Here is a 45,911-nt window from a genome sequence, read left to right as displayed (position 1 = left end):
TCAATGATTTTGTCCAGCATATATTCAAAATGCATATAATCATGATAATATCCACCCCAATAAAAGCCATGCTCTTCCATTATCCCAATAATCATTTTTCGCATATCAAAGCTTGTAGTTGCTCTTCTTGACCTTGAGGGGTAAGGATTTGTTACAGCATTGATATCAATTGCAGTACCGAAAGAGTGATTTGATAGTAATTCTCGCCTGACTAACTGACGGCCGTTATAGGGTATAGTTCCATCAAGGCGGTTCTTTTTACGATCATATTCAGCGCAATCGTGAGCCCAGTCAGGCCAATCTCCATTGGGTCTAATTGAATCATAATCGCTATTGTTTTTGATTGCGTTTCTAGTAGTAGAATTCTTTGAATATCTGAAATAAGTACCATATGTACATCCTAAATACAATTCGTAGTCACTAACCAGTTCTTTAATATTCGTGAATGCTGATGTTAATAACTTATGAAGTTTACTATGCATTCGTAGAGTTTTTGTTTGGTTCTTTTTAGGGCCAAAACCCGGCAGAGTAATTTTTTTGATTTGGGATTTGAATTCGCTTGACGTTGGGTCTCCCAGAAGTTTTTTCTTGGCAGAAAAAGAGGTAAGTTTACGTTCAATGTTTGGTTGACCAAAAAGCGAAATCACATCATCTTTCGTGCCGCATGTGTTTGTAGGAGGCTGGTATTTAAAATCTGTACTCATTATTTACATTCTTTGAAATGGTTGTTCTTCCATTTAATTATTTGTTGAATTTCATTTCTTTCCAAATCCCGAAAAACAAGTTCAAATATGCCGTCTTCGTCGACATCTTCAAAATCGAATGTTTCTCCTCCGCCTGCACCATCACTCTCGAATTTAAATGTTGTGGACATTGCATCGCTGTCTAAATTTGAACCTGTTAAAAAGTTGTGATAACCCTTTTTGTCAAAATAATGTGATAGTAACGTCGGCACCTTTTTATTATGAATAAAGTAGATACAGGTTTTCAAAGAATTATCAGCAGTTGAAATAAGTATAGAATCAACCGTCATCTTTTTCTGTGAATTTATAAGATAAAAAATATTTGAATAACCACTATCTTGCTTACAAAGAGTTTTTATTATCCAGTGATTTTCCCCCGCTTGGACCATCCATTCAATGGTACGCAATTCGAATGCTTTAATTATATCAGGCAACCGGTTGGTAGACTCTTTATATACGTAATATCCGCTATTTTTGACATAGGCTTCCTTATACTTTTTTTTCTCTTTCAAAGCATGAGCACGTTCGGAAAAATATGCAGCAACATTTACAAAAAATCCGTCTTTGAGATTTGAATAATTTGTAGTATTAATCACTGTCTTTGGATTTGATATCTCAGATTTCTTTGGTACGGTTTGAATTATTACGAGGTAAAAATTTGAAAGTATATTATCATCACAAAAGAAGGGCTTTGCATAAGGGCTGTTATTAGAATAGGCAATACTAAAATATGACTTGAATAGAAGAGATATTGTAAAGATTAAATAACAATATCTATATGTATTGCATATCCTATTCATACCTGAACCTCGTTGTTAAGTTCGCTTTTGGCGGCATGTGTTTACGAATGCGATAAATTTATATCAATGCATTCCACAAATACCAAAACGCTTTTAATAATAGTTGAATACCATATAAAATTGAATATCTATTTCCTTCATTAGCACCATATTTATACAATTATAGTTAACTAACCGACCATTTTTTGTGCCATGCGCTTGCATCGCATGTTAAAACTATACGCGACCGCAAAAAACCGCGCCTTAAACCGAAATCACAAACTCACTACTCTTTACCGCAATCTCACACGGGCCGCTCTTTTTGCCCCGCGCAGTGGCTTCGAATTCCAGCTTAAGCTCCTCGCCTTTATCATTAGGATCCTGAATTTTCCAATTGGCTGATACGGTGTCGTTCTCGGTTTTGCCGGAAACCGTGTCGATCCGAAGGCGGGAGCCGTCGGAAATATCAAAGATGTCAAATGAGACCGTTGCGTTTTCGGGGAGACCCCGGGTATCGCATTTAAGCAGGATCTCATCGTCTTCGACAACTGTCTCGGGGGTGGATTGCTTTTTCTGCTCATCCCTGTGTTCCCACCGGGGGTTGGAGAGAGAGACGGCGGCGGCTTCATCGAGGACACGGTCGGTTACCGCAGGGGCGCCGGAATCATCCTCTTCTGCTTCGGCCATTTCGATGATGTCCATTTGTTGATTGCTGAACCATTTCCTGAGTTTCGGATCCAGCATGTAGTTGAGCGGGATCCTGACAAATTTGATAATACCGCTGTCGATAAGGGACCAAAGGTAGCGGACTCTTCCGGCCTGATCATTGTAATCGAAAACGTAGTGGCGTATATCATAACTGAGCTGCTCGCTGGGGGTTAGATTCGCTGTTATGCCGTCAAGGTGATATGATATTTCCTGCAGCGAACTGTCCTGGAGAATATGTTCAACCTCGGCATGAAGCATGGAAACAAAGGGACAATCCGGCTTACCGATATCCCGGGAATGGACAAGCATGAATTTCCCCGGACGGATTACCCCGAAACAGAGCTTTTTGCAGGGATGGGTTAAACAGTTTCTGCATCCCGGGAAATTGAAATATCGCGACGGGTCTGCTGTTGTAATGCCGGATACAAATGTTTTTGATTCTTCCATACGCTTTTTATTATGCTCGGAAATGCGTTAGTTTTAACGCATGTGCCGGAAGCACATGGTACATAATATCCTTTAACCAGCCGAAGAACAAATATAACCGAAAAGCTCTACCTGCTTATTTCCAATATATAAAGAATAATATTTGCCCGATCAAACATTGTGTGATTTTCGTCACAAACGGGTGATTTTTTTTTAAAGGGGTTATTATTCCTCTACGTGGAGAGGAGTTTTTTCTCAAATCCTTGTCTCATATTGAAGAAATTTTGATTTTGGCAGGGGGCTGGGGACTGCCTCCTCCCATGGTCGGGTCCATGCCTGGAACCCAGCTTGGAAAATGCTTTTCCTGATAGCCCAACCCCCCGTCTTCGCCTCCCCCCACACATGGGGGGAAAAACAGCGATGAATCTCACGTTCTTTCTCTTCTCCCGCCCTTTTCTTTTATCCAACGATCTTTCCAATCTCCTTCAAAATAACTCTCACCCGGTGATCATAGGTATGGCGGCTCAGGACTTTTTTCATGCCCCGTTCTGCAATCGCCGCTCGTTCGGTTTCATGGCGAAGATAATAATCGATCAGTTCTTGCAGATGTTCACTGTTCCGAAAGACAACCAGCTCTTTTTTATCACCCTCGGTTTCGAAATACTCGTAGACCACTCTTTTCCGGCTGGTAATGATAAAACTGTTGGAGGCCAGGCTGTCGAACACCCGTTGCGTAAAGCCATCCCTGATGACCATGCGATTGATATCGAGATTGACTCTGGTCTGCTGGTAGACAAGATTGAGATTTTTATAGTAGCCAACTCCCCTTGAGACCTTTTCCGCCGGGATATCCTGCACCCATCCTTCGTCACCGAATACCTTGAAATCGGGGTATATGCCCTCAAGAGAAACAACAAGATTTTTCCGGTAAAGATAGCCGATAAAATGTTTCAGGTAGAATACCGCTTTCCTGACACTCAGATGGGAAGGGATCTCCCGCTGCGAAACGAGCTTTTCTATTTCACTTTCGATATCATATCCCATATCGGCCGAATATTTCCGGAGTAGGGGAGGTATATCACGAAGAAAGCTTTCGATATAGGTATCGCATTTTTTCAGATACTTATCCATCTGTTCACGGTATGAATTTCCGACAAAGCAGGTGTTTCGTTTGAAAGTCCGTTTTTCCGGGACCGGATGAAATATTGAAGGATCTGTTGCAAGGGGCAGGAATATCGCATTATATCCCTGATCGGTCATTTGTTTGATATACCCGCGGTCTGAGACAAAATCCAGCCTGTTTGGCGATGGGGGAAAATCGATGTTGTTTATAATCTGATGAAAAAAAGGATCATCCACACACCAGTTAATAAGGATGCAATGGTTTTTTACACAGAAATCGGCGATAACACCTTCGTTGTCCAGTCCCCAGTTGTTGATTGTAAGAAGGATCGTGCACTTATGCTGCTTGAGAACATTGCATACAAGCGCTGCCTGTTCTCTGGATGTTACCACAGTGATTTCAATAGCGATTACCCTGGTATCCGGTATTCGCCGAAAAGCGTTCATCAGCTCTTTTTCAACCAGATTTCTGTGGCTGAAACATGCGACAGTGATCATTTAACCGATCGGTCTCCTCTCTCAATAATTCATTAGAGTTTAAATTCTGCAGTTACATTGACAGGCCCCGGTAAATTGGCTTATTTTCTGTACTGCTGAATGGATTATAAACCTTACAGTTTTTATAGAATATACCTGATTTTCACTATCGGGAGTGCAAATTTGAGCCGAAGATTTCATCAATGGCGATGAGTCCTCGGCTGTTTTTATGTTCACCATGCAACGAGATGAATGGAGCAAAGGATGACGATGAATCCACAAGCGCAGGAATTGAACGATCTTATCAGAAATGTAAATCCTCATGTCTACGACCTTCTCTCCGAACGGGGTAGAAATATCTTTTTCCCGAAAAAGGGAATCCTGGGTCAGACTGCCGAGGCGGACGGATGTGAAATCAATGCCACAATAGGGACTGCGCTGGAGGATGACGGTTCCATCATGTGTCTCAACTCGATTGCGAAAAATGTTTCTCTGGATCCCAAAGATGTTTTCCCGTATGCGAAGAGTTACGGACGGCCCGATATCAGAAAGGTATGGAAAGAACATCTTCTGAAAAAAAATCCCCTGCTCGAAAATAAAGCAATAAGCCTTCCGGTCGTATCCAGCGCTCTGACCCATGGGTTGTCGATGGGAGGTTTTCTTTTATGTAATGAAGGCGACAGGATTATTCTTCCGGAACTGTTCTGGGGTAATTATCGTCTTATTTTTTGTCATGGCTGGGGTGCGCAACTTTCAAGCTATCCGACTTTTGTGAATAACAAGAGTTTTAATGTCGATGGACTGCGGGAAAAGCTCATTGAAGGAGCGCCGGGGAAGAGAATCGTTCTCTTGAATTCTCCCAACAATCCGACCGGTTATACGCCGACGGTTGAAGAAGCTCATCGGATCAGGGAAGTGCTTGTTGAAGCCGCCGAAGCGGGTAATACGCTTGCAGTCTTGATCGATGACGCCTATTTCGGGCTGGTCTACGAGAATGGCATTTTTCCGGAGTCCCTGTTCGGGCTTCTGGCCGACGCCCATGAGCGGATCCTTGCCGTCAAGTTTGACGGGCCTACCAAGGAAGATTATGTCTGGGGGTTCCGGGTGGGATTTGTAACCTTCGGGACAAAGAAGAACAGTCCGGAGTTTTATTCGGCCCTCGAGTCGAAAATCGCCGGTCAGATCAGAGGGAATATTTCCAATTCGTCCCATCTGGGCCAGTCATTACTGCTCAGAGCGTATTCGGATCCCGATTATGTCAAAGAGAAAAAACAGAAATATGATATCTTAAAGAAACGGTATCAAAGAATAAATGAGGTATTCAATACCCATCCGGAATACAGCGAGGTATTCGAGCCTTTGCCTTTTAATTCGGGGTATTTCATGTGTATCAAACCCTTTGTCTCCGATGTTGAGGCCTTACGGAAAAAGCTCCTCGAGAAATACAGTACCGGGTTGATTGTGGTGGGTGATATACTGCGCATAGCCTTCAGTTCTACTCCCTATGAAAAGCTGGATACCCTGTTTGCAAATATTTACAATGCCGGTAAAGAATTACAGGACTGATTCATGCATACATCGGTCTCGGGAATAATATTCGATTTTGACGGCACCCTCTATCACATGGGGTGGTATATGCGGCCGCTTATTACCCTGAAATTATTTCCCCACATCTGGAGACTTTCCCGATATATGAAAGTGCGGTCTGAACTGGCCAATAAGGATATGGGCTCCGGGGAACAATTAATGAATGAATTGTGCAGGCGATTGGCAGAAAAATCTCATTCATCACCCGCGAAGATGCAATCCTGGATTTTCAATTCCTTTTATCCTGCATTTATAGAAACCTTATCACTGTTTAAAAATTCACGCCCCGGAATAAATAAACTCCTGGAAAAATTGCACAGCAACAACATCAAGCTTGCTATTCTTTCGGATTACGATATGCTTAAAGAACGGTGCGAGAGATTGAATATCGATACCGCATACTTTGATAAGATTGTATCTTCCGAAGCTGCCGGGGCCCTGAAACCTGCGGTGCGACCCTTTGCAGAAATACAGAAAGCATGGGACCTTCCTCCTGAAAAGATACTGGTGATCGGTGACAGAGATGATACCGATGGTATAGCCGCATCTCAACTGGGCATGCAGTTCATGCACATGGAAGGCAAAAAGGCCTATGCAGGACCAAATGTTCGATCATGGCAAGAAATCAAAGGTTTTTTGTCCAAACTTGAGAATGGTAAGAGCTAATCTGCCGGAGCTGTTGAAAATGGAAAAAATTACCGTTGATTGTTCACAAACCGTCGCTCCTTTTAATCATTTCTGGAGAAGCACGGGATTTATCGGGGGGCATAAACTTTTTCGTGATGAATACCGGCAGAATATAGCACTTATCGGTTCCATTCCTCGAAAGGGGATCGAATTTGTCAGGATTCATAACATGCTGGATCTTGTTTTTGTCGATAATCTTGACAGCGAAGAGCCCGTGTATGAATGGACTTTTCTGGACAGAGCAATCGGGGTGCTCGTTGACAATGGGCTAAAACCATTTTTTGAGCTTATGGGTAATCCCCATCCACTCAAGGCTGCGGCAAGGTATATAAATCCTGCTGTCGATGATCCTGCCGAGCGGTTTAAAACGGCGCTTATGGGCTTGGAACCCCCGGGAGGCGAGGGTATATTTTCCGATTTTACCGATAAAAGGCAGCTTTACATGTGGAGGCGGCTGATAAAAGGCCTGGGAAGTCATTGTGTCGAACAATTCGGAGAAGATGAAGTCGTGTCGTGGTACTTCGAAAGCTGGAATGAACCCGATTGCCCGGCCTGGTGGCGCCAATTCTGGGAAAATCCCCAGTCACTGTGTCATTACTATGATGCCTGCTCTGAAGGGCTTTTCGAGGCCCACCCGGGGCTCCGTCTGGGAGGACCGGGGGGCCAGGGAAATCTCAACGATACCACCAAGGCCTTTCTGGCCCACTGCGACGGGGGAACGAATTACTTTACCGGGGAAAAAGGCGTCCGTCTCGACTTTATCTCCTTTCATGAGAAGGGGGCGATGCACTGTCTTGAAGACATCGATCCCGACAGCATGGGAATGTGTCAAAGGGAGATGAATTTTGTACAGTATGTCAGAGATAACCATCCCCGACTGGCCGATGTCCCGGTGATGAACAATGAATGCGATCCGCAGATCGGATTCGGAGCTGTTCATACCTGGCGGGCCCTTCCTTACTACCCGGCTTTTGTCGCAAAGATGATCAATCAACATCAGGTGCTCCTTATCGACAAACTGAAATGTTCCTATGAATTGCTGGGCAATGACAACGGCTTTACCGGACGGTGGGGACACCGGACTCTCTGTGCCCGCTTCGGTTCGGCGGACGAGGTGGACCACGGCGCCTTTGTCATGGTGAAAAAACCCATTTTCAATCTTATGGTCGGTCTGACACTCCTTGGTGATGAACGGTGCATGGTGACTCACAATTTCGACCCTTCATCCCGACTGGGTATTCTCGCCACAAAAGCCGGAAACGGGCAGATAGCACTGATGCTCTATAACAGCCGCGATAAAATCTATTCGGACGGTGAAGACGAGATAGAAATTATGCTTACCGGCATTTCTTTTGATACCGCCATGCTCACTCATTACCGTATCGATGATTCTCATTCCAATCCTTTCAGGATTTACGTGCAGAAGGGCGTGCGTCCCGACTGCCGCCCCGATGATCTTGTCGCAATACGAGCGGCGCAGGAGCTGGAATATCTCGAAGAGCCCCAGGAAATTGAAATCAAAAAGGGTTGTCTGAAAATAGAGGTGACCCTTCCATTGCCGTCGGTGAGCATTATCCTCTTGAGTAAAAAGCCCCAAGAAAAACCGGATAAAATAACAGGGCTTCAAGCAGATCGTTACAAAGGTTTGGTTGACATCAATACGACATTCACAGCGACCTGTGCGGAAAGCCGGGAGTCTGCACCTGCTGTGGATACCGAAGAAATCCTGCTTCGCTGGGACAGTATCGATTCCCGGACCATACGGACCTATGAGGTTCTGCAATCTGAAAAGAAAGATGGTCCCTTTTCCCGTGTAAACAAACAGAATATTCTCTGCTCATCGTATATACTTCCCCGTCCAAAAAGAAATACCTGCTACTATAAAATCCGGGCAGTTGATTGTTGGGGAAGGGCCGGTGAAGAATCGGAGATAATACATGTTTAGCTGATCCGGCGCTTCGATTCAGAATGCTAATATATTTTTCATTTCGCAAATAAGGGCTCCCATTCTATATTTTGTATACTACGTAAGGAACGGCATTTTAAACCGACTCAAGGAGGGGATATGAAAAGGCTTATGATATGCTTTTTCCTTGTAGCGCATATTGCATGTGTTAAAACGTACAGGGAGAAGGTGCGAACAACTCAAGTAGTTGAGCCGCAACAAAGCGTGCTTTACACGGCAAAACAGGAGTGGCCCGAAGATACATCAGAGGGGGTTACGGGTGTGGGGACAACTGCACCGGCTCAAGAGGGTGATGATATGGAAGAGCTTCGGGTGCGCGCGGAACATGGCGCATTGTTGCGGATATTCAGTACGTTCCGGGGAAGAGGAGTTGCTCCCGGGGTAACCGAAGATATGTTTTTTGCATGTGTCGAGCCATATGCCCGGGATATTTATATGCGAAAAAGGATATTGAAATTCGACCGGGTTGAAGTTGCTGTGCATATAAAGCACGAAGAAGTTGATAAAATCATGGAATGTTTAAAGCAGTATGAGGCCGAAGAGTAATAAATTATACCATAATTCTAATCAAACGCTATGAAGGGCTTTTGTGCAGCCAAACCGGCAGGGCACAAACATTCGGTCTAAAAGGAATGGTGTGCTCGGTTAATTGTCAATTCTGTCTGACTGTTGCTTTTTTCCGATAATCCCGGCTAATTTGTGAGATATCACTTTAAGGCTGAATGGTTTCTGGATAAATCCAAGGGCGCCGGCATCGAGGATTTTCTGGGCCGCTTCATTCATGGCATGGCCTGATGAAACAAGGGCTTTAATGTTGGCGTTGATTCTTTTCAGGCTGACAAAGCATGAGTAACCGTCGCAATGGGGCATCACGATATCGATAATGACAACATCTATTTCCTTGAAATGATCCGCATAGTACCGTTCGCATTCTACTCCGTCATTGCAGGTGATCACGGTATATCCCATTGTACTTAACAGGTCAGAAGCCATATCACGGATACTCTGTTCATCATCGACCACAAGGATGGTTCCCGTGCCCTTAATTATTTCGATATCACACTCTGTTTGTTCAGACGATGTGTCATGGGCAGCAGGGAAATACATAACCACTGACGTACCATTACCTGTTTCACTGTAGACTTCAATATATCCGTTGTGGCTTTTTATTGTACCGTATACACTCGCCAGCCCCAGTCCGGTACCCTTTCCCTTCTCCTTAGTGGTGAAAAAAGGTTCGAATATCCGCTTTTTTGTTTCCTCATCCATACCTATGCCGGTATCGTCTACGGTAACATAAACATACGTTCCCTGCACGACATGGTAGGGATGTTCCTGTGCAAATTTTTCATCCAATTCAACAAGTTCAGAATTGAATGATAATGTTCCTCCCTGAGGCATAGCGTCACGGGCATTCAATGCCAGGTTCAATATTGCGTTTTGGATCTGGGTATGATCGCCGATAATCACTGAGGGATCGGCATTGAGATTCTGTAGTATCATGATATTTTTTGGAACAGTACGTTCCAAAAGACCGATAACTTCATCAATAATATCATTCACATGAATAGCCGAAGATTCAAATTTACCCCGTCGTGCAAAGGCGAGAAGCTTGGTTGTCAGGTCGGCCGCCCGTTCCGAAGAATTGAAAATCATGGATGCATATTTCAGGAGCCTGGGATTGTCTTTTCCAAAGCTCTGTTTAATCAGGTCGGCATAACCGGCAATCGCACCCAGGGCATTATTGAAATCATGGGCAATACCCCCGGCAAGGAGGCCGATGGCTTCCATTTTCTGTGCCTGACGAAGCTGTGCTTCCAGGGCCTTTTTTTCTTCTTCCACTCTTTTCCGCAGGGTAATGTCCCGTGCAATTCCCAACACAACCTTTTTTGACTTTACGGTCAGTGGATAGGTACTGATTTCAACAGGGACGGTGCTTTCATCCTTTCTGGTTAGAATAAATTCGTCGGGTCCGGTTCCTTTTCCGCCGGCATTCCAGGCAAGATTTTTCACTGCCCGGGGAAGCTGATCTTGTGAAAGCAGGTTCAGCTTTAATAGATTGCTGCCGATTAGTTTTTCTCTGCTTAAACCGACTATCCTTTCAGCCTGACGGTTACCGTCGAGAAAAGTACCTTTCATATCATGGATATAGTAAGCATCCGGTGCATATTCAAAAAGCCGCTTAAAACCTTCTTCGGATTCCCGAAGATCTGATTCAGCCTTCTGACGAGTGCGTACTTCCTGACGAAGTTCCTCAACAGCATTCTCCAGTTCACGTGTTCGCTCGAGGACCGCAATTTGCAGCTCTGATTTGGCTTTCTGGAGTGCTTCCCGTGCCTCTTTGTGCAGCCGGATATCACGGGCGACAATTACAACACCCGATTCGGGGAGAAGAGATGCATTGATGCTTACCGGTATCGGTTTACCCTTCCGGCTTACAAATGTCAACTCATAGTTTTGAATGGTTCCCTGTTGACTAATACGGTCGAGTATATTGTAAACGCCCGGATCACGGAGCTGAGGAAACAGCGTTTCAACCGGTGCACCTTCCAGTTCTTCCTGTGTATAGTGCAGATGTTTTAGAATGGAGTAATTGATAGAAGCGATGTTGCCGTTCAGATCGACCAGCACAAGCATGTCGGTCATAGTCGATATTATCTTTTGTGCGGCAACGGATGGAGTGATACTCAAAAATCGATATTTTGTAATGGCAAATACCATCCCCGACGCCCAGAAAAGAATGAAGATGTTGGCAACCGGCGGAAAGATGATTGCATCGATATGTCTGATTACGACATTCGTTATGGTGCCCAGAAAAAGAGGAACGATTCCGGTGATGAATACAATCGTTGCCTGTTGCCTTTTAAAAACCGAAACGGCTCTGATGCGTGCCCGAACAATTATCAAAAGACCAAGGGCGGATAAAGAAAAGTAGTAGATGAAAAACAGAATGGGCCATAATGATTTTGTCCAGATACCGTACCAGCCAAAGGATTGTAGCGTATGGTTGGTAATTAACCCATCCGACCATTGCTTATAATTGAATATCGCTGCTGTTATTCCAAGAAAAATCCAGAAGGGTTTGGATTGTAACAGGCGTTTATTCCCTGAAAATATCGCGGCAAACAAAATGAAAAATATGCCGTAGCTGATCCATCCCACCGATGCAATATTTTCAAAAAGAATGGCCCTCTCCCGGGAAATGAAAGGATTATGAACAAATGATACACCAAAACTCCAGATGAAAAAGCAGAGCAGCGTTATCGAACATGCCTGATTGAGTGTTGATTTTCGATTTCTGAGAAAAACCGATATTGCAAGAAAAAGAAATGATACTGCAGCAAAAAAGTGGATATAGGAGAGAGCCTGGAAGTTATTCATACACGCATATATGTTCAATTACATAAAACCAACCTATTTAGCAATGGTACATCAAAAGCAGAAAAATAGCAATAAATTGCTATTGGGCAGATTGTCCTCGTTCTTTGAAGCGTTTTAATAACAGTTATATTATTTTACAGGAAACATATCGATAGCAGGCTATCGAACCTTTACCCGGGAGGTAGGCAATGGACCTGATTTTCACTTCCGAAAGAAAAAACGGCTATACCATGATGAATATTCGAGGGAAAATGACCTGCGGCACCATAGAGGTATTGCGAAAAGAGATCTATTATCTGATTGCCGGGGGAGCGGTTCATCTGGCCTTTAACCTGAACACCGTAACCGTAGTGGACAGCAATGCAATCAATATGTTCATTCACTTTCAGAAATTGCTTCAGCCAAAAAGCGGCAGCCTCTATTTCATCACTGTCCCACCGCGCATTTACTCAATTTTTAAGAGAAGCAGAGTTCTCCAGACCCTGCCCTGCTATTCGACCATCAATGAAGCGGATAACAATATCGGAATTCATATCGCCAGGGAAGAACGGGGGATGTATTGCTTGATCAGTCCTCCCCCTATATTTAAAGTGACATCTTTGAAATATGTGCGTAAAACAATCGACGATATTATCAGCACAGGGCACAGGCGTATTGCATTCAATCTCGAAAAAGTACTTGCCATCGACAGCAGTGCTATAGGGCTCATTCTGAATTTGCACAAGCGACTTCAATCTGAGGGAGGAGGTATTTCCCTGGTCAATATTTCCTCGGAAATATATCCTGCCCTTGAAGCTACCAATATGCTGCATCTTATTCCTCAGTATGACAGCATTAAGGAAGCTGATGAGAGAATCGCCTGAAAATGAAGCAGGCTACTCTACCTTCTGGATTTTTTCTCCAACATACTTGCGAGGTATGGAGAGATAAAAGCCCTCATATCCTTTCCGGTGTCGTATATGGTCGGGCACAATTTTTTCTTCGATAAATTCCTTGTTGCTGTTACCATTCACCGATACGACTTCAACTTCGAGAAACTCAGCGCCTGCAGGTGGCGCCATGGTTACTTCGAGAACTGTTCCCTGGGGAATGATGCAGTTAAAGCTGTTGGTATAGGGCTGGTCCCACCGCATGGTTGCTTCCTCCCGCATCTCGGTGAGTACTTCAAACCGGTCGCCCCGTTTGATTTTTTTTGAACCGCAGCTCACCGCAAATAAACAGAGGGCAAGTGCAATAAATGTTGAGGAGTAACGTTTCATAAATCCTCCCTTTTAATAAGGTTATGGTCTGGTTTGAATGGCAGGCCGGTTTTCGGGTGCTGAAAAGGTTGGTCTTTTCTTGGAGATATATTCATATCCGGAAAACACCTTGAAACCGGGTGGATTAGCTGTTGTATTAAAATATATTAGTCACCAAAAATATCTTACAATATTCCCCATTAATATTTCGTAGTATTAGTGAAAAGAAAAAGTGCTCCTCCTTCGAACCTTAACCGTCATTTTCCTCCGTGAACCACCCTCCTTCTTGAGGGTTTGCCCGAAGCCCGCCGGTTCCCTCCACCGGCGGGCATTTTTATTCGATATATCCCTTTTCCTCTAACTCTTCGTATCCCTTTAAATACCGCACATAAAAGACCCATTTCATCGGGCTGTGATGATTGAAAACAAAGCGGTAATCATTACCTTTATAGGTGCATTCAAAAATATCCTTTTTTTGAATAACATAATTGGAAATATCATCGAGCGGAAACTCCAGCTCTCGCCCGGATCTATCCTCAGGTTTAAAAATAATGTTCCGGGAAGTTAGCTCGAGTGTTCCTTTCCCGCGATCGGCAAAGGAATGCCTGCTTTCTTCGGTTTGAAACAGGACATCGGAGCTGGAAGTGAGCAGGGATGAGTGAGAGGATGTCGATTTTATTTTGCTTTTCACTTTATTTTTATGCCATTCGGACCAGTCTTTAAGATCCTCGTATGCAGCGTTTTGATTATTTTCGGCAGTTATTTTGCAATGAGCATCGATATACCACTTTTTGCCGCAAGAAAGACATGATATTTCATTTCCTTTGGTGATAAGAGTGTCTTCCTTTTCGCATTGCATACATATCCAGATAAACCGTTCAAGTCCTTCAGCCATGTCATGGCCCCTAAAACAAGTGGCCCTGTTCTTTTCATCTTTGATATCATTCTGATAAATTTCACGTTTAATGACCTCCAGAAGTTCATCGGAGGACATTTTTCCGATTTCTTCGGCCGGAATGATTTTCGTGTTCATTAATATTTTGCCCTTGCGTCTGCTTTTCGCCCACCAGGGTTTGGTAAGAAAATTGCCCTGCAGTCTGAATACCATCAATGGACAACGTGCCCGCTGAATGATTTTTTCCAAACCTTTATAGATTAGCTGCGTTTCACCATCCCAACTCGTCTGCCCTTCCGGGAAAATACAGACAGCATACCCATTCTTAAGGATAGTTATGGTTTTTTTCATTGCGGAAAAATCCGAAGCACCCTTTTTCTTTGGGAATGCACCGATGCTGTTAAGATACCACTTCTGAATAACTGAGCCCCGAAATGCATCATCATTGCACATAATTGCAAAGGGAGACATAGAATGACCGCCCAGTATCCAGGGGTCAAAAAAGGTATTATGGTTCGATATGACAAAGAAGGGAGGGGTGGGGAATTTACCCGATCCGGGAGCCATTGAGAGATTGTAGTTGATTTTCAGCCATTCCACCAATGGAAATGATACGATATTCCACATAAACCATCGATATGCGTAGGTCCACTTATTTTTCATGCTCTTTTCCGGGTTGATTGTTAGACATTAAATTTAAAATACAGAATGTCACCATCCCCAACGACATAATCATGTCCTTCTGAGCGAAGTTTTCCTGCAGAACGTATTGCGTTCAGGCTGCCGTGCTGCTCAAGATCTTCGAGACGATACACCTCCGCCCGGATAAATCCTTTTTCAAAATCGGAGTGGATTTTGCCGGCAGCTTGCGGAGCAGTGGTACCTCTGGTGAAAGTCCAGGCATGATTTTCATTTTCATTCAGGGTATAAAATGTCTGAAGACCTAAAAGGGAATAGAGTGCCCGCACCAATACATTAAGACCTGGCTCGACTAAGCCGAGGCTTTCGAGAAATTCTTTCTGTTCTTCTTCTGGAAGCTCTGTAAGCTCTGCTTCGATTTTGCCGCAGAGGGTTATAACCGCAAGCCCTTTTTGTGCGGCATAATTTTCCAGGGCTTTGCTGTATTCGGTACCCTCTTCAATACCCTCTTCATCGACGTTGGCAATATACAGTTCCGGTTTGGAGGTAAGAAGGCTTAGTTCCCCTATCACCCCCCGTTCATTCGTTTCAAAGGAACCATCCCTGATTGCGGTTCCCTGTTCGAGAAGGGAGATCGCTTTTTTCAATGTCCCTACCCGCGTTTTTGCCTCTTTATCACCGGTTTTTGCGGCTTTTTCGATTTTTTCATAAGCCCGCTCAACAGTTTCCAGATCTTTTATAATCAATTCTGTCTCGATTATCTCCACATCCCGCACAGGATCGACCGAGCCGTCAACATGGGCAACATTGGGATCATCAAAGCACCGTACCACATGAGCAAGGGCGTCGACAGTTCGAATGTGCCCTAAAAATTGATTTCCCAGACCCTCTCCCTGTGATGCATTTTTCACCAGCCCGGCGATGTCAAAGAGCTGGAGAAAAGCGGGGACTACCTTTCCTGCCGGAGAAAGGGAGGAAAGGCGGGCCAGACGGGCATCGGGAACTGCAACGACTCCCTGATTTGGCTCGATTGTGCAAAAGGGATAGTTCTCGATTGCAGCTTTGCCCGAACATAAGGCATTGAAAATGGTTGACTTACCTACATTTGGAAGTCCGATTATGCCGATTGAAAGGGGCATGATAACTCATTCCTTGCATTAAATTCTAAAGCGCGTTCCTTAAAAGTGTCTGGAAAAGACCTTCAGTAGCAGATAATTGGTTGTAATTGCCCTGCTGAACGATTTTTCCATTCTGGAATACCATAATGGTATCCACATGCTTTATTGTTGAAAGACGATGAGCAATGATAATTATTGTATGATCTTTCATAAGATCGTGCATTGCCTGCTGCACTCTTTTTTCGGATTGATTATCCAGAGCAGAAGTAGCTTCGTCGAAAATAAAATACCGGTGATTTCCCAGAATCGCGCGGGCAATGGCGATGCGTTGTTTCTGGCCTCCCGACATTGAAAATCCGTTTTCACCTACCTGAGTATCTGCGCCGTTGGGCAGGTCATCGAGGAATTCGGTTACATAAGCCATTTCCATGGCATCAAAGATTTCGGAGCGTGATGCTCCGGGGCCGGCAACACGGACATTTTCGAATACGGTGGTCTGAAACAGAAAGGGATCTTGTGATACCACGCCGAAACTGGAGCGTAAATCCTGAAGCGAATACCGTTTTATATCCTGTCCATTAAGCAATAAACCACCATTCTCCACATTATAGAGTCGCAGGATCAATCCTGCAAAGGTTGTTTTGCCCGAGCCACTCGGGCCGACAAGGGCTATGCTTTTCCCATGGTCGATGGAACAGGAGAGGTTTTTTAAAACCGGCGTGCTGGTATAGGAAAAAGTAACATCTTTAAATTCAATGAGCGGTATGTCGGCTTTGCGTGCCCTCTCATCTTCCTTGCCGATATCCAACCGCGCGTCTTCGGACTCCTCACTGACCGTTGTTTGGGTATTTAATATCCGCATGATCCGCTCAAGACCGGCTTCGGCGTTTGCTTTCACCAGATTAAGACGGAACAGCATCATCATAGGGGCCATAAGAAGAGAAACACTGTTAACAAAAGCAAAAAGCTCCCCGACCGTTAGCTCCCGGTAAATACAGGAATAGGCTCCCGCTATATAAACAAGGGTCATGCCGAGATAATTGATGCTTTCGGGCTTAACATATTCGACATGCTGCTGATAGGAGAGCAATTCGCTCCGTTCTCTGATGCGATCGATCTGATCATCGAATCGGCTACTGACATCATTTTCAATAGCATGAATTTTTATTTCCCGGGTGCCGCGAAGCATGTCGGCAACATACTTGCTGACCGAAGACTCTTCTTTCATGAAATTTATCGACATTTCTTTGATGACAAGCCGTGATTTGCGGTTGACAAGAACAATTACCGTGACCGTGACAATAAGAATAATCGTCATCATCCAGTCAAAATAGAAAAGTGTGCCCAGGACGACTACCCATGAAACGAGATGAGTAGGCACGGTCATGATAAACTGATGAAGAAACATTTTCAGCGAAGTGATCGGTGAACCCATGATATAGTTAAACAATTCGCCGCTTGACATCCTGTCGTGAAACCTGAAACAGAGATTCTGCACATGACGGAAAAACTGTGAGCGGACAGTAAAGAGAAAACCCTCAAGAGCCGTCACCAATCTGCGATATCCAACAAGCCATACAGTAACCCGGGTTGCGCTCAAAAGAAGATATAATCCGGCGAATAACAACGCATACATGAGCTTTTCTTTAGCAGTTGCATTTTGCCTGTTTACGCCGAGGTCGACTATAAATTTTACCACAATCGGCTGGAGCGCAACGGCAATTCCGGTGATGATCGCCGAGATCATGGCGATAATGAGCTTGAAACGGTAGGGATGCATGTAATCCCAGATTGTCTTCCAGAAAGGGAGTCTGGGAGGTTCGCTTGATTCCATGATGAAATATCACTTGTATTTTCCCCAGGATTTCTGCTGCCGTTAATATCAGAATGAGCAGAAATATTGACAGGGAAAAGAGTAATTTCAGGTGTTCAGCTATTAGTGACTAGAAAATATACATATTTCCGAAGCTGGAAATGAATTTGGAGGATCAGCTTTCCTTTTTGCCGTGCCGAACGATATCGCCTTCGATCATATACATAACATCTTCGGCCACATTCGTCGCATGATCGGCGACTCGTTCGAGATAACGCGATACGGAGAGATAATCGAGCATGGCATCGCATAGACCGGGCTTTTGGCAGACCGTTTCTTTAAAATGTGAAAACATTGTGCGGTTAAGCTCATCAATTTCATCATCCGATGCACATACCGCCACGGCCAGATCGACATCCCAGTTAATGAGTGCATCAATGCTTTTTTTCAGCATGGAAATGGCTTTATCGAACATTCGGTTGAAATCGAAGTCGGGGAGAGGAAAACCATTCAGAGCTATACTCCGACCCCGCTCGGCGATATTCACGGCCAGATCACCGATACGTTCCAGATCATTATTGATTTTCAGTGCCGCGATAATAAATCGAAGATCGACTGCTACCGGCTGATGGAGCGCCAGAATTTTCAGACATTCTTCCTCAACATCGATTTCGGTATTGTCGACTGCTTTATCTTTGGAGATCACCAGGGTTGCGAGGTCATCGTCTTTGTCAATAACTGATTTGAGTGCGGCTGCAAGCTGCTCTTCAACCATGGTACAGAGAGCGAGAATTGTTTTTTGCAGTTTTTCGATTTCGTTCTGCAGATGTTTTGACATAGCAGGCTCCTTATCCAAATCGGCCGGTTAAATAATCTTCGGTCTGCTTTTCTTCAGGATGAGTAAACATGCGGTCGGTAGGACCAAATTCGACAAGCCTGCCCTCATAGAAAAAAGCGGTGTAATCGGAAACACGTGAGGCCTGCTGCATGTTGTGTGTTACAATCACAATGGTATAATCTTCCCGGAGTTCACTGATAAGGTCTTCAATACGCGCCGTCGATTTCGGGTCGAGGGCCGACGCCGGTTCATCCATGAGAAGAATTTCCGGATCCACGGCAAGAGCGCGGGCAATACAGAGCCGCTGCTGTTGTCCTCCCGATAAACTGAATGCACTCTCATGCAGGCGATCTTTTACTTCATCCCATAATCCGGCTCGATTGAGACTCCGATGAACAATTTCGGACAGCTTACCGCGATTCTTTACACCATAGATACGGGGACCGAATGCAATATTTTCGAATACTGATTTGGGAAAGGGGTTGGATTTTTGAAATACCATTCCAATGTGTTTCCGCAGCGAGACGACATCAATTTCTTTATAAATATCCAGATCATCGACAAAAACCTTACCGTCAATATGAGTATTCTCTATTATATCATTCATGCGGTTCAAGGTGCGGAGAAATGTGGTCTTTCCGCATCCTGAGGGACCAATCAGGGCAGTGACCTTTTGCGGCGCTATTGCAAAGGAAACACTGAACAACGCCTGCAATTTGCCGTAAAAAAAATTGAGGCGCTCAATTCGTATTTTAGGATTCACTATCTGATCGGGTTGCATTATCTGAAGGTCCTGCTCTCACTCTTAACTAACGGCAATTTACTAAACATCCGAATTCAGAGCATGAAGGCTTCCGTTATTCGGCGGATTGGGTCGTTGCCTCACCAAACCTGTTCTCCTGGTCGGCCATCTTGCGGACAATGCGGATATTTTCAAGTCCTACAACAGCACCGGGACTGCCGTTGTCGCGGGCAATGATATATAAACGCTCGGCTTCATTATATTTTTCGTGCTTAAATGCAAGATTACCGCCAAGAAGTGCAAGGTCTGCAAAGTCGGGAAAAATCTCCAGCCCTTTTTTAGTTTCTTCTAAAGCAACCAAATCATTGCCCATTTTTTCGAGCATGCGTACTATGCGATAATAGGTCCATTTGTTTTTCTTGTTGAGCTTGAACGATTCTTTGAGATAGTAAAGGGCCCTGGAGAAATCTTCCTCTTTTTCGTAAATATCTGCAAGAAGTGCGTACACATATTGTTTATTTTTTCCCGATTCGGGGTAACGAATGAGCCATTTGATTGCTTCCTTATTATCATCGAGTTCCCGATACATTTCGGCCAGAGCGATAAAAGGCTCATCCATTTCAGGCTCAAGCTCCGAGAGATGCTCGAAAGTAGCAATCGCCTGAGGGTGGGCGCCTGCTTTACGATATGAGGCCGCAAGAATCAACATGGCTTTGGTATGGCCGGGTTCGAGTTCCAGTGCCCGGTGAACCGTGGCAATACACGAACCCACATCCTCTAACGAGAAATAGGTGATTGCCAGATTGAGATATCCCCTGAAAAATTCCGGAGCATACACAAGCGCTGCTTTGTAATAGACAATACTCTGGGGAAGACTGTCAAGCTGAAAATAGGCATTGCCGAGATTAAAGTAACAGAGCGCAGGATTTTCACCGGCAAGGGCGGCTTTTTTATAAAGCTTGATTGATTCGTTTACTTTGCCGTTGGAGTATAAGCTATTTGCAGAATCCAAAACTCCTGCGCTGAGGGGAATAAAAAGCAGGAAAAGAATGACAAAGGTTTTGTTCGCCGCTGCCCACGACGAAACATAGTGCAGTTTTGCTGCAGCGGATGCCTGCTTTCCGGGATGTTGAGCGCGTGGTATAGTCATAGTATAATCAATCGAGTTTGTATTCAAATACCTGGCGAACACGGACTTTCACAGGAACGCCTTTGTTTTTTGCCGGTTTAAATTTCCACTTGGAAACCGCATTACGGGCTTCCTTTGAAATTGTCGGATGCGGTGAACGGACAATTTCAAGGTCATGTACTTTTCCGTCAACACCGATAACAAAGAGTAATTCGAGTGCGCCTTCAATTCCCAATTCCCTGGCCCTGTCGGGATAGGGGGGTGGCTGACGGTTGATCACCACAAAAGGCTCGTCGGTTTCGCCCTCTTCAAAAACAACCGCTTCCATGTCTCCCTGAGTCTGGACAGCAACACCTTCACCACCTTCAACGCCAAGATCAGGTGAGAATTTGAATTTCATCGACTTACCGCCCTCCTTTGCCTCACCCGACCTGACTTTACGAATGCGCTGCTGTTTCTGCTTTTTCTCTTCCTTTTTCTTGGGTTGCACAATTTCCGCAACGATCCGGTTTTGGGTTCGGGAGGGAAGTTTCTCTTCTTTGAGAAACTGCATGTAGTCCTGAATGATCGGTATGGTGACAAATAACATAAAGTTTATTGCCAGCACAGCGATAAATTTTATTACTGGTGATCCTATATCTTTTGAAAACTTTGCGAGCACAATACTATTCCTTATCCGCCGCCAGAGATACTTTACTTGCTCCTGCTAAGGCACATTGGTCCATGACCTGGACCGCCTTACCGATAGCAGCAGCCTCATCGGCAATAATTACCACCGACATATCAGGGCGTTTGGATACTTCCTGAGCCACAAGAGTCTGAAGACGGTCGATACTTACCTGACGGCCGAACACATGGACCGTTCCTTCACGAGTAACACCGATCATCATTGTCTTCTGTCCCTGGCTTATGGCCGACTGAGCTTTGGGTTTGGAGACATCAACGCCTGTTTGACGGTTGAAATTGGTGGTAATCACAAAGAAAATCAGGAGAATGAATACCATATCGATCAACGGTCCCATGTTGATTTCGGCCGAATCATCATTGGAATGGACTAATCCATAATCCTCAAACATCAGACTTGTTCTCCTTTTCGGGTTGTGCCGCAGGCGGGGAAGATGGGAATGATTTAAGTGATGTCATGAGATCTTCGCCGTCTTTGAGCACGTTGCCGACAATAAGATTTTTTCTGTTAAAAAGATAATTATGCAGGAGCATTGCCGGAAATGCAACGGTCAGTCCTGCCTGGGTAGTGCGCAGGGCGATGCTGATACCTTCTGCGGTAAGTGCCGGATTGCCTACGCCAAAAGAGGTAATTACCTGAAATGTTTTTATCATACCCGTTACCGTTCCAAACAACCCCAACAGTGGTGCGGCGGAAATCCAGGTATTCATGGTTGAAAATCCTCCGGTCAGATCGGGCACCGAGGCGATCAGGAATTCTCGGAAAAGTTGTTTGAACGATTTGTCGGAGAGGATGCACTTTTTCTTTGCACAATCAACAAGGCGCGCCAAAAGCATATCGTAGGCTTCATAGCCGGTAGTGATTCTTTCTGGAGAATTTCCCTTAATCAGCGAGTTGACGGAACGAAGGAATTCTTTTCTCGCTTTGTTGAATCTGGTAAAGAAAAGCAGTTTTGAAAAACCGATATACCATGCGACAAGCGCGACGCCGAATATGACCAACATGATCAACGGACCGCCCCGGACAATGGTCTCGATAAAAATCCGGTAAGGATTGGGGAAATACATTACGATTAATCCTCCGGCCAGAGACGGTTGAGAATACGAATCGCCATTTTTTCCATTTCAGACATGATCTTATTGGTTCTGTTACGTAATGCATTATGTACCAGGAGAACCGGGATCGCAATAGCCAGACCGGTCTGGGTCGTAACGAGTGCTTCGGAAATACCGCCGGCAAGTATTTTCGGATCACCGGTACCATAATCGGTAATTACTTTAAAAAGATGAATCATACCGGTTACTGTCCCAAGAAGACCAAGAAGAGGAGCAGCTCCGGCAATGACCCCGAGCGTACTGAGATGTTTGTTCAACTGGGGAGATTCTTCGATCAGGATTTCCCGCACCTTCTTTTCGGCCGCACTTCGTTTCCATTTGGAATGTTCAAGACAGGTGCCGACAATTCTGGCAACAACACCCTTGTGATTTTTGGCAATGCTCTTTGCTTTTTCAATAGCGCCTTTGTCAAGATTTTCGAGCACCTGGGCCGAGAGCTTCTTGTTACGCTTGTCTTTTCTGTGAAACTGAAACAGTTTCATAAAAATGAGAACAAGGGCCCATAAAGGAAGCAGCAGCAGCGGAACCATGGTGGCGCCGCCTTTTTTGATATAATTAACAATATGGGCAGTCGCTTTTACCTCTTTGCCTGAAATAATTACGTTGGTCTGAGCGTTTTGCATGACATCGGTTAAAACATTTCCCGAAATGGATTGCTGTTCGATCCATTGTGGCATTTTCTGGAGTAGATGGCCTTTAATTTCCGATTCTCCGATTTCCGGTATGGCAAAACGCTGTGCGCCGAGATTACCGGTCTGACGGATATAGTAAATTCGGCTGTTTTCGCTGATACCATAGGCCCACACGTTGCCGAATCGGGCAAAGGTAAGAAGCTGCGCATCACCTTCATCGGGTACGACGGTCTCTTTTTCAATTGAGAGCTGCAAGCCGTTTTCCAGGTATCGTTCGGCATAGGTAACATATTCGCCAACGGTTTTTGCCGGATTACTGTGAGTTTTCCGGTCCCGGCGAATTTCTTCGAGATCTTCCCTGCGTTCTTCTCTGTCCAGGGGAAAGGTTTCCATGATAAATTCAGCTTCTTTTTCCAGCACCTCGCCGACGGTTGAATGAACAAACTGCCATTCGTCCTTTTCTCCCTGGAGCGCCTTTTGTTCATCTTCGATAATGCGCTCTTTTGAAAAAACTTCCTCTTTGATTCGAGAAAGGTCGGCATGGGCGCGCTCCTGTTTCTCCCGAAGGCGGCCCAACTCCTCCTTATCGGCTTCACGCTGCTCGACAAAGCGTTGTTTCTGACGCCAGCGGTTTGCTATTTCATTCTGCAACGAATCCCGTGCCGTACTCAGGTAACTCTTGAGAACATTTAATTCTTTTTCCTTTGATTGCTGACGTTTGTCGCCGGAAGAAAACAACTGGGAAAATACCAGCGCCGTACTGCTGATAATAATAAGAATTACTGCCGATTTTTTCATTGCTCCTCTCCTTCATTTTCAACAACAGCCTGCTGCTGGACATCCTGCGCCTTCATTTCTCCAAAAGGAAGGGCGACAAAATCCGGCAATGCCTTGCCTTCACGGATATTAACAGCTTCACGAATATTTGCGGCTAATTCGGGATCTTTAATCACTTTCCACTGAGGATTGCCCTCGTCATCATACCCGGTCCACTGTGCAGCATAGGTCTCCTTGGCATCGGCCGCAGCCTGGAATATTCCGCCAATTCGTAGTGAATGAGTGATTCCCTGCAACTCGGTAACCGGCGGCTGACCCTGCATTATCTGGATCGCCATGGTTGCTTCATTCAGGTCTTTCACAATCTGGGCCAGACGGTTGATACCTTCAATATTATCGATCGCCTTTGATACCATTTCGCTGCGCAGGTAGGAGAGTGACGGCGACAGCGTCTTTTTTGCCATGGGAGGCATGTGATCGGAAATTGTAAGAAAACGGTCGCATCCCTCTATCAATCGATTTCTGAACCGGTCCTGGAGCAATTCGTACTGACGTTTGGAGGCCTGAACCGAAGCTAATTGGGCTGCCAGAGAATCACTTGTTGCCTGTGCTTCACGTATGTCGGCTCTGATAGAGTCGGTTTCGGCTTTTATAGAAGAAAACCGTTTCTGCTGGCGCTCTACATATTTGGCAAAATCTTTCCGATCCTTCCGGGTCTCTTTTTTTACCCGTTCCCGCTCGTTCTGCACCTGTTTGAGCTCTTTTCTGATTCTGCTGATTTCTTCGTCAATATTGTAGTCTTGTGCCCCCGAGGGAATAATTATTCCGGAAAATAGGACCAGCACTATCCCGGTGAGACAGCCCCTTCCATATCTCATGAACGCTCCTTTTTTAAGGAATTAATGGTAATTATCGCAGAGTGTTGCATCAAATACAATTGTAATAAAATACATATTATATAGAAAATATAGTGCAAGAAGATACTAGTGATTCTTTGCTTTTGTGTTAATGTTTTGTTAGGATTCTGTTAGCGTGGGGTTTATTTTTAATAACCATGCTTTTATTCGACAACAGTACTATCAAGAGGAACTTCATTTCCATCAACAAATCTGCGTTTGGATATTACACTCCCATCCTTATTCCATATGATAAACAGGCCGTGTTTTCTTCCTCGTTTATAGGCGCCGGTCTTTTCTTTTGCGCCGGTATTATACCATTTGGTTGCAGGCCCCTCTTTTTCATTATCAACAAAGGTACATTCATAAGCCTTATGTCCATTCGGGTACCATTCGATATATGGTCCCTGACGAAGTCCTTTGGAATAGGCATATTCAGCAAGCTTGCTTCCGTCTTTATGCCATTCCCGATATTCTCCGTCTCGTTTGTTGTCCTTGTAACGGCATTCAAACCATTTGTTGCCGTTTTCAAACCATACGGTATGTTTGCCCTGCTGAACGCCGTTTTCAAAATATGATTCTGTATAGAGATTGCCGTTTTCATACCACATCAGGTCTTTGCCCTGTTTGACCGTATCACCGTCCTGATTCACGATAAGGGTATATTGCTTGCGTCGTTGTCCGTTGGGATATCGGGTTTCCCTGACCATTTCAGGTTTTCCGCATCCTGCCGAAAGCATGAGAATGACTGCAGGGAAAAGAATTACAAGATTTTCTTTTTTGAATAATTTTGTCATAAGGCTTACTGGTATTTGATTGGGGAATTCAAAGAAATTCGTTTAGAGCGTATCTGAAATTGTTTAAAATAGTTTTTTGGCGGAATCGTTATTACACTCTTGAAATGAGTATATAAAAAAGGCTCCCCCAAAAAGGGAAGCCCTGTAATAATCGATATAAACCGAAAGTTACGGATTCACGATTTTCAATGCACCGGCAAAGTCGGTGAAAATACAATTGTAATAGTAACCACCGGTTTCCTCACGGAGCTTCATCGCCATGTTACCGTCATTACCCGATTCGGCGCCGCTTCCGATAAAGGTCGTGTTGTAGATAGTCGGTTTCGAATATCTGGTAACGTCACCGCGGTTATTGCTTGCACAACCATCCATTTCAGCAGCCCGGTCACCGGCATCGTCGGACTGGACAACAACCCAGAACTGTCCTTTTCCGCGGAAGCCTTCATCCCAGTCGTAGGAATCGTCGCCGCAACCGATGGCGCAAAGACGTTTGGTGTTAACTGCACCGCCGAAAAATTCAAAGCCGTCATCGGAATTGTTGAATACTTCAACATTGTGAATAACAGTTTTGTTTCCAACGCCACCCATAGTGAGACCGTTGATTTCGTTACCTTCACCAATGTTTGTTCCACCGTAGCGGATTGAAACGTAGGTGATCACGCCGGAAGAATCATCATCGACCGTTCCACCGTATTCGCCGCGAGTGTCATTCGGATCAATACCTTCGATCTGCTCAACCCCGGCAGCTCTTTGTGTAACAGCGCTTCCAAGCACAATCAAACCACCCCACAAACCGCGAGCTGTTGAATTGATGTCATCCTGGTATTTCAGATCGTCCTGCTTTGCGGTCATGATAATCGGGGCGTCAGATGTTCCCTGAGCAATGATTTTACCACCGCGGCAGATAATGAGCGCGCTTGCATTAAGCTGACCACCCGGCTCTGCTTTAATAACCGTACCAGGCTGAATGGTGATCGCTGCACCGCTTTCAACAAAAACAAAACCGTCGAGGATGTATGTCGTGTCGGCTGAGAGTACGAGATCTTTACCGGTAGCAACACTGTCGTCGGTGATAACCTTAGTCTCTTTTGTCGTTGTGTCATCGGTGATTGCTCCTGCCTGAGCCTGGCTGTAGTAAGTCCAGGCCATCCAGTTTGTCGCATTGAATGCTCCAATATAGTCGGCCGTTTCAAAGAAAGGGTCACCAGTCGGTAGTGGCTGACGGGCTGAAGTAAATGCTGCTCCACCGGCGGTAGGAAGGAGATTGTCGCGAGTTACGCCGGCATCGGTGTTGAAATAGTTGTTGGCGTCCATTTTGGCGACAACAGAATCTTTCCGCCCAAGCGTCATTGTTCCCGGAAGTGTATCACTGACCCCCGAAAATTTGATGATCTGTTCGGCGGTAGTTACCTCAAGATCGGGATTGCCGATGCTGTTGATAATACATGATGCAATATTAAGATCGCCGTTAAGATAATGATCAGTCACCAGGTTACCGGCACTACCTTTGGCATCATCGAAATTAATTGCATGGGCATAAATCATCGCTGTTTGCGTTACCGTGTCAACTGTTGTGTCGCGGGCAGTATCTCGTACTGTATCTTTTACCGCTGTCGGACTGTCATCATCCTCGCAGCCTGCAGAAAGCATTAACAAAGAAAATATTGCAGTGATTGCAGCACATAATGTGAGATATGAGTATTTGTTAATCATTTTACTCATGAAAAAAATCCTCCTTACAAATTTTACTGAAAAGTGTTACATAGGTAATGCAAATTAAAAACTAAGAAAAATCAATGACCCCGTAATCTAACTTCTTCAGCCTCCTTTCCTGCTTTAAAAACCTCAATATTACTATTATTAAATGTGGCTCTAATCTGATTTCCATTTGGGTATAAAAAATCTAACAGGAATATTAGGGGTCCGTGAAAGTAATGTTAGAATTGTGTTATCTGATTAACCAAACTGAAACGCTAATACAATGCTAATAATTTATACTGCCCGCATTTGTTATTAACGTGTTTGTGAGGGGTTAGGGGGTGGTTAGCCGGCAGGTCTTTTTTATGATGAAATTGAACTGTAATTAAAATGTATAACTAAAACCGAGGTAAAAGGTACGGCCGATTTCTTCCTCTTCAACTAAATAATCTTCATCATCATAATGATAAACCAATTTCTTTTTTGCGCCTAAGATGTTTTTGATTTTTGCTTTAATTGAGAAATTATCCAGGAGTGATTTGTTTCCGGTGAAATTAATCATATGCTGGGGTTTCTCCCATATCCATGGCACGGTAGGTTTTGTTAATTCTCCAAGTCGCTCACCAAAAACATTATATAAAAGATTCAGATTGAGACCAATATCACTGTTATCATAGGCAAAAAACAGATTACCCACATAAGGCGATTGTCCCTGGAACGGCCGATGGTCCGGTTCGTTAGGGAAGTATATTTCACTTTTTTTGCTCGTTCCACGGCCGGTAGTGTCATCTTTCAATTTAACGATAGAATAGGTTAATGTCAGATTGCCGGCCAACTGAAAATCACCAATGTTTTTCCTTCCTTCAAATTCAACGCCGAAAATATTTGCATCCGTATCCGTATTCCGGTGAGTAGAAATATCATTGGTTTCATCAAGGGTCGTCAACTCAATCGGTTTACGGATGATTTTATAAAAACCGCCGGCGGTAAGCAATTCTCCGGGATTCATGAACCATTCCCATCGTATGTCAACATTATCTACCAGGGAACGTTTCAAGTCGGGATTACCCTGATACGATGGTCCTCCGGCAAACGATTCGGTTTTATAAGGAGCTTTTTCCCGCAAGGACGGCCGTACAAGAGTTCTTCCGTAGGCACAACGGATATTCATGCTTTCCTTTAATTCGTAATTGAATGAGAGGCCTGGAAGAATATCATGATCATTCATCCGTGCTTCAGTACCCTCCTTGTAATCTTCAAAAATACTCCCGCCTTCCATATCGGTTACTTCGTATCTGACACCGGCAGTTGAGGAAAGCCTGCTGATAAGCGGCAATTCAAACATGCCATAGGTACTGTAAACGTTTATTTTTCCATCCCATTGCGCTTCCTGACTACTGAAAGTTTTAAATGTAACACCCCAGGTTGTGTCTTCTTTCAAGCCAATGGAGTCGAGATGGAAATATTGATCGGGAGGTATGTCCGAGTTTCTCCCGATGTATTTGAGAAGTTGATATTCGAGATATTCCTGACGCCGTTCTCTTTCCTTTCCAAACCAGAGACCACCGAATGAGAGTGTGGCCGAATCGCCGGTCCATTGATAAAAGGGCAGACTGAAATCCACTCCTGCGGTTGCAGCTTTTTCATTGAGTTCACGCCATTGGTGTGATGGTTCGCCTAAATTGGCTTCAAGCACATATGATGTGTCCACAATTCTACTACCCTCGGTGTTCCAGATATATTTGGCAAAGTAGCCGATATTGCGCAGGTCGGGTTCATTCTGGGTACTTTTTGTAAATGATGAACGCCAGGATATATCAAATGGCTGCTTTCCAAACCATATCCGGTGCTCACCTGCAGGTTGAATGTAATTAAGTGATCGTTCGATGTAATGAAGCCGGTATGCTTTGTATTCATCTCCATTGTCTTTATAGTATTCAAATTTGCCGCTGATAAATTTGGAGAGATCACTGGAGTTGCGGGTATACATATAATCAATATTGAGTGTATGATCACGGGAGGTTTTATATGCGGCGTTACACAAAGCTCCCCAGGAAATCGAATGGGCGCTTTCGTCTATTTTATAATTAGTCTGGAATCCACCCGGTTCATTATCCACCGTGTCTATCCATTTTTCAAAAAAGTATTCCCTCTGTGGCATATCTGTTGAAATATCGTAACTGTTTCCGTAATTTGCGCCGATTATAAATCCAAGAGGACGATCGAGTACCTGGAAGGTATTGCCTATTGAAAGTGAATAGCTTTGATTAAACGGGGCATGTTCCAGGTGAGGAGTCAGGGTGGTATCAAGAGATTTTGCTAGATTATTAATGACCTGTATGGTATCGACCAGTTTGTCATGTGGATCCACAAGGCGAGGATAGTATTTGCTGCTTGCAAGATTGTAATCGAAAGCGGCCGTATATTGATCAAGCTCATCTTTGGTATACGAATTAAATGGGTCCGGCAATTCACGAGTGCCGTCATCAATACCCAGCCAGTCATATTTACCGCCCTCATAGGTAAGGAATTCCTCAGAAAAGGTCGTTCCATTGTCATAACCAAGCGTAGCGCTTACAGAAAGAATGAATTTATCAGGAAACGGCTTAGTCTGAATATCGACAACACCACCGGCAAAATTACCGGGCAAATTAGGAGTGAATGTTTTATGTGTTGTTATATTTTCGATCATTCCCGCAGGAAAAAGGTCCATGTTTACAGCTTTTTTATCAGGGTCGGGACTGGGAACCGGAGAGCCATTCAGCATCGTTATGGTGTACCGTTCGGGGAGTCCTCGTATTAAGACATATTTCCCTCCCACCACCGACGCTCCCGTAACGCTTTTCATTGCATCGGCGGCATCACTCGCCCCGGTTCTTGATATTTCCTGGGCGCCGATTGCATCGGTGAAGCTGATAGCGGTCTGCCGTTCCTTGAGAAGGGCTGCGCCGGTTGTGCGCACGGCAGTACTCTTTACCACCATTTTTTGCATTTCCGTAACATCCGATTTCTCCATCTCGACAGTAATCTTCCTTTCTTTGCCCTGTTCAATGGTAATTTCGGGCATTGTTACGGTCGCAAATCCTTCCTGGCTTATTACCAGAGAATAGCTCCCCGGTCTGATTCCTGTGATGCGGAAAAGGCCTTTAAAATCGGTTACTCCCCGATAGGGAGTAGTCTGAAGCACGGCATTGGCCCCTACAACCGGTTCGCCGTTTTCTTTTGATACAACCTTACCCACCAGAGTTCCCCGGTTTTCACCGGTTTGCTGCTCATCGGTTGAGCCGGTAAGCTCCACAGCGAAATTCTGAACATTCATGTCTTCGGGAAGAATATTGATATCGCGACGGCATAAAGTATCAGACCCCGCTTTGTAGCCACAGAGCGTATACGAGCCGGCGGTCGGTGGAACCTGCTCGAGCGTATAAAAACCCTCGACATCGGTGGTATCGATATGCGAGGTGCCGCGGAGAAATATAACAACGTCTTGCAGTGGAGAATCATCATATATCGAGACAATTCTTCCGGTAATTGTTCCCGGGCGGGAAAACCAGGCATCCATATCGGCATCATTGAGACGACGGGGCTCAAGTGCGATCCCCATCTCTTTTTCTTCACCCGGCGCAAGCTCGATGCCGGTAGCGGCATAGGCATCGTATCCTTTCAACAGGCTTATCAGCGTATAGGACCCTTCGGGGATACTGTCCAGAACATATTTCCCTGTCGAATCGCTCTGAGTTTTAAAATCGGTTCCTTCAAAGAACACCGGCACGTTAGCAAGCGGTTCACCGGTTTTTGCATCTGTGACTTTTCCGCCAAGGGAAGCGAATTTTATATTGTCAAGGTCTTCAGCCGTTTGATTTCCACCTTCTTTTCGAAGATAAATGGTCAACTTTGTGGTACTGTCTTTATGGACCATGACATCCTTGATTTCGGTATCATCGTACCCGGTTAAAGCGATAGTAACGATTTGATTTCCAACAGGCACCTTGGGGAGGGTAAACCGGCCGTCAATATCGGTATAAGTCCAGACCGGGGTTCCTTTCACATAGATATTTGCAGCAGCGAGAGGTTGACGGGTTTCCATTTCGATAACGGTGCCGGATATGGACCCTTTTTCCGTATCGGTTTCTTCCACATATGCACCGAATCGACGGCGATGGGGTCCTATGCCGATCACTTTTTCAGTTACTTTTTTAGGTTTAACCTCGATATCGGTTATCGAAGCCGATTCAAACCCCCGCCGGCCGGCAATAATTGAATATGTTCCCGATGGAACCACCGCAAAACTGAACTTGCCCAGCGAATCGGTCGTTGTTTTAAAATCGGTACCTTCCAGAAAGACCATTACATTTTCAACAGGATCGCCGGTTTGGGCATTGGAAATTTTCCCATGTAGAAATCCGCCGTTTTGAGTGGCTATTCCCCTGGGCTGCAACTGTATGGTATCCTGCTCTGTTTCGCCGGGAGAAACAACAATATCTTCAATGCGATGTTCTTTATATCCAGAGGTAGTAATTACAAGCGTATAGGTGCCCGGTTGAATACTGTCCAGAATGAATTTGCCCTTTAAATCGGTATGGGTCCAGTAATCTGTATCTTCAAGGTAAACAAATGCAGCGACACAGGGAGACTGATCATCAACATCAACAACAGTGCCTTTAATTATTTGAGCCCATACCGTAACCGGAAATAAAATAAAAATGGAAAGTGATATTATCACCCGGTTTATGGTGCATTGTCTTGCCACGAAAACAGCTCCTTTATAATGAATGCCTCAGGTGGAGAAAATCAGAAATGGATATCTGCCTTAACCAGATAAAAAAATGCATCGGTTTTGCATGATTTACCGTCTCCCGGGTCCATCATAAATCTGGTTTTGTGCACTCTTCAGCCTTTCGGGTAAGGAATAAAACTTGTTGAAATGTACATATTATAAGGCAGACAGTAAAAAGTACCTGTGTAATGTTAGAATTATCTTTATGAAATGTTTGGATTGTGTTAGCAGCCAAACATTCAGTTTGTACATATTTGCTCAAATTCAGAAACATGAGTCTCACTCTGGAGCAGTCAGGATGCAGTATTATTGGCAGCTTTGGCAAGGTGGAGCGAAAAAATCGAACCTTTGCCTATGTTGCTTTCAACACTCACATTTCCTTTATGGGCAAGAATGATATGTTTTACTATTGCCAGGCCGAGTCCGGTACCGCCGAGTTTTCGGCTGCGGGCTTTGTCGACCCGGTAGAATCGTTCGAACAGACGATCAAGGTGTTTCCGGTCGATTCCATGACCCTGGTCCTCAACAGCAATTCGTACCTCTTCCTTATCGGCAATAGCTTTAACGGTAATATCTTTGCCTTCTTCACTGTATTTGATTGCATTGTCGATTAAATTAATAATCGCCTGTTCGATCAGAAAGGGGTTGATCAGTGCCGAAATGGAGTTGCCGCAATCGAGATTTATGGTGATTTTCTTATCATCGGCTTTTTTCTGGCATACAAGAATCGCCTCTTTGATTACCGGGGTCAAATGAGTCTCTTCAAGCTCGAGTCCCTGTTTTTCGTCATCTTTTTCGATTTTTGAGAGAATCAATAAATCCTGGATAATTGAGTTGAGCCGGTCGACCTGCGTCGCAATGATGTGTAGGAAGCGCATTCGATCCTTATCATTATCCACACCGCCGCCCAGCAATGTCTCAACAAAACCATGAATAGAAGTAAGCGGAGTTCTCAGCTCATGGGATACATTAGCGACAAAATCTTTTCTGATATTCTCGAGCCGTTTCATTCTGGTAACATCGTTGAGTACTACCAGTGCACCGATTGTGTTTTCCTTGTTGCCGTGAAGGACTGTTCCATGGAGTTGTATGAACATCTCTTTTTTATCCGAAGACATCAACACAATTTCTTCTTCAATATTCTGCATCTGTTCCAACTGAAGAGCGCTTTTGACAAAACGCTGGATATCACTGTTTCTGATTGCTTCCTGAATGAGTCTTCCTGTGATATTGTCCCGGTCGATATCAAGCATCGATGCCGCGGCCTCATTAAGGCTGATTACATATTCATCGTGTGTAACAGCAATAACTCCTTCGACCATGCACGAAAGAATCGCCTCTTTTTCGCTGTGTTGACGGGTAATTGTGGTAATTCTTTCGTCGAGTTGTATCGCCATGGTATTCATTGCTTCGGCGAGTTTCCCCAGTTCATCTGTGTTGGGCACTGCAAGTTTTTGTTTCAATTCACCGGAGGCAAATCTCTCTGCTCCCTGCTTCAACTCTTCAACAGGCCGGCTGAATCGGCGTGAAATGACAACACTGATCAGTCCTATTATGATGACAATCATCACACTGGCCAAAAAAACGCCGAAAAAGGTTGCATGAAGGGCTTTTGTGATGAATTCTACGGGCAGAGAAGTACGTAAAACAGCTTTGATATTGTTGTTGATATATATAGGAAGGGCAACATACATTAAATTTCGTTGAAGGGTAGCGCTGAATCTGATTGCCATTCCCTTGTGGCCGCCAAAGGCAGTGATTATCTCGGGACGGTTGGCATGATTATCCATAGTTTCGGGGTCCCGTTCCGAATCACCAACCACCAGACCGCTGGGAAGAATGACGGTTATCCGGGTCCGGCTCTTTTTCCCCTTTGCCACACAGAAACTATCGATTTCAGCATAGGCATCATTTTTCACATATTCTGTGATCTCATCTTGAACAAGCAGTGCTCGTGCTTTAAGGTCCATCTCTGTCTGATTGAGATGAAAGGAGCGGAATGTTGTTGCAGCATAGAGGGTAATAAACGCCAGAGCAAGAAAAGTAATGATCAGATAGGACGGATAAATATGCCAGAAAAGCTGTTTTCTTCGCATCTCACATTTCCTTGAACCGGTATCCAACACCGCGGACAGTTTCGATATACTGGCTGAAATTACCGAGTTTTTTTCTGAGGCCCACCACTAAAACATCAACACTTCTGTCGGTTACCGGATAATTATCCCCCCGCACGGCATCGACAATCTGATAGCGGGTAAATGCCCATCCCGGACGACTCGCTAAAAAATGAAGTACCTTGAATTCGGTATACGTAAGATCGACCCGCCGTCCGTTGATCGTTACCTCATGTCTTCCCGGATGGATCAGGATTTCTCCCATTGTCACAGGCTGATCTTCATCGACCGACTCACGGGATTTTCTCCGCAGGACCGCTCTGATCCGGGCAACCAGGACCCGGGGGCTGAACGGTTTTACAATATAATCGTCGGCTCCCAGTTCAAGCCCGGATACGATATCGGCTTCTTCACCCTTTGCCGTCAGTATTATCAACGGCACTCCCTGGGTCTTCTGGTCCTTTTTCAGTATCCGTGAAACTTCAAGACCATCCATCCCAGGTAACATCAGATCGAGAAGAATGAGATCCGGCTGTTTTGCGCGGATTTTCTTAAGCGCTTCTTCGCCACTGGTTACCCCGGTAGGACGATATCCTTCCTTGGATAAATTGTAGACGGTAAGTTCGAGAATATCCTCCTCATCCTCGACTATCAATATTTCCTCACGTGCCATGTTTTTCCTCTCGTTATCGATGATATATTTAAAACGTCACTTTCCATCGGTGTGAGATTCCTTTTGCCGTAAGATTTACAATAAAGACAAAGGCCACAAGAATAAACGATCCCCCCCAGGCAAGCGAAAGCCATTCCTCATAGGGAGAACGACCATAATTAAATATGATTAAGGGAAGCGAGCTGATAGGTTTAAATAGATCGGTACTCATGAATGAATTACCGAAAGCGGTAAACAGCAATGGGGCGGTTTCTCCGGCTATTCGGGCCATACCCAGAAGGCCGCCGGTGATAATTCCTCCCATTCCCGCGGGAAGTATTACTTTCAGAACGGTCAGATAATAGGGGGCGCCTAATCCATACGAAGCTTCTTTGAGCGATGTTGGTATCAGTTTCAGCGTTTCTTCGGCCGTGCGGACAATAACAGGAAGCATTATTACGGCAAGGGCTACACCCCCCGAAAAGGCTGAAAAGGTTCCGATAGGTTTGACCAGCCATAGGTAGGCGATAATCCCAATTACAATGGATGGAATGCCATGGAGAATTTCAACACAAATTCTTACCCCATAGGCAAGAGGACTTTTGTTGTTTTCGGCCATGAAAATTCCGGCCATAATCCCCGTGGGCAGTGCGAGTATCGATGCAAGAAGAAGCAGTATGAAGGTACCTGCAATTCCATTGGCAATACCACCACCCTCTTCACCCAATGGTTTGGGAATGCTTGTAAGGAACTCCCAGTTTACTGAGGCGATGCCCTGTTTGAAAATATAAAAAAGAATCAAGATCAGCGGGACTATTGCCAAAAGCGATAAACCGATCACAAATGATTTAAATAGTATATTGATAAGAAGTCTGTTTCCAGTATTTTTTTCAATCATACCTATAAATATTATTATCGTTCATGTTGTTGTTCCAAATCGTTTAATCGATTCCCGGCCAAGAACACTGATAAGTGCTGAAACAGCGAAAAGCAGTAAACCGATTTCAATGAGCGATGACATATAGAGTTCACCAGTCGCTTCGCTGAATTCATTTGCTATTACACTTGCCATTGTATTTGCCGGACTGAATATGCTGTCGGGAATAATATTGGCATTTCCTATGACCATTGTTACCGCCATTGTTTCTCCAAGACCCCGTCCGAGTGCAAGGACTAAACCGGCGAATATTCCGGAACGGGCAGAGGGGAGAATGATTCTTTTAATGACCTCAAAACGGGTTGCCCCCAGTGAATAGGCGGCTTCTTTTGCTTCATGGGGCACCATACTGATTACTTCACGGGCCAGCGATGCCGAATAGGGGATAATCATGATTGCAAGAACAATTGACGCTGTCGCTATGCCTATGCCCAGGGGGGGCACTTGTAGTTTCATTTCAAGCATTCTGATAAATGGTACAAGATAAAAAAATGCCCAGAAACCGAATATAACCGATGGAATTCCGGCTAATAATTCAACCATACTCCTGAAAAAACCGGAAAATCTGCCCTTTCGATAATATTCTCCTAAAAAGAGGGCAAGGGCAAGTGAAAAGGGGGTGGAAATCAAAAGCGCCAGAAAGGACGTGAATAGCGTGCCGACAATAAAAGGCAATGCGCCGAATTCACCATGAACCGGATCCCATGTTTTGCCGATTAAGAATTTGAGCCCGAATTCTTTGATTGACGGCAATGCATTGACTGTAAGCGTAATAAAAAAGCCCGCAACTACTCCTATGATAATTATAGGTGCAATGTAGAGCGCTTTTCGGAAAAGGTTTTCTCTTCGCTCGAAATATTTGTTTTTCACTTGCCGGGATATATTCACAGATTCCTCAATAGTACTACAATAACCAAAACCAAAACCAATTTACTCTCATTTTTTTATTTTTTGTTCTCCATAGGTTACTGAAGAAATAAGCTTTTCGGCAGCCGGGACAACTTTTGCCGGCAGAGGGGCGTAATCCAGTGCCTTGGTAAATTTTTGTCCTTCGTGAGTCATCCACCAGAGGAGGTCAACCAATGCCTTTGCTTTTACTTTTGAACGATTTTTGTATTTCTGATCCTTGTAAAGAATGACCCAGGTAAACCCGATTATGGGATATCCGTTTTCATTGGAAGTATTGGTGAGGGTAACACGGGTATCTTCCGGTACCTCTTCGGGAGCTGCCGCGATAGTCGATTCCAGGGATGGCGCAATAAAATTACCCGAGGCGTTTTGAATTTGTGCTCGGGCCATATTGTTTTGGATTGTATAGGCAAGTTCGCAATATCCAATGCTGCCGGGAAGTTGTTTAACCAGCCCCGTAACTGCTTCATTACCTTTTGCACCAAGCCCCTTGGGCCAATTGACCGCCTTGCCCCGACCAACCATCTGCTTCCACAGGGGGCTGATTTTTGAAAGATAATCGGTGAAAATAAACGTTGTCCCACTGGCGTCTGCACGATGAACAATGATGATATTTAATTTTGGAAGTTTGATATCCGGATTGATGCGCTTGATTTTTTCGTTATTCCAGGCAGTGATTTTCCCCATAAAGATGTCGGCAATTATCTCAGGGGTAAGTTTCAACATCGGATTTCCGGGGATATTATAGGTGATGGCTACAGCTCCAAGGCAAACAGGTATATGGAGAATTTTGTCGAATTTATTCAATTCTTCTTCGCTGATAAAAGCATCGGTACCCCCGAAATCGACAGTTTTATTCTGAAGCTGACGAATTCCTCCTCCCGACCCGATTGGCTGATAATTAATGCGTACATCCTTCTCTTTGGAATATACGGAAAACATCTTCGAGTAGAGAGGGTATGAGAACGTTGCTCCGGCGCCTAAAATTTCCAGCGGCCCCGCCGTAAGCATTCCGGCCAGAAGAAGGATGTGCATAGAAACTGCAAATGGATGATATGGCTTTATTTTCATTATTGTGCCTCCGGCATATGTGCGAATTCAGTAAGAAAAATTATTCGATAAGTAATTGATTACAACTATTTAAATTTTTTAATAAATACCTCCTTTCAATTCGTATAATGCTAGTATTATGTTAGAGTTATGTTTGTGGATTTTTCTCAAAAAATACTTCGGGCCCAGTAATTATAATGAGTTAAGGCGATTATTAGTGATTTTGCTATTGACTGGTTTGTGCGATTTTCGTTAGGATGCAAACATACAAAAGGCCGATAATTCATACCTGCCACGGTTTGCTTTGATTCATATTTTTGCACACGAAGGTGCAAAAATACAGGATACAACCATATATAAATTATGTATTTTCGATATATTAAAACCAGACCGGTTCTTTAGTGAAAAATTTCTCTTAAGACTCGTTGAAAATGTTCATGAAAGAAATGTTAAAATGCTTACAAAATAAATTTACAAAAAGGTGTGGTTGCAGTCAAAAAAAAATATAAATCATTTAGGTATGCGGTGCGCCGAAATATATTTTAAAATCCTGCGGTTTAAAACTCTCAATACTCAACCGCCGGAAATGAATCTTCTTTGACAAATTCTAACTCCTTATGCAACAAATTCATGGAAAATTTTTATGTCTGAAGAGCGCGGTTTCAACGAGCACCTTGTTCGTGTCCTGAAAATTATCGGCGTATTTGTCCTGCTGTATCTTTTTCTGGTCAGCATCAAAATGATGGGGTCATCGTTTAAAATGTTCGGCAAAGGATTTGCCGAGGGCCTCATTACTTCAACCTCCCATCCCGTTGTCGGTCTTTTTATCGGCATTCTGGCAACGAGTCTTGTTCAGAGTTCATCGACGGTAACGTCGCTTGTTGTCGGCTTTGTGGGTGGGGGCGCTCTTCCTCTGGCCTATGGCATTCCCATAATCATGGGCGCGAATATTGGGACCAGTATCACCAATACCCTGGTATCGCTAACATTTGTGACACGAAAAGAAGATTTCAAGCGTGCCTTTGCCGGTGCAACGGTCCACGATTTCTTTAACCTGTGCGCGGTAACTTTACTCTTTCCGCTGGAGCTGCAGTTTCATATTATTGAAAAGATGGCACTCTGGCTCACGGGGATATTTCAAAATACCGGCGGCGCTAAATTTACCAGTCCTCTCAAGCATATTATCGATCCGGTAGTTCATGCCATTCAAGACCTATTGACTGAAGTTATCGGGTTAAGTAACACACCGGCTGCTGTTATTCTTCTTATTATCGCTGTCGTTTTCCTGATCTGTTCGCTGGTATTTCTCGTCAAAACCATGCGGTCGATGATTATTTCCAAGGCTGAAGGTGTTGTCGATAAATTCCTTTTCCGGAATGATTTTGTTTCCCTCCTGATCGGTATGGCGCTGACCGTTGCGGTGCAGAGCAGCTCGGTGACAACATCTCTGATCGTTCCGCTTATCGGTGCAGGTATCGTTTCCTTGCGACGTTGTTATCCTTTTACCCTCGGCGCCAACCTTGGCACCACCTGTACGGCGCTTCTTGCCTCCCTGGCGACGGTGAGTGCCGCTGCTGGCGGAGAAGTCAATACAATCGGGGTTACAGCGGCATTTGCTCATCTGTCATTCAATATACTGGGAATAGCGATATTTTATCCCCTTCGTATCATACCGATTACATTGGCCAAAAAACTTGCCGGTGTAGCGACTGAATCAAAAATCTGGGCTGCTGCTTTTATAATTGGTGTTTTCTTTATATTACCGCTGTCATTAATTGCGCTTATGAGGTAGGAGGTATCAATGCTTAAAGAAATATTTAACTTATGGAAAGATCATGAACTTATGTCGAAAGCCGTGAGTATTTTTGGAGACATGCTCACTGAATGCTACGATTTGTTTGAAAGTTCATGGCAGGTATTCAAAGGTAAAGAACTCTCTGAAAGCGAAAATGAGCTTATTCATAAGCAAGATAAGGCAATTAATGAAAAAGAACGGGAAATCCGCCGTCTTCTGGTCGAGCATCTTTCAATGCATCCCGGAGATGACGCTTCCGGATGTCTTGCCCTTATGAGTGTTATCAAAGACGCCGAGAGAATCGGCGATCATTCCAAAAACATTTACGATCTTGCATTTTTAGCGAAAGACGTTCTGTCGAATTTGCCTTACGAAAAGGAATTCAATGAAATCCATGATAATATCGCTCTCTCGCTTCGAAGTTTGTCGGAGGCTTTTACCGAATCCGATGAATCGATAGCCCGGGAAATACTCAATCGCTACCTGAAAACCAAACCCATGTGCAACACCATTGTAAAAGAAACATTTTCCACCGATATTCCGCGAAAAGAAGCTATCGCTACTGTTTTGCTGGCCCGCCATCTCAAACGGATTTATTCTCATGTCAGTAATGTGGCATCAGGCATTTTCTATCCTCTCGATAAAATCGATTTTGTCCGTGCCGGTCTGATTGATTAAGCTCAGTTGCTGGTTACCAATGAACGGATAGAACGAGCATAATTAATAGTATCCCAAATTTGAGGTAAATCGTTCAGCCTATTATCGCTTTCTTACAGCCCTGATTCTACTTTTTTAAGAATTCTACTTACAATTTGCATATCACCTAATCATATGCTAACAATAATTAAACAATTTCCTAACATATGTTCAGGACAATAAGTATTTTATTAAAGAGCCATATTAGTTCTAAATCCTTGATCTAATTTGAGTTTTTTCATAAAACCTGATATTTCAGAAATTCCTTGTTTCTACACCAAGCTCAGGCTTATGACCTGGCATTTATTTTGCTTGGATAATTGAAAAAATTTTTATTCCATAAGAGGAACATATTATGCTGAAAGAAATGACGCTGCTCTGGAAAGAAAATACTATAATGACAAAGGCAACCGCAGCCTTCAGTTCCATGCTCGAAGATTGCTCTATGCTATTTAGTAAAAGCTGGAATGTCTTTTGCAAAAAGCTGGAATTGGAGCATCATAAAGACGACATACGAGCGCGTGATAAGTCGATTAATGAAAAGGAGCGGGAAATTCGCCGCCTTCTGGTCGAGCACCTGAGTCTTAATCCCGGTATAGATTCGTCGGGGTGCCTTGCGCTTATGAATATGGTCAAGGACGCCGAGCGAATTGGTGATTATTCAAAAAATATTTTCGATCTGTCGGTGATGGCAAACGGGAAATCGCGAAATCTATATCATTCGGAACAAATAGAAACGATACGGGAAAATATCGAAATCTCCCTGAGTGAATTGCATCAAGCATTTAAATTGTCGGATGATAAACTTGCAAAGCGTATCCTCGACCGGTATATCCGGACAAAACCGGTATGCCGGGAAATTGTGCGCAATATCTACGATGAAGATGTTTCAAAGGATGACGCGCTTGTGGGAGTTCTTCTGACTCAGTATCTCAAAAGAATCAATTCTCACATTGGAAACGTGGCCTCAGGCATTATTTTTCCGCTGGACAAGATAGACTTTGTCCGTACCGGTCTTCTGGAGTGAGGCATAACAGAACGGGCCGGAAACTGAGTGCAGCAGAACCAGCGGCCACTTCCACCAACCCGGGAGGACCCCATTGCTCAACCACTCCATTCATAATTATGGCTGACTGAAGGTTTTCCCGCTACCTTTTTGTCGAGGATGTCTCTGACGATTTTTCCTATTGCGGTGGGCTCGAAAGGTTTCATGATATATTCGGCAATTCCAATCGCCTTTGCCTGCTCTTTTGACAATGTTTCGCTGAAACCCGTGCATAAGATCACCGGCATATCCGGGCGAAGCAACAGGACCTCTTTTGCAATCTCACCGCCGGTCATTCCCGGCATCGTCTGATCGGTAATCACCAGATCGAAATCACGGGGATTACCCCTGAAAAGATTGAGCGCTTTTTGGTTGTTTGTTGTAGCGGTTACACAGTACCCCAATTCGGTAAGCACCTCAGCGGCAAGATCGACAATCACCTGCTCATCATCGATGAAAAGTATCCTTTCTGCATTGCCTTTTCTTAATTTCTCGACAGGTCCATTCTTAATATTTTGAATATTTATCGGTGACTTTGGCAGATAGACATGAAATGTGGCGCCTTCACCTACCCTGTTTTCCACTGATATGGCGCCATCACACGATTTCACGATCCCGTGGACGACCGCAAGCCCCATTCCTGTGCCTTCGCTGTGACCCTTTGTCGTGAAAAACGGGTCGAATATCCTGTTTAAAACCGCAGGATCGATTCCCGATCCACTGTCCTGGACCGATAGACGGATATACTCCTTTTCCTTCAGCTCGGTACCGGCCGACCAGCCGAGTATCGGACCTTTGTGCTCGCACAGAATAACCTCAAGTACACCGCCGGTCGTGCGCATCGCATGGGCCGCATTCGTGCAGAGATTCATTATCACCTGGTGGAATTCGGTCGGATCGATTATCACAGAATCTTCATCTGTTTCAATACTTGACTTTATTTCGATTGTTGTGGGAAACGATGCCCTGAGGAGTTTGAGTACTTCTTTGATAATCAGATTCAGATGAAGCTGTTTTCGCTGGGTCTCACTTTTCCGCCCGAACGTAAGAATCTGCATGGCCAGATCGCGAGCGCGCTGTGCTGCCTGAAGTATCTGATTTACATATTGCTTCAGATTGGTGTGATCGTCGGGGATAAATTTCAGAAGAAGCTCACTGTAGCCCATGATCGGCATGAGAATATTGTTGAAATCGTGCGCAATGCCTCCGGCAAGCGTGCCGATGGCTTCCATTTTCTGTGCCTGGCGAAGGCGCAGCTCACTTTCACGGAGTGCTTCCTGTAACGTTTCATCACGAATCACGATTACCCACGATTTGCAGTGGCTGTGCTCATCTTTTATCGGCGTTACGACAATTTCGGCCGGAAGCCAACTGCCATCTTTGCGTCTCAGCCGGTATTCGCCGGTATGAAATCCTCTTTCGGAAACCGATGCATGAAGTGATTCGATAAATGCCTCTGCAAAGCTTTTATCCGCATGAAGTTCCGGTGGAGCAAGCAGCATCAATTCTTTATGGGAATACAACAACATATCGGCGGCAGCCCTGTTGCAGCTTAACACTTTATCTCCCGATGGCGTAATAACAATGAGGCCGTCACGCATGCTGGCAATCATGTTGCGCAACAACTGATGCGACTGCCGCATCGCCTCCTCGGCATTGCTCCGCATGGCAATCTGGTTTTTCAGCTCCCGGTTTTTCTGCGACAGCTCTGCGGTCTGCTTTTTTATCTGACGCCTGAGAACAATACTTGTCAGAACAAAAATGAGCAACAGGGCAATACCAGCGGCGCCCGCCCAGATAATCCATCGGGGAAATTCCCACGAATCGGAATCGGCCAGCATGCGGTTGATAAGCGTATAGTAATATGAATACGGATCATCTTTGAGCATGCCGATATTATAATCCAGCGTTGTGAGGACCTCCGGATACGCATTTTTCGGGGCTGCAAAACGGAGCTGCACCGGCGACAGGATAATCGGCGTGATCTGTATCGCATATTCGTCTTCGTTGGCAACCGCAAAAAGCCGGTCAACCGCACCGGCATCGATCCATTTGTTCTCCAGCGCCTTGAAAATATCATCATAATGGCTGAACTCGACAAAGTGGCAGCGGATATTGAACCCTTTGATCAGCGCCCTGAGGTCATGATTATAGGGGTCATCCTTGACAACTCCAAGATATTTGCCTTCAAAATCGAGAATGGTCTGAATTACCGATTTGTCGCTGGGAACATATATTTTCGCCCAGGTGGAGATGACCGTTTCCTTTGTAAAATCATATTTTTTATGGGCCTCGTTGGAATAAGGCGCTGCGACCAGAATGTCTAATTTGCTGTCTTCAAGCCATTCGAAACATTCCTGAAGTGTTCCCGGGACATAGTCGATATGCCAGTTTTCCTTGTTGGCAATTCTGTTTAACAGTGCGATAAAAACACCTTCTTCAGGCGCGGTCTGGTCGGATGATATCAGCGGTGTGGTATGGCTGAGCGGGTAAAAGTTGTACACTCCAACCCTGAGCGAAATGAGCGAATCGTTCGCCTGTATCGCGCAGAAGAATATCGTGGTGCATAACAGTGTTATTCGTATTTTCATAGCAGATTCCCGATGCCGGACACAGGTTATTTTTTTAAAGGTTTGCCCGAAAATGTCATTGACTGAACCAGCTCATTCGCCCGCTGCACAGCATTGCCCGGCAGTGGTGCATAATACAATTGGCTGGTGTATTGCTGTCCTTTTTTGAGCATCCACTCGAAAAAATCCTGCATTATCATTGCCCGCTCTCCCGGTCTGCTGTCGTACGCCTGCTCCCGGTAAAAAATAAGATATGTAAAGGCGCTGATCGGATACCCGTGGGTGGCATCGGTATTGACAAGCAATTTCCTTGTGTGTAAAGGGATGTTGACCTGTGCCGCCGAAGACACCGACTCCATAGTCGGAACAATGAATGCCCCCGCCTTGTTTCTGATTGCTGCTGTGGGAAGATTATGCTGCTGGGCATGGGACAATTCGACATACCCGATGCTTCCGGGGATTTTTTTGATAAATTCAACTATGCCGGGACTTCCCTCAACACCCATTCCTGTCGGCCACCGAACGACCTTGCCGCTGCCGATATTTTTCTCCCAGTATTCACTGATTTCACATAAATATGAGGTGAATATAAAGCTGGTGCCGCTGCTTTCGGAGCGGTGAATGATCGCGATATCGATTGCCGGAAGATTAGCTGTGGGATTGGCCTTCACAATCCTCTTATCGGTCCATTTCTGCACCCGTCCTAAGAAAATATCGGCCAGCAGCTCGGGCGGAAACTGGAGGTTGGGAGTTTTGGGAAGGTTATAGGCTATCACCACCGCACCGATACAGGTGGGAATGTGGATAATCGGCTCCTTGATTTTTGCCAGTTCCTGTTCGGTAAGATAGGCGTCGGTCGCGCCGAAATCAACCTCTTTATCAAGGAGTTGCTTTATCCCTTTCCCCGAGCCGATCGGCTTGTAATCAATCCGCGTGCCTGTCTGGTTCTGATATTCTTCAATCCACTTTTTATACAGAGGATAGGGAAATGTGGCGCCTGAGCCCGTAAGAATGATCTCAGATCCTAAGGAGACAAAAACAGAGCAGGCAATTAAGAGACAACAGATAATGGTTCCCGGCAAAACAGACCTTTGGCTCGAATCAGAATTACAATAAGGTAAATCAAATTTAACGCTTAAATGTTAAGAAACTATTAAAGAATGATTTAAAAACAGTTAAGCGCAATTTAACAGATTTAATAAAGCCTAACATAATCTTAAAGCCCATCTAATTCAACCGTATTATTTTCAAGCTAATTTGCGTATGAAAAAGAGAGGATGAATGAAAATATGAAGTAATGGGGTAGTGGAGCAGTGGAGTTTAACAAAACGACTTACGACCCATCAACCCCTTCCTCCACCACACCATCTTTGCAGGAGAGTTTATCAATTATGGTGCATATAAAAAATTCAAACAAGCTAAGGAAAACTCACCAATGAACGAATGGTATGGCCGCAACCGGAGAAAACCGGATACATTGCGAATCGAGCAGTTTTGTCCTTCGTGGATAGAGCACCACGGAAAAGTGCACAATGCGTTTTTAGCCGAGCTTTCCGGAACCGGGGCTAAGTTTGTTGCGCCCGAAGCCGCCGGCCGCCTGCTTTTGCGCAAAGGCGAAGAGATCACAGTCGATATCTGGACCCAGCACGGGGTCACCTCCTGCAAAGGCATTGTCCGGTGGACTGAAACCGACGGTTGCGAATACCGGTGGGGGATAGAATTTACCGAACTGTCGCGGAATCCCAATGATCCGCTCCGGGTGATTTTGCAGGATGGGGAGTTGTTTGAGTATATAGAAAGATCTGCTTGAAAAACATCATAATCCTATGTATATGACAGGACCATCTGCAAATGAAACGCATTGTGTAAAGAAAAGCCTTACCAAATATTCATTTCCTTTTTATTCATAGTGCTTTTCCCTTAAATCTGCAGTCGGCTTTTTATTGCGGTCGATTATTTTGCATCATTCACAAATTTAATAGCTATATTGTCTCCTCCGACAACTAATTTAAACGGTTTATCGGCCAGTGCTGAGAAAGTGAAATACAGTATTTTCTCCCTGCGCGTTATTAACGTGCATCAAAGTGAGACCGGGTCGTTTCAGCACGCTGTAAGGAATTTTCAGGCGGGTTTGGTTTCTGCATTGAACGGCATGCACCATTCTGCCGCTTGCGTCGAAAAATCGAACAGCATCAAGAACTGAGCCGGAGGAGAGCACCCCTGCTTTCAACCTCAGCGAACTGCGAAAGTCATTCGGGAATTTAACCGGGTTATGCACCGGAAGTATGGGATCCAAATCCGGTACATCCAGCCAGCCATCTTCGGCAAATCCTGAATCGACTTCCACATATCCGGCAACAAAGTCAATATGTTCTTCCGAATTTATCGATTTGTCGCTTGTTGTAAGGATTTGCAGCATGGTCTTGTCATTCAGATTGAGCAGTACAATCTCTTCTCCTCTCTGTTTATCTGTCCACC

The 45,911-nt window shown here is 44.6% G+C and carries 36 protein-coding genes; 9 read left to right on the top strand and 27 right to left on the bottom strand.

Going from position 1 to position 45,911, the window contains the following annotated elements; genetic code table 11:
• From GF401_01920 to GF401_01905, 4 genes are all read right to left on the bottom strand, one after another.
• Positions 1-704: hypothetical protein (locus GF401_01920; protein ID MBD3343803.1), on the bottom strand; the 704-nt coding region annotated here is incomplete at its 3' end.
• Entirely contained in the window at positions 704-1,339 is a 636-nt protein-coding gene (locus GF401_01915; protein MBD3343802.1) for a hypothetical protein, read from the bottom strand. The genes GF401_01915 and GF401_01920, both read right to left, overlap by 1 nt.
• A 447-nt stretch (positions 1,340-1,786) precedes the next feature.
• Positions 1,787-2,677 carry a hypothetical protein gene (locus GF401_01910; protein ID MBD3343801.1) on the bottom strand — a complete coding sequence of 297 codons (891 nt, stop codon included), beginning with the start codon at positions 2,675-2,677 and terminating at the stop codon, positions 1,787-1,789.
• A gap of 438 nt (positions 2,678-3,115) precedes the next feature.
• Entirely contained in the window at positions 3,116-4,276 is a 1,161-nt protein-coding gene (locus tag GF401_01905) for a glycosyltransferase (GenBank protein MBD3343800.1), read from the bottom strand.
• Between the two features lie 243 nt (positions 4,277-4,519).
• Here GF401_01905 and GF401_01900 point away from each other — a divergent pair, with 243 nt between their 5' ends.
• From GF401_01900 to GF401_01885, 4 genes are all read left to right on the top strand, one after another.
• The gene (locus GF401_01900) at positions 4,520-5,821 is read left to right on the top strand and encodes an aminotransferase class I/II-fold pyridoxal phosphate-dependent enzyme (protein MBD3343799.1); all 1,302 of its coding nucleotides are present in this window, start codon (positions 4,520-4,522) and stop codon (positions 5,819-5,821) included.
• A 3-nt stretch (positions 5,822-5,824) separates the two neighbouring features.
• Positions 5,825-6,508 (top strand): HAD-IA family hydrolase, encoded by a 684-nt coding sequence (locus tag GF401_01895; protein ID MBD3343798.1) that lies wholly within the window; start codon positions 5,825-5,827, stop codon positions 6,506-6,508.
• Positions 6,435-8,474 carry a hypothetical protein gene (locus GF401_01890; protein ID MBD3343797.1) on the top strand — a complete coding sequence of 680 codons (2,040 nt, stop codon included), beginning with the start codon at positions 6,435-6,437 and terminating at the stop codon, positions 8,472-8,474. The genes GF401_01895 and GF401_01890 overlap by 74 nt, the downstream gene beginning before the upstream one ends.
• Positions 8,475-8,594: 120 nt before the next feature.
• The gene (locus tag GF401_01885; GenBank protein ID MBD3343796.1) at positions 8,595-9,041 is read left to right on the top strand and encodes a hypothetical protein; all 447 of its coding nucleotides are present in this window, start codon (positions 8,595-8,597) and stop codon (positions 9,039-9,041) included.
• Between the two features lie 99 nt (positions 9,042-9,140).
• On the opposite strand, the gene GF401_01880 is transcribed toward GF401_01885, so the two are convergent.
• Complete coding sequence (locus GF401_01880) at positions 9,141-11,876, bottom strand: PAS domain S-box protein (protein ID MBD3343795.1); 2,736 nt, start codon at positions 11,874-11,876, stop codon at positions 9,141-9,143.
• A 188-nt stretch (positions 11,877-12,064) separates the two neighbouring features.
• On the opposite strand from GF401_01880, the gene GF401_01875 reads away from it, so the two are divergent.
• Entirely contained in the window at positions 12,065-12,739 is a 675-nt protein-coding gene (locus GF401_01875; protein MBD3343794.1) for an STAS domain-containing protein, read from the top strand.
• A gap of 12 nt (positions 12,740-12,751) precedes the next feature.
• Here GF401_01875 and GF401_01870 read toward each other — a convergent pair whose 3' ends face one another.
• The 20 genes from GF401_01870 to pstS (GF401_01775) form a co-directional block, all read right to left on the bottom strand.
• Positions 12,752-13,135 (bottom strand): hypothetical protein, encoded by a 384-nt coding sequence (locus tag GF401_01870; GenBank protein ID MBD3343793.1) that lies wholly within the window; start codon positions 13,133-13,135, stop codon positions 12,752-12,754.
• A 313-nt stretch (positions 13,136-13,448) separates the two neighbouring features.
• A complete protein-coding gene (locus GF401_01865) occupies positions 13,449-14,672 on the bottom strand; it encodes a hypothetical protein (GenBank protein ID MBD3343792.1) in 1,224 nt (407 codons plus the stop codon).
• Positions 14,673-14,692: 20 nt separating this feature from the next.
• On the bottom strand, positions 14,693-15,787 hold the full coding sequence (gene ychF / locus GF401_01860) for a redox-regulated ATPase YchF (GenBank protein ID MBD3343791.1): 1,095 nt from the start codon (positions 15,785-15,787) through the stop codon (positions 14,693-14,695).
• Positions 15,788-15,812: 25 nt separating this feature from the next.
• Complete coding sequence (locus GF401_01855) at positions 15,813-17,600, bottom strand: ATP-binding cassette domain-containing protein (protein ID MBD3343790.1); 1,788 nt, start codon at positions 17,598-17,600, stop codon at positions 15,813-15,815.
• A 154-nt stretch (positions 17,601-17,754) separates the two neighbouring features.
• A complete protein-coding gene (phoU, locus tag GF401_01850; protein MBD3343789.1) occupies positions 17,755-18,417 on the bottom strand; it encodes a phosphate signaling complex protein PhoU in 663 nt (220 codons plus the stop codon).
• 10 nt (positions 18,418-18,427) lie between these two features.
• Positions 18,428-19,198, bottom strand: coding sequence for a phosphate ABC transporter ATP-binding protein (pstB, locus tag GF401_01845; protein MBD3343788.1), 771 nt, complete (start codon positions 19,196-19,198; stop codon positions 18,428-18,430).
• A gap of 76 nt (positions 19,199-19,274) precedes the next feature.
• The gene (locus GF401_01840; protein ID MBD3343787.1) at positions 19,275-20,309 is read right to left on the bottom strand and encodes a tetratricopeptide repeat protein; all 1,035 of its coding nucleotides are present in this window, start codon (positions 20,307-20,309) and stop codon (positions 19,275-19,277) included.
• Between the two features lie 7 nt (positions 20,310-20,316).
• A complete protein-coding gene (locus tag GF401_01835) occupies positions 20,317-20,949 on the bottom strand; it encodes a TonB family protein (protein ID MBD3343786.1) in 633 nt (210 codons plus the stop codon).
• 4 nt (positions 20,950-20,953) lie between these two features.
• Entirely contained in the window at positions 20,954-21,364 is a 411-nt protein-coding gene (locus GF401_01830) for a biopolymer transporter ExbD (GenBank protein MBD3343785.1), read from the bottom strand.
• Positions 21,357-22,040: a hypothetical protein gene (locus GF401_01825; protein ID MBD3343784.1), complete on the bottom strand. Its 684-nt coding sequence runs from the start codon at positions 22,038-22,040 to the stop codon at positions 21,357-21,359. Before GF401_01825 ends, GF401_01830 begins: the two co-directional genes overlap by 8 nt.
• Before the next feature lie 5 nt (positions 22,041-22,045).
• Positions 22,046-23,518 (bottom strand): hypothetical protein, encoded by a 1,473-nt coding sequence (locus GF401_01820; GenBank protein MBD3343783.1) that lies wholly within the window; start codon positions 23,516-23,518, stop codon positions 22,046-22,048.
• A complete protein-coding gene (locus tag GF401_01815) occupies positions 23,515-24,375 on the bottom strand; it encodes a DUF3450 family protein (GenBank protein ID MBD3343782.1) in 861 nt (286 codons plus the stop codon). Before GF401_01815 ends, GF401_01820 begins: the two co-directional genes overlap by 4 nt.
• A 182-nt stretch (positions 24,376-24,557) precedes the next feature.
• Positions 24,558-25,190 (bottom strand): hypothetical protein, encoded by a 633-nt coding sequence (locus GF401_01810; protein MBD3343781.1) that lies wholly within the window; start codon positions 25,188-25,190, stop codon positions 24,558-24,560.
• A 168-nt stretch (positions 25,191-25,358) separates the two neighbouring features.
• Entirely contained in the window at positions 25,359-26,912 is a 1,554-nt protein-coding gene (locus tag GF401_01805; protein ID MBD3343780.1) for a hypothetical protein, read from the bottom strand.
• A 361-nt stretch (positions 26,913-27,273) separates the two neighbouring features.
• On the bottom strand, positions 27,274-31,638 hold the full coding sequence (locus GF401_01800; GenBank protein ID MBD3343779.1) for a TonB-dependent receptor plug domain-containing protein: 4,365 nt from the start codon (positions 31,636-31,638) through the stop codon (positions 27,274-27,276).
• Positions 31,639-31,958: 320 nt separating this feature from the next.
• Positions 31,959-33,761: a HAMP domain-containing protein gene (locus tag GF401_01795; protein MBD3343778.1), complete on the bottom strand. Its 1,803-nt coding sequence runs from the start codon at positions 33,759-33,761 to the stop codon at positions 31,959-31,961.
• 1 nt (position 33,762) lies between these two features.
• Positions 33,763-34,452, bottom strand: coding sequence for a response regulator (locus GF401_01790; GenBank protein ID MBD3343777.1), 690 nt, complete (start codon positions 34,450-34,452; stop codon positions 33,763-33,765).
• 28 nt (positions 34,453-34,480) lie between these two features.
• Positions 34,481-35,329, bottom strand: coding sequence for a phosphate ABC transporter permease PstA (gene pstA, locus GF401_01785; protein ID MBD3343776.1), 849 nt, complete (start codon positions 35,327-35,329; stop codon positions 34,481-34,483).
• Positions 35,330-35,350: 21 nt separating this feature from the next.
• On the bottom strand, positions 35,351-36,250 hold the full coding sequence (gene pstC, locus GF401_01780) for a phosphate ABC transporter permease subunit PstC (protein ID MBD3343775.1): 900 nt from the start codon (positions 36,248-36,250) through the stop codon (positions 35,351-35,353).
• A 54-nt stretch (positions 36,251-36,304) separates the two neighbouring features.
• Positions 36,305-37,312, bottom strand: coding sequence for a phosphate ABC transporter substrate-binding protein PstS (pstS, locus tag GF401_01775; protein ID MBD3343774.1), 1,008 nt, complete (start codon positions 37,310-37,312; stop codon positions 36,305-36,307).
• A 658-nt stretch (positions 37,313-37,970) separates the two neighbouring features.
• Between pstS (GF401_01775) and GF401_01770 the strand changes: the two genes are divergently transcribed.
• From GF401_01770 to GF401_01760, 3 genes are all read left to right on the top strand, one after another.
• A complete protein-coding gene (locus GF401_01770) occupies positions 37,971-39,119 on the top strand; it encodes a hypothetical protein (GenBank protein ID MBD3343773.1) in 1,149 nt (382 codons plus the stop codon).
• 9 nt (positions 39,120-39,128) lie between these two features.
• Positions 39,129-39,800, top strand: a complete 672-nt coding sequence (locus GF401_01765; GenBank protein MBD3343772.1) for a hypothetical protein — start codon at positions 39,129-39,131, stop codon at positions 39,798-39,800.
• A gap of 373 nt (positions 39,801-40,173) precedes the next feature.
• Complete coding sequence (locus tag GF401_01760; protein ID MBD3343771.1) at positions 40,174-40,845, top strand: hypothetical protein; 672 nt, start codon at positions 40,174-40,176, stop codon at positions 40,843-40,845.
• Between the two features lie 77 nt (positions 40,846-40,922).
• Here GF401_01760 and GF401_01755 read toward each other — a convergent pair whose 3' ends face one another.
• Together GF401_01755 and pstS (GF401_01750) are read right to left on the bottom strand one after the other, a co-directional pair.
• Positions 40,923-43,454 (bottom strand): response regulator, encoded by a 2,532-nt coding sequence (locus GF401_01755; protein ID MBD3343770.1) that lies wholly within the window; start codon positions 43,452-43,454, stop codon positions 40,923-40,925.
• A 26-nt stretch (positions 43,455-43,480) separates the two neighbouring features.
• On the bottom strand, positions 43,481-44,515 hold the full coding sequence (gene pstS, locus GF401_01750) for a phosphate ABC transporter substrate-binding protein PstS (GenBank protein ID MBD3343769.1): 1,035 nt from the start codon (positions 44,513-44,515) through the stop codon (positions 43,481-43,483).
• 353 nt (positions 44,516-44,868) lie between these two features.
• On the opposite strand from pstS (GF401_01750), the gene GF401_01745 reads away from it, so the two are divergent.
• Positions 44,869-45,243: a hypothetical protein gene (locus tag GF401_01745; GenBank protein MBD3343768.1), complete on the top strand. Its 375-nt coding sequence runs from the start codon at positions 44,869-44,871 to the stop codon at positions 45,241-45,243.
• The last annotated feature ends 668 nt before the right edge of the window (positions 45,244-45,911 follow it).

It is taken from the genome of Chitinivibrionales bacterium (assembly GCA_014728215.1).
Taxonomy (GTDB): domain Bacteria; phylum Fibrobacterota; class Chitinivibrionia; order Chitinivibrionales; family WJKA01; genus WJKA01.
This window is presented reverse-complemented; position numbering and strand designations above follow the sequence as displayed.

Bases quoted from the DNA above. Each gene is read 5' to 3' on its own strand.
- GF401_01905 (MBD3343800.1), bottom strand. From the start codon at position 4,276: ATGATCACTGTCGCATGTTTCAGCCACAGAAATCTGGTTGAAAAAGAG.
- GF401_01815 (MBD3343782.1), bottom strand. From the start codon at position 24,375: ATGAGATATGGAAGGGGCTGTCTCACCGGGATAGTGCTGGTCCTATTT.
- GF401_01795 (MBD3343778.1), bottom strand. From the start codon at position 33,761: ATGCGAAGAAAACAGCTTTTCTGGCATATTTATCCGTCCTATCTGATC.
- GF401_01810 (MBD3343781.1), bottom strand. From the start codon at position 25,190: ATGACAAAATTATTCAAAAAAGAAAATCTTGTAATTCTTTTCCCTGCA.
- GF401_01890 (MBD3343797.1), top strand. From the start codon at position 6,435: ATGCAGGACCAAATGTTCGATCATGGCAAGAAATCAAAGGTTTTTTGT.
- GF401_01880 (MBD3343795.1), bottom strand. From the start codon at position 11,876: ATGAATAACTTCCAGGCTCTCTCCTATATCCACTTTTTTGCTGCAGTA.
- GF401_01765 (MBD3343772.1), top strand. From the start codon at position 39,129: ATGCTTAAAGAAATATTTAACTTATGGAAAGATCATGAACTTATGTCG.
- GF401_01840 (MBD3343787.1), bottom strand. From the start codon at position 20,309: ATGACTATACCACGCGCTCAACATCCCGGAAAGCAGGCATCCGCTGCA.
- pstB (MBD3343788.1), bottom strand. From the start codon at position 19,198: ATGCAACCCGATCAGATAGTGAATCCTAAAATACGAATTGAGCGCCTC.
- pstS (MBD3343774.1), bottom strand. From the start codon at position 37,312: ATGCACATCCTTCTTCTGGCCGGAATGCTTACGGCGGGGCCGCTGGAA.
- GF401_01900 (MBD3343799.1), top strand. From the start codon at position 4,520: ATGACGATGAATCCACAAGCGCAGGAATTGAACGATCTTATCAGAAAT.
- GF401_01770 (MBD3343773.1), top strand. From the start codon at position 37,971: ATGTCTGAAGAGCGCGGTTTCAACGAGCACCTTGTTCGTGTCCTGAAA.
- GF401_01885 (MBD3343796.1), top strand. From the start codon at position 8,595: ATGAAAAGGCTTATGATATGCTTTTTCCTTGTAGCGCATATTGCATGT.
- GF401_01855 (MBD3343790.1), bottom strand. From the start codon at position 17,600: ATGGAATCAAGCGAACCTCCCAGACTCCCTTTCTGGAAGACAATCTGG.
- GF401_01830 (MBD3343785.1), bottom strand. From the start codon at position 21,364: ATGTTTGAGGATTATGGATTAGTCCATTCCAATGATGATTCGGCCGAA.
- phoU (MBD3343789.1), bottom strand. From the start codon at position 18,417: ATGTCAAAACATCTGCAGAACGAAATCGAAAAACTGCAAAAAACAATT.
- ychF (MBD3343791.1), bottom strand. From the start codon at position 15,787: ATGCCCCTTTCAATCGGCATAATCGGACTTCCAAATGTAGGTAAGTCA.
- pstA (MBD3343776.1), bottom strand. From the start codon at position 35,329: ATGATTGAAAAAAATACTGGAAACAGACTTCTTATCAATATACTATTT.
- GF401_01760 (MBD3343771.1), top strand. From the start codon at position 40,174: ATGCTGAAAGAAATGACGCTGCTCTGGAAAGAAAATACTATAATGACA.
- GF401_01865 (MBD3343792.1), bottom strand. From the start codon at position 14,672: ATGAAAAATAAGTGGACCTACGCATATCGATGGTTTATGTGGAATATC.
- GF401_01755 (MBD3343770.1), bottom strand. From the start codon at position 43,454: ATGAAAATACGAATAACACTGTTATGCACCACGATATTCTTCTGCGCG.
- GF401_01870 (MBD3343793.1), bottom strand. From the start codon at position 13,135: ATGAAACGTTACTCCTCAACATTTATTGCACTTGCCCTCTGTTTATTT.
- GF401_01910 (MBD3343801.1), bottom strand. From the start codon at position 2,677: ATGGAAGAATCAAAAACATTTGTATCCGGCATTACAACAGCAGACCCG.
- GF401_01805 (MBD3343780.1), bottom strand. From the start codon at position 26,912: ATGAGTAAAATGATTAACAAATACTCATATCTCACATTATGTGCTGCA.
- GF401_01895 (MBD3343798.1), top strand. From the start codon at position 5,825: ATGCATACATCGGTCTCGGGAATAATATTCGATTTTGACGGCACCCTC.
- GF401_01745 (MBD3343768.1), top strand. From the start codon at position 44,869: ATGAACGAATGGTATGGCCGCAACCGGAGAAAACCGGATACATTGCGA.
- GF401_01790 (MBD3343777.1), bottom strand. From the start codon at position 34,452: ATGGCACGTGAGGAAATATTGATAGTCGAGGATGAGGAGGATATTCTC.
- GF401_01825 (MBD3343784.1), bottom strand. From the start codon at position 22,040: ATGTATTTCCCCAATCCTTACCGGATTTTTATCGAGACCATTGTCCGG.
- GF401_01820 (MBD3343783.1), bottom strand. From the start codon at position 23,518: ATGAAAAAATCGGCAGTAATTCTTATTATTATCAGCAGTACGGCGCTG.
- GF401_01875 (MBD3343794.1), top strand. From the start codon at position 12,065: ATGGACCTGATTTTCACTTCCGAAAGAAAAAACGGCTATACCATGATG.